Below are 56,702 nucleotides of genomic sequence, written 5' to 3' on the forward strand. Positions count from 1 at the left end.
GAAAGTATCGGCGCTATCGACGGCGGTGATGTCGCTGATTTGCGCGACATCCAAGTGTGCAGCGATACGCGGCGCGATGTTCTTACCGTACGCGGTCGCCGGAGCGAGGATGTGCGAATAATCCTTCGCGACGTTCAACACCGTAGCTTCGACGTTTTCCGCGAGGCCTTCAGCGAGTTGCGGCGCATCGGCGAGGAGCACTTTCGAAACGCCCGCGATCTTCGCCGCCGCATCCGCCGCGCCCTGCGCGTTCGAGCCCGCGATCAGCACATGCACATCGCCACCAATCTTCGATGCCGCTGCAACCGTGTTCAGCGTCGCTGCCTTGATCGACGCATTGTCGTGTTCTGCAATAACAAGAGTCGTCATCAGATCACCTTCGCTTCGTTCTTCAGTTTTTCGACCAGCGTCTTCACGTCGGGCACCGTGATGCCCGCGCTGCGCTTCGGCGGCTCGACGACTTTCAGCGTCTTCAGACGCGGCGTAACATCGACGTCAAGATCGGCAGGCGTCATCGTGCTTAAAGGCTTCTTCTTCGCCTTCATGATGTTGGGCAGCGTCACATAGCGCGGCTCGTTCAGGCGCAGGTCTGTCGTGATTACTGCGGGCAGCTTCAACAAAAGCGTCTCGGCGCCGCCATCGACCTCACGCGATACAGTCGCTTTACCATCGGCGATAACGACCTTCGATGCGAACGTCGCTTGCGGCAAACCCGCCAATGCAGCAAGCATCTGACCGGTCTGATTCGAATCGTCATCGATAGCCTGCTTGCCGAGGATCACGAGTTCAGGCTTCTCCTGATCGACCAATGCCTTCAACAGCTTCGCCACCGCCAACGGCTGCAATTCCTCTGCGCTTTCGATCAGCACAGCGCGATCCGCACCGATAGCCAACGCCGTCCGCAACGTCTCCTGACATTGCGTAACACCACACGACACAGCGATCACTTCCGTAGCGACGCCCGCTTCCTTCAATCGCACCGCTTCCTCAACAGCGATTTCATCGAACGGGTTCATCGACATCTTCACGTTCGCGATATCGACACCCGTGTTGTCCGATTTCACGCGGACCTTCACGTTGTAATCGACGACGCGCTTCACTGGAACCAATACCTTCATTCGCTTGCTCTCCGTTGAACCGCGTTCACGCGGCTTGAATTCTTCGCGCGCGATCGACGATCGGCTTGTCGACCAGTTTCCCGTCCACCGAGATCGCGCCGCGCGGATTCGCTTCCAGCGCAGCGAGCACGCGTGCCGCCCATTCGCGTTCGGCGGCGCTCGGTGCGAAGCCGTCATTCACGGCGTCCACCTGCTTCGGATGAATGCATAGCTTGCCGCCGAAACCGAAGCGGCGCGCATCGAGCACGTCGGCGTTGATCGCGTCGAGGTCGCTCGTCGCGAGCGTTACGCCATCGATCGGCGGCGGCAGGCCCGCAAACCGCGACTCGATGACAAACTGCGAACGCACATAGTCCAGTTCGCGCCCGGTGCCGTCGATGCCCGCGTCCACGCCGAAATCGAACGAGCCGAACGCGAGCCGCGCAACGCGCCCGCATTGCGCGATCTCGCGCATACGCACCACGCCCGCAACGCTCTCAACCAGCGCGATCAACTCGACGTCATCGGCGCAACGTGCCGCGATATCCGCGAGTTGCGCCGCATCTTCGGCCTTCGGCACCATCACGGCGCGCACGTTCGCCGCGCGAATCATCGCGACGTCTTCTTCGTGCCATGGCGTACCGAAAGCGTTGACGCGAATCACGACGCGCTCATGCGTCTCACGTAACCAATGCGCGATCTGCGCGCGAGCTTGCGCCTTGGCATCGACGGCCACGGCATCTTCCAGATCGATGACCACGCGATGCGCGTGCGTCGCCAATGCCTTGTCGAACCGTTCCGGACGATCGCCCGGAACGAACAGAAAACTGCGTGCAATCATGCGGATTTCCTCGAATGCGTCAGGTGCCGCTCCAGCCGCGCTGGAACGTCTCCGAATAACTGAAGCGGTCGGCGGGATGAATGCTGACCGCCGCTTCGACGATCTCGCCGCGCTTGTTGAAGTAGCGGCGCGACAGCCATAGCGCGGGCGAACGCGCCTTCGCGTTGACGAGACGCGCGATGTTCGCGGGCAGCGCCACCGCGCGAATCTCCTGCTCCACGCGCGCGATCTGCTCGCCGAACTGACGCTCGATCATCGTGAAGATCGGCGTGTGTGGATCATCCTCGATGCCTGTCAGCGAACGAAACGCCGGCTGGATATAGACCTCGGTATGACAGATCGGATCGACGCTCTCCGGCGAACGACGAATGCCTTCGAGACGCAACCACGTTTCGCCGGGCTTCGCCTGCAACATCTTGCAGAGCGACGCATCGCTCACTTCGACGGTCTCTTTTTTCAGGACCTCGAGCGCGGTATCGGCGGAATAGCGATGCAGGTCGCTCAACTGCTGCATGACCTGCCGATAGCTGCCTTCCGAATTCACGGCCTTGACGGTCGTGCCGATGCCGGCCTGCCGCACGACCATGCCGAGCTGCACGAGCTGCTTGACTGCCTCGCGCACGGTCGAGCGGCTCGCGCCGAACTGCTCGCAGAGTTCGAATTCGGTGGGAATGGTGGAGCCCACCGGAAAGCGCCCGCTCTGTATTTCGTTGATGAGCGTCTGCGCCAATTGCAGATAGCGCGGCTGCTGACCGAGCACGTTGACCATCTTTTGCACGCACGATGAAGGATTGACGGAGGGATCCGCCTGTCGCGCGACATCATCCGGTGCGAGCATCGTCATTGCACCGCACCGCTCTCGCGCAACCGGGCGATCCGACCAGCATCGTAACCGAGTTCGGCGAAAAGCCTCGCGTTGTCCTGTCCCAGTTCGGGCGCCGAACGCGCGGGCAAGGTCTCGTTCACGCGAACCGGCGCCGCCACGTTGCGCACCTTGCCGAAGCGCGGATGCTCCGCTTCGGTCACGCCTTGCCGCTCCGCGACGAACGGATTGTCGAGCGCCTGCTTGATGTCGTACACCGGCGCGGCGGGCACGCGTCCGCCCAGACGTGCGAGCCATTCGGCGGTCGTCGCGCGCGAAAGCGCCGCATCGAGTTCCTGTTCGACGAGATCGCGATTCGCGAGCCGCGCCTTGAAATTGCAGAAGCGTTCATCGGTGATCCACGAAGGCTTGTCGAGTATCTCCGCCAGCACGCCCCAGAACTTTTCCTTGTTGCACATCAGGAAGATCCAGCCGTCCTTCGTCTTGTACAGCTGGCTCGGCGTCAGCGACGGATGCGCGGAGCGCCGGTCCCGTCCTGTCACCGTGCCGCCGTTCAGATACCAAGTGCCGACATACGCGAGGTTATGCAGCGCGACATCGAAGAGACTCGTGTCCATGTCGCGGCCGATGCCCGTCGTGCGCGCCTGCACGAGACCCGCGAGCAGCGCCATCGCGGCGGTGGTGCCCGTCATCAGATCGATGATCGACAGACCGAAGCGCGCCGGCGGACTGTCCGGCTCGCCAGTGACCGAGAGATAACCCGCTTCCGCCTGCATCAGATAGTCGTAGCCGGGCCACGATGCGCGGCTGCCGGTGCGTCCATATGCCGACAAATGCGCGCATACGATAGCCGGATTCGCGTCCTTCAACTGATCGTAAGTGAGACCCAGCTTCACGGGCAGATCGCCGCGCAGATTGTTGAAGACGGCATCGCTCGACTTGACGAGATCGAGCAGCACGTCGCGCCCTTCGGGCTTCTTCAGATCGAGCGTCAGACTGCACTTGTTGCGATTGAACGCTTCGAAGAAGTGGCTATCGCCTTCGCCGAAAAAATGCGGTCCCACGTTGCGGCCCACATCGCCGCCTTCGCGGAAGTTTTCGATCTTGATGACTTCCGCGCCGAGATCGGCGAGATGTTGGGTCGCGAACGGACCTGCGCCGTATTGTTCTATGGCGACGATGCGTACGCCGGAAAGAGGCAGGCTCATGCAGGGTTCCTCGCAATCAGCATCTTGGCGATGATCAGGCGTTGCATCTCGTTGGTGCCTTCGCCGATGGTCAGAAGCGGCGCATCGCGATACAGCCGCTCGACGTTGTATTCCTTCGAATAGCCATACGCGCCATGAATGCGCATTGCTTCCATGCTGTTCTCGACAGCCGCTTCGGTTGCGAAGTACTTCGCCATGCCCGCTTCCATGTCGCAGCGCAGACCTTTGTCGTATGCGCGCGCGGCCGAGTCCGTCAGAAGGCGCGCCGCTTCCACGCGCGTCGCCATTTCGCCGAGCTTGAGCGCAATCGCCTGATGCTCGCAGATCGGCTTGCCGAAGGTCTTGCGCTGCTGCGAATACGCGACCGCTTCATCGAGCGCGGCTTGCGCAACACCGACCCCGCGCGCGGCGACATTGATGCGGCCCAGCTCCAGCCCGCTCAGAATCTGCTTGAGGCCGAGCCCTTCCTGCCCGCCGATCACGCTCGACACCGGCACGCGAAAATCGGTGAACGTAAGCTCGCACGTATCGATGCCCTTATAGCCGAGCTTTTGCAACTGACGGCTCACTTCGAAGCCCGGTCCCTTCTCGACGATCAGAAGGCTCATGCCCTTGTGACGCGGCTGCGCTTCCGGATCGGTCTTCACGAGCAGCGCGAGGATGTTGCCGTACTTGCTGTTCGTGATCCACGTCTTGCTGCCGTTGACGACATAGTGATCGCCGTCGCGCCTCGCGACCGTGCGGATCGCCTGAAGGTCCGTGCCGCAATCCGGTTCGGTCAGGCCGATGCCGCCGCGCAGCTCGCCCGTCGCCATGCGCGGCAGGAACTCGCGCTTCTGCGCTTCGGTGCCGTTGCGCTGGATCGTCATCGCCATGATGAGATGCGAATTGATGATGCCGCTCACCGACATCCATACCGCGGAAATGCGATCGACGATCTTCGCGTACGTCGAAGTCGTGAGACCGAGGCCGCCGTACTCGGGCGAGATCAGACAGCCGAAGAGTCCCATGTCCTTCATCTTCTCGACGATCTCGTGCGGATACTCGTCCTTCGCATCGAGTTCGTGCACGTAGGGTTTCACTTCCGTCTTGAGGAAGCGGTCGAGCATGTCGAGAATGAGCGTCTCGTTCTCTTCGTAATTGCTCATGTCCTGCTGTTGATCGGCGTCGATGGTGGCCATTGCTTCTCCTGTATTCGTGTGTACGTCTTATGCGAGCGCTTGCGCAAGCGTGCGCGCCGGTCGCGTGTCGAGCGAGAGCACCGCTTCGCAGATGCGCTCGGCGGCATCGCGCGATACGTTGCGCTGCGCGTTGTCGAAGAACTTCGCGACGATGTCCTCATTCGTGAGCGGCCTGTCCGACGAGCCGCGATTGATCGACTCGCGATGCGTCAGCATGCGGCCGTCCCGCGTATGGACGATCACTTCGCCGGTGTAGTGACGCGGAAACGTCGAGTCCTGATCCGCTTCGTGCGTGACGCGGGCCGCGACGGCGCGCACGGTTTCATCGGCGAGCGCTTCGGCTTCGAGATCGTCGAGCGTGAAGCGGCCGCGCAACAACCCCGTCGCGACGATGTACGGAATGCTGAACTGCGCGTCATAGCTGTTCGACGGCCTTTGCTTCGGCGCGACCGGCTCGCACACGATGGGAATCGTCGGGCCGGGCACGCGCACGATCACACGCTCGATGTCGTCGGCTTGCAAACCATGTGCGCGATGAAGCGCGATGGCCGCATCCGACGAAGCATGCGTGAAGTGACACGCGGGAATCGGCTTCAACGCAACGCCGTCGATCTCCCATGTCTCGCCGAGGCCCGCCGTTGCGATATCGATATCGCCCGCTTCGAGCGGCGTCTTCATGTAAAGCGCATAGAGACCGAAGCGTCCTTCATAAGCCGCGCCCGGACCGATATAACCATGCTTCGCGAGCGTCGCCGAAGTCGCGCCCGCTACCGCCGCCCATCCCGGATGCAGACGCTTGGTCCACGCGCCGTCCTGCAGGAACTCGAGATTGCCCGATGCCATCGACAGCACGATGCCTTGCGCATGCCGCGCCGCTTCGACCGGCAGACCCAGAAGACGCGCCGCGCCGAGCGCGCATCCGAATGCGCCGACGAGTCCCGTCGGATGAAAGCCCGCGCGATGAAAGCCGCTCTTCGCCGCCGAGCCGACGCGCGTCGATACTTCCATCGCGCAGAGATACGCGGTGAGCAGATCCGCGCCGCTCGCGTTCTCGCGCTCCGCGAGATTGAACGCGACCGGAAACGCGCTCGCCGTCGAGTGGATCACGCCGCGTGCATGCGTGTCGTCGAAGTCGAGGCTGTGAATCAGAAGGCCGTTGAGCAGCATCGCATCGCGCAATGCGAGCTTCTGCGTGTGGCCGAACACCGTCGCTTCGCCGCTGCCGAGCTCCTGCATCGCGGCGAGCGTCGAGGTCGCGTACGGCAGTTTCAAGGTCGCATAAGCCAGGCCGATGCTGTCGAGAATCAGATGCTTCGCGCGCTCGCGCACGCTTTGCGGCACGTCGCTCAATTGCAGATGCGTCGAAAACGATGCAAGGCGTTGCGATACGGTTTGCGCCTGCTGCATGTCGTTGCGTGCGTTCATCGCGTGGCTCCCTGATGGTTGAGCGGCAGATCGTCTGCGTTGGCTTCTTCATCGGGCGAGACTTCTTCCAGCGAGAACTGGTTCGCGTCCACGCCGAGGCTCAGCACGGCGATCACGAGCAGGATCAGAACGCCCGCGACCATGCCGAGCACGCCGAACAGCCCGAGTTGCGCATACAGGATCACGGCGGCATACGACGTGAGCATCGACGCGATACGTCCGCACACGCCCGCCACGCCGGTGCCGCGCAGGCGCAGCGCGGTCGGGAAGAGCTCGGGCACGTAGCCGAAGAGACCCAGCGTGACGATGCCGAAGATGCAACTGACGAGCGTGAAGCCGACGATGGCGATCGCCGCGTTGGCCGTCATCTGCGGATAGACGAAGCCCAGCACGATCGCGATGACGCTATAGAACACGAGACCTTTCGCGCGTCCGAGGCGGTCGGCGGTGAGGTAGCCGAGCACTGCGCCGAACGGTGCGCCGAACGACATCAGCGTCGTGAAGCCGAGCGACGTGACAATATCGCGTCCTTCGTGGACGAAGAACGTCGGCAGCCACGCGACGAAGCCGTACACCGCGACGTTCACCGCGATCGCCGTCAATGCGGCCGTCAGCGTGCGTCCGATCATGCCGCGGCGAAACAGCGCCGACAGCGGCGCGCGCGGCACTTCGAGATTCTGCGTGCGCGCACAGTCGGGCAGCGGTCCCTTCTGATGCGCGACTTCGGCTTCGATCGCGCTCACGGTGTCCTCGGCTTCCTGCGTGCGTCCGACCGATTCGAGCCAGCGCGGCGATTCCGGCATGCGATGACGCAGCGCCCATACGATCACCGCGCCGATGCCCGCGATGCCGAACATCCAGCGCCAGCCGAGATGCGGAATCACCACGTAACCGACACTCGTCGCGAGCACGAGACCCGAATTGACGATGAGACCGAGCAGCGAAATCCAGCGTCCGCGATACGCGGGCGGAATGAACTCGCACAACGTGCCCGCCGCGACGACCAGCTCCGCGCCCAGCCCGATGCCCATGACGAAGCGCGCGCCGATCAGCCACTGGATATTCGGTGCGAACGCGGCGACGAAGGACATCAAACCGAAGAGCGCGAGATTGAACTGATACGACGAGCGGCGTCCGAAGCGATCGCCGAGATAGCCGGACAAGCCCGCGCCGATCACCATGCCAAAAAAGCCCGACGACACGAACAATGCGTTGAGCTGCATCGTCGAGAAACCCGCCTTGAGCATCGCGGCGGATACGCCGCCCGCGAGATAGACGTCGAACGCGTCGAGGCACGCGCCCGCGCTGATGAGGCCCAGAATCTTCCAGTGAAAACGCGACATCGGCAGCCGGTCCAGCCGGGCGCCCGAGCTAACGTAATGACTCACAGTTGTCTCCAGTACTGTGACGATGAACCGTCTCGCCGCCGTGCGCCGATGCATCGATGCAATCGAACGGTCTTGTATGCGAAACGGAAACGGGACGCCGGCGCGCGACAACGCCGGCGATATGTGCGGTCAGTCTTCGGCGGTGCCGTGGCCGCGCTTGGCGATCAGCGCGGTACGGATGAAATCCATGACGGGCTTGCCGTCCTGATTGAACGCGCGCGTGTGCACCGTGACGATGCCCTGCGTCGGGCGCGATTTCGATTCGCGCACTTCGAGCACTTCCGACTCCGCATAAAGCGTATCGCCCGCAAAAACAGGGCCCGTCAGGCGAATTTCCTTCCAGCCGAGATTGGCGATGGCCTTGCCGCTCACGTCGTTCACCGACATGCCGAGCACGATCGCGACCGTGAGGCCGCTGCTCACGAGAAGCTTGCCGAACTCGCTCTTCGAGGCGTGATGCGCGTCGCAGTGCATCGGATGAAAGTTCATCGTCAGCAGCGAGAACTGAATGTTGTCCGCGTCTGTGATCGTGCGGCCCGGGCGATGCTCGTATATATCGCCGACTGTGAAATCCTCCAGATAACGGCCGTAACTCGCCCGATATCGCTGCTTGCCTACTCTGTCCGAATGCATTGCGTCATGCCTCCTGTCTTAAACATCACTTTGTACGGACAAAGTATCAGGCGCAGCGCAGCCGACGTCAAGCAGGAATGGATTGCGGTAAACCCTCGCTTACTTAGCGGGGCTGGCGGGCGGCGGCGGCGGCGGCGGCGGGCACTGCATGTCCGCGCCTTTCGCGCCATCGAGATTCTTCAGCGATACGAGCAGCCTGCTTCCCGTATTCGCCGTGATGATGTGCCCGTAACTGACGGTCGGGATGAACTTGATATCGGGCGCGACGGCGACGGGCGGAGTCTGCGCGCCATCGACGGTCAGATCGAGTTCGACGGTGATCGAATCGATCGCCACGCCGTAGTTCTGCTTGCGCTCGGCCTGCGTCTTCCGGAAGTTGCACACGCCATCGAGGACGTTCTGGAGCGCCGTGGGTATGTCCACCGATTTGCCCGGCGGAATCGGCGGCGTGTTGCACGCGGCGAGAAGGATCGGCAACGCAAGAACCGGCAGCGAGACGAAGGCGCGCATCGAATTCTCCCAGCCCCTGGCGGGGCAACAGTATCCGGTAAATGACCGCTTGAACTGAATCCGTTTTCGTCTACAACCTTATTGTCACGTGTCTCTTCGAACGGGTAGAAACAAGCAATATCACACGCTCGCCTTTCGAGCATGAACTGCGTGGCAATACGCCGTGAACGGAAGTCTTCAACAAGAGAAGACGATGGCAAACGCATCGGGGAGATTCATCGCGATCGTCGGCGCCGTGCTGCTCGCGCTGCTGACATCGGGCGCGCCCGTCCTCGCGGCGGGATCGGACACGCTCGCGCAAGTCAAGGCGCGCGGCGTTCTGCGATGCGGCGTCAGCGACGGCATCGCGGGCTTTTCACAGCAGGATGCGTCCGGGCACTGGTCGGGCATCGACGCGGACTTCTGCCGCGCGGTGGCCGCCGCGACGCTCGGCGACGCGAACAAGGTCGCCTTCGTTCCACTCAGGACGTCCGCGCGTTTTCCGGCGCTCAGGACGGGCCGCGTCGATCTGCTCGCGCGCAACACGACCTGGACGCTGCTGCGCGAAGGCACGCTCGCCGTGCAGTTCGCGGGCGTGCTGTTCTATGACGCTCAGGCGTTCATGGTGCCGGCGAAGAGCGGCATTCGCACGCTCGCGTCGCTCAGGGGCGCCACGGTCTGCGTGCAACGCGAGACCACGAGCGAAAGCAATCTCGCCGGCTATTCGAATGCGAACGCGCTCGACCTGAAGCCGCTCGTGCTCGGCTCGGTGACGGAACTGGAGCACGCGTTCGTCTCCGGCCGATGCGGCGCCGTGACCGCCGATACCTCCCTGCTCGCCACGCTGCGCAGCCGCGCGCCGGGCGGCCCGTCGTCCATGACGATCCTGACCGAGCGAATCTCGAAGCAGCCGCACGCGCCCGCCGTGCGCGGCGACGATGACCGCTGGCTCGTCATCGTCCGCTGGGTGCTCTTCACGCTCATCACCGCCGAAGAAGTCGGCGTGACGCGGAGCAACGAAGCGGAGCGCGTCCGCGATCCGATCGTGGCCCGCGCGCTCGTGCCGGATGCGAGCGTCACCGCGACGCTCGGCATCGACCCCGGCTGGACGATTCGTGCGCTGAAAAGCGCCGGCAATTACGGAGAAATGTTCGACCGCAATCTCGGCACCGGAAGTCCGCTCAAACTCGAACGCGGACTGAACGAACTCTACCGACGCGGCGGCCTGATGTACGCGCCGCCGATGCAATAGCGCCCGCACGAGCCCATCATGAGCGATTGGCAAATCTATCTCGTAGTCGGCGTGTTCTCGGCGGTGATCCTCGTGATCGCCTTCGATCTGATCGACATGGCCGTCGCCGCGCTCGTCGGTGCAAGCGTGCTGATCGCGCTCGGCATCATCGACGAGCAGGATCTGATCGCGACCGCGCGCACCGCGGCAGGACCGATCAGCCTGCTGTTCGGCGGCATGATCGTCGCGCGGATTCTTTCGACGACGGGTCTCTTCGATCTCGTCGGCGAATACTATCTGCGCGCGACGGCGGGCAGCGGCAAGCGCTTCCTGCTTCTCTTGATCGTGATCGTCGCGCCGCTATGCGCCTTGCTTCCCAACGCGACGACGGTGATCCTGCTCGCGCCGATCATCGTTCGCGTCGCGCGCGCGCTCGAACTCGATATCGTGCCGCCGCTGATCCTCACCGCCCTGCTCAGCAACGCCGCCGGCCTGCTGACGCTCGTCGGCGATCCGGCGACGTTTCTCGTCGGCAGTTCGATCGGCATGAGCTTCGGCGAGTATCTGCGGCGCGCGAGCCTCGGTGGTCTGCTCGCGATCATCGTCGTGATTCCGCTCTTGCCGATCCTCATGCGCGGCATCTGGCGCAGCGTCACGCCGCTACCGCCGCGCAGCCCGGGAACGAAGCTCAAGCGGCCCGTGTACGCGGCGCTCGCCGTCGTCGTGCTCGCGCTGATGATGGTCCTCTTCGTGCTCGGCGAAGAGTTGCCGACGCGCATCGTGCCACCCGTCGTCGCCGTGATCGCGAGTGCGCTCGCGCTGCTCGTCGCGTATGCGTTCAGGGTCGAGCCGACCGATCGCGTGCTGCGCGACGTCGACTGGAAGACGCTGCTGTTCCTCACCTGCATTTTCTGTCTCGTGCAGGGCATGGCCAAGACGGGACTGCTGCAAGTCATGTCGCTCAAGCTGTATGAAGTGTTCGGCACGCGACTCGCGCTCGTCGCGCTCGCGATGATCGGCGGCATCGGCCTGCTCTCTTCCGTGCTCGCGAACGTGCCGGTCGCGGCTGCGTCGATCGTGATGGTCAAGGGCTATCTCGTCACGGCGGAATTCGTGCCGGAGGCCGCGCTCTCCGACCAGTTCACGCAGTGGCCCGACGCGGTGATTCCGGTCTTCATCGGCATGATGTACGGCGCGACGCTCGGCGGCAACGCGACGCTCGTCGGCTCGGCGGCGAACATCGTGGCAGCGGGAATCTGCGCGCAGGAAGGCGCGCCGGTCAGCTTCGGGCGCTTTCTGCGCTATGGATTGCCGTTCACCTTATGTCAGCTTGCGATCACGGCGGTGTATGTGATCGTGCTCGGGCATGTTCTTCGCTGATCTTCGTAAGCGTCTGCATAAAGAATCGTTCGCCGGCCCATTCAGGAAATGGATACCCTGCATTCGAACATTTAATTTGTCGATAGCGCGCATCTCCGATATTTTGTATGTGTTCTGCCGGGTAAATTCGTCGCGCCTGTCATTCGCGTCCGGGAAAGCCGGACGACCAAGGCGTCGAAATCACGACGACGGCGTGAACCTAACGGAGACTTTCGTATGTCAAGCAACACGTACTACGCGCCGCACGGCGGTCATCCATCGCAGACCGAGCTGCTCACCGATCGCGCGATGTTCACTGAAGCGTATGCCGTCATTCCCAAAGGCGTGATGCGCGATATCGTCACGAGTCATCTGCCGTTCTGGGACAAGACGCGTCTCTGGGTGCTCGCGCGTCCGCTTACCGGATTCGCCGAGACGTTCTCGCAATACATCATGGAAGTGGCGCCGGGCGGCGGCAGCGAAAAGCCCGAACAGGACCCGAATGCCGAAGGCGTGCTGTTCGTCGTCGAAGGCGAGATCGAACTGACTTTGCAAGGCACCTTGCATGTTCTGAAGACAGGCGGGTATGCGTTCATTCCGCCCGGCACGAACTGGCAGTTGCGCAATCGTCATAAGGATGCGGCGCGTTTTCACTGGGTTCGCAAGCACTATGAAGCCGTCGATGGCGTGCCGCTTCCCGAAGCGTTCGTCACGAACGAGCAGGACATCGAGCCGATTCCGATGCCGGGCACCGAAGGCCGCTGGGTGACGACGCGTTTCGTCGATACCAGCGACATGCGTCACGACATGCACGTCAACATCGTTACGTTCCAGCCGGGCGGCGTGATTCCGTTCGCAGAAACGCACGTGATGGAGCACGGCCTGTATGTGCTCGAAGGCAAGGCGGTGTATCGGCTGAATCAGGACTGGGTCGAAGTCGAAGCCGGCGACTTCATGTGGCTGCGCGCATTCTGTCCGCAAGCCTGTTATGCGGGCGGACCGAGCCGCTTCCGCTATCTGCTGTACAAGGACGTGAACCGCCATATGAAGCTGACGCTCAACGCACCGCGTTGAGCGTCATGCGCGAGGCGGCGTCAGCACGCCGTCGCGCGCGACGATACGTCCGTTCGCAACGACGAGCTTGCGCACGGGCCGCGTCACGACCGCATGGGCGACGGTCTCGGCATCGACGAGCACGAGATCCGCGCGCGCGCCCACGCGCAGGCCGTAGTCCGCGAAACCGCAGCCGCGCGCTGCCGCATCGCTCACGCAATCGAACGCGATCGTGAGATCGTCGTCGCGCCGCAAGTCGTAGCGCATGCCGATCAGCATCGCGCGTTCGAGCATGTCGGGCACGCCGTACGGCGTCCATGTATCGCGGATGCCGTCGTTGCCGCCGAACATCGTGATGCCCTTCTCGCGGCATAGCTTGAGCGGCGGCACCGTGCACGAAGGCGGCGCGCTCGTCAGCAGCGCCACGCGCAAATCAGCGATGCGATCGAGCAGCACATCGCGCTCGCGCTCCGGCAGCGCGCCAAGACAAAAGCCGTGACTGACGACGACCTGTCCCTGCATGCCCGACGCTTGCACGCGATCCAGCAGCAGTTTCAGCGTGAACGCGCCGATCTCGCCCGGTTCGTGCAGATGGATGTCGATCGGCTTGCGATAGCGTTGCGCGAGCGCCAAGGTCGCGTTCAACGATGCGACCGGATCGCCGTCGATCAACGCGGGATCGAGCGCGCCGAGCACATCGGCGCCTTCTGCGAGCGCTTCGCCGAGCAGCTCGACGGTGCCCGGACGAATCAGCATGCCCGACTGCGGAAACGCGACGATCTGCATGTCGAGCGTATCGCGCATCGTCTGCCGTGTTGCGAGTACGCCTTCGAGATGGCGCAGGCGTGCGTCGGTGTCGATATCGACGTGCGTGCGCAGACGCGTCGTGCCCGCAGCCACGAATGCACGCGACAGCGCGAGCGATTGCGCGGCCGCATCGTGTCCCGATGTCCTGCGCCATTCGCGTTCGTTGCCGATGCGATCGGTGAGCAGCGGGCCGACTTCGTTGCGATACCACGGACGCCCCCAGTTGCTCTTATCGACATGCGTATGACCTTCGACGAAGCCCGGCAGCAGCAACGCGCCGCCGCCGTCTTCGATCTGCGCATCGCGTGGGGCGGCGGCATCTGCGCCGAGCGCGTCGATACGACCATCGACGATGGATACGGAAACCTGTTGGCCATCGGCCAGGCGGACATTGCAGAGATAGAGAGAACGAGTCATGTCGGCGATATCGGTAAGCGGACGCACTGCCCTACCGGAACACTATCACGCGATTGCCAGCGCCCTTCGCGCGTGATAGAAGTCGATGTCCCATTCGAAGATCCATCGGGTCGATGAAACACCTTCCCAACGCACGCACGCCGCTGTTCGACCTCGACTTGCTGAAGGCCATCGTCATGGTGGCCGATTGCGGCACCTTCACCGCCGCATCCGCGCGGCTTCATTCGACGCAATCGACGATCAGCCAGAAGGTGCGCCGCCTCGAGGACATGGCGGGGCACAAGCTGCTGGAACGCGGCAGCGGCGATGTTCGCCCGACCGACGCCGGTGAAACCCTGCTCGCCTACGCGCGCCGCATGCTCGCGCTCAACGACGAAATGATCGAGGCGCTATCGGGCGCGAACGTCGGCGTGACGGTCCGGCTCGGCGTGCCGGAAGACTTCGTCGGCGGACCGACGACGCACATGCTCGCGGCCTTCAATCGCAAGCATCCGCAAGTGAAGCTCGAAGTGACGAGCGGACTGGTCCGCGATCTGAGCAACAGCTACGATCGCGGCGATCTCGATCTCGTCCTCGTGAAGCAGCGGCGCAATAGCCGCGAAGCCGTCGCGACATGGCCCGAGCAATTGCGATGGATCGACAGCGCGACGAATCCGGCGATTCAACTCGATCCGATTCCGCTCGTCGCGTTTCCGCCGCGCGGGCTGTATCGCGACGACATGACCCATGCGATCGAAAGCATCGGCCGACGCTGGCGGCTCGCGTTCATCTGTTCGAGTCTGAGCGGCATCCAGGCGGCCGTCGCCGATGGTCTGGGCATCAGCCTGCTTCCGGCGCGCGCCGTATCGCCGGATCACGTCGTGCTGACAGCGAAAAGCGGCTTGCCCGCCATCGAGACAATGGATATCGCGCTGCTGCATCACCCGACTGCCGATGCCGTTGTGAAGGAACTCGCGCGGGCCTTGTCGCGCATGTTCGGGCCGCAGCGTCGTTGAGCGCGTTGTTCAAGGGACGGGCGCGAAAGGACAGTTAGTTGCATGGCTAACTAACCCATCCTCGTTCGATGAGCGGCACGTCCCACGCCGGCTCCGGACCCAGCCGCTCGGCGAGAAATTCGACCAGCGCTTTCACCTTGAGCCCTTGCCGCTGCGTCGCGGGATAGACGGCTGCGAAGTTCATTGGAGAGAGCGCGTAGTCCGGCAGAATCGGCACGAGCGAGCCATTGAGCAGCGACGCGCTCGCGACGAGCGTCGGCAGGCACACCACGCCGCCGCCCGTCAGCGCGTAGTCGTGCAGCAAGTGCACTGAATTCGAACGCACGATGCCCGGCAGTTCTATTTCGACGACCTCGCTGCCGCGCGTCATCGTCCAGCGATTGCGCGACGGATAGCCCGAGTAAAGCGCCGTCCTGTGATCGAGCAGTTCGCGCGGATGCCGCGGCGCGCCATGTTCGTTCACGTAGGAAGGCGCGGCGCAAAAGAGCCGCCGGACGGTGAAGAGACGCCGCTCGATCAGCGATTCGGAGATCGCCGGAAAGATCTGGAACGCGACGTCGAAGCCCTCTTCGATCGGATCGACGACACGGTCGTTGACGATCACGTCGAGCTGGATGCCGGGATACCGTCGATTGAATTCGGCCAGCGATGCGCCGAAGTGACCGAGCGCGAAGCCCGGCAACATCTGAATGCGCAGCCGCCCGGTCGGTGTCGCGCGCAACTCGCGCATCTGGTCGGTCAGTTCGTTGACGCGCCCCACCACTTCCGCGCAGTCTCGATAGAACGCCTCGCCGACATCGGATAGCCTGACGTGCCGCGTGCTGCGATGAAACAGCGGCACATTGAGGAATTTCTCCAACTGCTGAATGCGCGTGGTGACGACCGAACTGGCGACGCCGAGCTGCCGCGCCGCTTCCGCGAAGCTGCTGGTCTCCGCCACGCGCACGAAGGCCTCTATGCTGAGAAAACGATCCATGCTGGTCCCTTTCGAGCGTGTCCAGCATGTCAGTGTATCCGCAGCGCGCGTATGCGCTTACTCGGGCTGCTCGCCTCCGACGAGCCCCACGCCGCGCGCTTTTCCGCGCACGCGGGCGGGCGCGGTCTCTTCGAGCAGCAGGCTCACGCCGATGCCCAGAATCACCGCGCAGATCGGGAGCCAGAGAATATTCTGGATTCCGAATCGTGTAGCGACGAAACCCGCGATCGCGGGCGCCACGCCGCCGCCGAAGATCTCGCCCGCGCCGACGACGATGCCGATCGCCGTCGACACCATGCCGATCGGCGCCGCTTCCGTCGCGACCGGCCCGGACAGCAGCGAAACGAGGCCGAGCGTGAAGAACGACGCCACGAACAGCACGATGAACAGAACGAGCGGCTGCGCCCCGACGCCGCGAAACACGTACAGCATGACGGCCGTGCCCGCGAAACCGGCGATGCTCGCAAGCCGCCGTCCGACGAGATCGGAGAGTCCCGGCAACGCGAACTGGCCGACGAATCCGCCAAAGCCAATCGCCGATACGACGATGCCCATGCGCTGCGTGTCGAGCGCGAGATAGTCGGTGAGGTAAAGCGGCAGCATCGCGCCGAGCACGAAGACGCCCGTCATCGCGCAGAAGAGCGCGACCATCGCGACGGGAATGTTGCGGCTCTTCAGCACGTCGCGCCAGTTGCCCTTCGCGGCCTGCTGTTGCGCAGGCGCCGACGCCGGTTCCCGAATCACGAAGAACATCAGCACGCCGAGTATCAAGCCGGGAATGGACACGAGCGCGAACACCCAGCGCCACGACACGACGTTGAGCAGTTGCGTCGCGATGATCGGCGAAAGCGCAAGCCCGAAGAGTGCGAATCCGCTTTGCTGCAGCCCGAGATTGAAGCCGCGCCGCTTCGGATGCGAGGCGTCGGCGGTCGCGGCGAAACTCGTCGGACAGAACGAGCCTTCGGCGACGCCCATCAGCGAGCGCACGGCGAGCAGGCTGGCGAGGCCGCCCGCGACACCCGAAAATCCGGATAGCAGCGAAAACGCGATGATCGCGGGAATCAGCACTTTGCGACGTCCGATCTTGTCGGAGATGCCGCCCATCAGCGCGGCGAACACGCCCCACGACAGCCCCAGTATGCCGATGCAGTTGCCGACATCCTGCGCGGTGAGATGCAGGTCCTTCATCATTGCCGGAAAGAGCGGCGCGATCAGCCATCGATCGAGGCCGACAAGGCCGAATCCGAGCGCAAGCAGCGTCACGGCCTTCCATTCGTAGGACGTATCCCACCGGTTCGAGGTCATCTTTGTCTCCTGAGTCAGAATCGCGCGCCGCGTGGTTGAAATGCGGCATCGTCGACGCAACAGAGGGTGACTCAGACGCGCTTCGAAAAGAACGGGCGAACCGCCGAATGCGTCGTTCGCGATTCGCAAACAATGGCGCGGCTGCAGCGCTCGCCGGGCTGCGCGAAGCAGTTCGAGCGGATTTCCGCTCAACTAGGGATACTTCCGATAGACGCCCCGAACCGGAGGAAAACGCAACATGAAAACACTATCGATGATCCCGGCGCTCGCCATTGCGCTCGCCGGTTGTGCCGCAGGCGGCTCGCAGCCAGGCGCGCCGAATCTGAGCGCTGCGCAATGCCGCGATCTCACCGCGCTCAGAAACCACGCGCCGCTGACGCGCGAGCGCAATCTGAGCGAACTGGCCGCGCTCGAACGAGCGGGCTACGATCCGTCGAAATTTTTCGACCCGTACTATCCCGACGATCTGCATGCGGCGCAGCGTCAGGTCGATATCTGGTACCGGACGGAATGCCCGGAGGCGCGGACGAATTGAGGCCAAAGGGCTGTCGATATAATGGCCCTTCCGTTCAACGAGGTTATCGCATGAAATCAGTCATCGCTCTGCTCGCCGCATCCGCCATCGCAACCACCGCGTTCGCCGCCAACACCACCGAGAAGCTGCCGTCGGGTGTCGTCGTCGAGCACCTCAAGCAAGGCACCGGCGCGCAACCCACCGCCGACGACACCGTGAGCGTCAACTATCGCGGCACGCTCGCCGACGGCACCGAATTCGACAGCTCGAGCAAGCACGGCGGCCCCGCGACCTTCCCGCTCAACCGCGTGATTCCGTGCTGGACGCAAGGCGTGCAGAAGATCAAGGTCGGCGGCAAGGCGAAGCTGACCTGCCCGGCCGCAACCGCCTACGGCAGCCGCGGCGTCGGCACGATTCCGCCGAACAGCGACCTGACGTTCGAAGTCGAACTGCTCGAGATCAAGAAGTAATCGACGCACGCGCAATCGCGGACGATGCGCTTTCTAAGCGGCCTCGTCCCGCAATTGCGCGAGCGATGCACGCTGCCTGCCGTTCACGTCGAAGTTATCGTCGGCGAGCCAGCGTTCGAAGCCGCGCCGGATGCGCGGCCAGTCCTTATCGATGATCGCGTACCACGCCGTATCGCGATTGCGTCCCTTGTAGACGATCGCCTGCCTGAAGATGCCTTCGAACTCGAAGCCGAGCCGAAGCGCCGTCTTGCGCGAAGGCGCGTTCAGGCTGTCGCACTTCCATTCGTAGCGCCTGTAGCCCAAATCGTCGAAAACATAGCGCATCAGCAGATATTGCGCTTCCGTCGATATGCGCGTCTGCTTGAGCAGGGGCGAGAACGTGACGCTGCCCATTTCGATGACGCCATGCACAGGCTCGATCCGCATCAGCGCGAGCGTGCCGACCGCCTTGCCGGTCGCCGAATCGATGACCGTGTAATGCAGCGGATCGGCGGACGCGGCGGCTTTCGCCAGATAGTCGCGAAAGGTTTCGAAATCCGCGAACGGCCCGACGAAAAGATAAGTCCAGTCGCTGCCGTCCGGCGCGCGGCCGTAGGCATCGAAGAGATCGGCCGCGTGGCGATCCAAGTCGAGCGGCTCGATGCGGCAATGCCTGCCGTCGATGCCGATGCGCGCCGGGCGCTCACGCGTTTTCCAGTCCGTTACCGCTTCGCCGATCGGCTGCTGATATTCATTGGTTCTCGTCATGCGTGAAGGCGCTCCGGTTGCGTGAAAGGGCAACTCGCAGTCTAAAAGCTCGCCCATCGAAAATCGAGCGATTCTGAAATTTCGGAATGCGGCGCGTGCCGCGAACCTCGCCTTCGGAAAACTTCGCGCATCTGTTCGATCCGCTCGTCACGACCAAGCCGCGCGGACACGGACCGGCCTCGGGCTCGCGATCACGTCGCCCATCGTCGACGGATTCGGCGCGCGGATCGCGGCTGTCAATCGCGAAGAAGGTGGCGCACAATTCACCATCGCATTCGTGGCGGCGAACGGCCGGAGCATCGACAGTGCATGAAAGCATGAACGTTTCGACGCGCTGGGCACGGTCATCGAGGAACTCAAACGCAAGGAGAAACGTGATGGTCGCAAGCAGAGAAAATGAGCCCGCCCGCACGAGCAACCGCACCGCATCGGAGCGCAAGTCCGAGCTCGAGATGGTCATCACGCGAATCTTCGACGCGCCGCCGCGGCTCGTGTTCGAAGCGTGGACCACGCCCGAGCTTTTCAGGCAATGGTGGGTGCCGAAGTCGAGCGGTGCGACCCTGCTCTCGTGCGAACAGGACGTGGGTGTCGGCGGGCGCTATCGGCTGGCGTTCGCTCATCCCGAGGCATCGGCGCCCATGGCGTTCTTCGGCAGATACCTCGACGTGGTTCCGGATGCGCGCCTCGTCTGGACCAACGAGGAAAGCGACGATGGCGCCGTCACGACCGTGACCCTCGAAGAGAAAGATGGCAAGACGCTGCTCGTGATGCACGAGCTGTATCCGTCGAAGGAAGCGCTCGACGTCGCCATCGAGGGAATGGACGAAGCAATGCCCGAAACGTTCGAGCAACTGGACGAATTCCTGATTCAGCGCGGCGCGTTCCCCGGTAGGTCTTGATGAACGCAAATATGGCCCGATCAGCGCAAGCCGATCGGGCCATTTGTCATTTCGCGTGAAGTACGAGCGCGATCAGAACTGGTTCATCGTGTTGTCTTTCCCCGCCGCCTTCAAAGCCGCTTCGCCGCTGAAATACTCCTTGTGATCGTCGCCGATGTCCGAGCCGGACATGTTCTGGTGCTTCACGCACGCGATGCCCTGACGGATTTCCTTGCGCTGCACGCCCGCCACATAACCCAGCATGCCCTGGTCGCCGAAGTATTCCTTGGCGAGATTGTCGGTCGACAGCGCGGCCGTGTGATACGTCGGCAGCGTGATCAGATGATGGAAGATGCCCGCTTCGCGCGACGCGTCGGCCTGGAAGGTGCGGATCTTTTCATCGGCGAGCTGCGCGAGTTCGGTCTGATCGTATTCCACGCTCATCAACTGGGCGCGGTCGTAGGCCGAAACATCCTTGCCCGCGGCCTTCATCGCGTCGTACGCCTGCTGGCGGAAGTTCAGCGTCCAGTTGAACGACGGGCTGTTGTTGTACACCAGCTTGGCGTTCGGAATGACCTTGCGGATCTCGCTGACCATGCCGCCGATCTGCGCGATATGCGGTTTCTCGGTTTCGATCCACAGCAGGTCGGCGCCGTTCTGCAGCGCGGTGACGCAATCCAGCACGCAGCGCGCCTCGCCCGAGCCGGCGCGGAACTGGAACAGGTTGCTCGGCAGGCGCTTGGGACGCAGCAGCTTGCCGTCACGCTTGATGATGACGTCGCCATTGCCCAGTTCGTCCGCCGTCAGTTCTTCGCAATCGAGGAACGAATTGTATTGATCGCCCAGGTCGCCCGGTGTGCGCGTCACGGCAATCTGCTTGGTGAGGCCCGCGCCGAGCGAATCGGTACGCGCCACGATGATGCCGTCGTCGACACCGAGTTCCAGGAACGCGTAACGGATCGCGCGAATCTTGGCGAGGAAATCCTCGTGCGGCACGGTGACTTTCCCGTCCTGGTGACCGCACTGCTTCTCGTCGGACACCTGATTTTCGATCTGGATGCAGCACGCGCCCGCTTCGATGAACTGCTTGGCAAGCAGGTACGTCGCTTCCGCGTTGCCGAAACCCGCGTCGATGTCGGCGATGATCGGCACGACGTGCGTCACGTGGTTGTCGATCTTTTCCTGAATGGCGGCCTTGGCAGCGCCTTCAGCCGCATCGAGCTGACGGAACAGGCCGCCGAGCTCACGCGCGTCGGCCTGGCGCAGGAACGTGTACAACTCGCGGATCAGCGCGCTGACCGAGGTTTTTTCGTGCATCGACTGATCCGGCAGCGGACCGAACTCGGAGCGCAGCGCGGCGACCATCCAGCCGGACAGATAAAGGTAACGGCGCTCGGTGCTGTTGAAGTGCTTCTTGATGGAGATCATCTTCTGCTGGCCGATGAATCCGTGCCAGCAACCGAGCGACTGCGTGTACTTCGACGGGTCAGCGTCGTAGGCGGCCATGTCGGCACGCATGATTTTCGCCGTGTACTTCGCGATGTCGAGGCCCGTCTTGAACTTGTTCTGCGCACGCATGCGCGCGGCATATTCGGGATTGATGGCACTCCACGCGCTGCCGTGATTCTCTTTCAAACCGGCAACTGCCTTGATGTCGTCTTGATACTGGGCCATGTGACTCTCCTAAGAACAAAGCGCGTTAGATGAATAGTCGAAGCGAAACCGCATGACTACATGGTAATGCCCTTTCTTCGCTGGCGAGCCAAGTCTTATATAAGACACAAGACAGTATTTATCGTTTCAAATCAACGAGATGGCCGATCGTTTTTGCGATGCAAAACACGCTTTCAAGCCGCGAAAAGTCAAAGCGCCGCACGCGCGACGCGTGTCCCGCGATGTGAAACGCGCTTTCGAAAAATGGATGCGTGCGGCGAGCCGCCGGGATCACTCGACCGCGGCCAGCGCCAGATCGATTCCCGATTGACGGATGCCCGTTGCGGCAGCCGGGGCGAGGCCATCGTCGGTGATGACCTGATCGAAGCTTTCGAGACTCGCTACCTTGTATAGCCCGACCGTGCCGTATTTCGAACTCGCGACCGTGAGCACGTTGCGCGAGGCGGCTTCCATCGCAGCGAGCTTGACTTCGACTTTCGGCGCGGAAGGCGTGGTCACGCCACGGCGCAAGTCCCACGAACTCGCCGAGATGAACGCGACGTCGAGCACGACCTGACGCAGCGTCGCCGCCGCGAGCGTGCCGACGCTCGAAAGGTTCCGGTGATCGAGCTGTCCGCCGATGTGTATGACGTTCACATGCGTCGCGCTGGCGAGTTCGCGCACGATCTGGAAGTCGTTGGTCACGACCGTCATGTCCGACAGCTCGACGATATGCGGCACGAACGACAGCATGGTCGTGCCGGCATCGAGATAGATCGACATGCCGGAGCGCAGACCTTCTGCGGCGCGGCGCGCGATGGCCTGCTTCTGCGGCTGTTCGACGACCGCCTTCGACTGATGGCTCGGCTCGCTGTTCAGATGACTCGCGATCCGCACGCCGCCCGGCACCGTATAGACGAATCCGGCTTCCTCGAGTGCGGCGATATCGCGCCGGACCGTCATGTGCGAACAGTTGAACGATTCCATCAGCTGATGCACCGACAGCACCTTGTCCCGGCGCAACTGGCGCAGCATGGCCTCGCGCCGCTGATCGGGAATCAGCGGGACATCGGATGCATCGGGTTTGGCCTGGCTCGACATGAGAAAACCTTCATTAAGCGCCCCGGCGCGCGGGCTCGCCGGGGGTCGCCTATCTTAGCCGATGAACATGTTGATGAGCAGCACCCCCGCGAGCCCGACCAGCGACTGCACGCACAGCATCAGCGTCCACGTCCGCAGGGTCTGCGAGACCGTCAGCTGGAAATACTCCTTGAAAAGCCAGAAGCCGGAGTCGTTCACATGCGACAGCATCACCGCGCCGGATGCGGTCGCGAGCACCATCAGTTCCGGCGAGACGCCCGGATGCGACATAAGCAGCGGCGCGACGATGCCCGAAGCCGCCACCGTCGCGACCGTCGCCGAGCCGACGCACACGCGCAGCAGCGCGGCGATCACCCATGCCAGCACGAGCGGGCTCACGGCCCAGCTCGCCGTGTGCGTGACGATGATGGTGTCCAGATGGATCGATGTAAGCATCTGCTTGAAGCCGCCGCCCGCGCCGAGAATCAGCAGGATCGCCGAGAGCGGCGCGATGCCCTTGCCGATCATCTTCTGCATGTCCGCGAGCGGGAATCGCGCCTTGATGCCGAGCGCGAAGAACGCGAAGATCACCGCGGCAAGCAGCGACAGGATCGGATCGTTGAGCGACTGGAAGAACACGTATTGCCCGGTGCCCTTCGTGCTGTAGTCCATCCCGACGGTGCCCGCGAGCATCAGTCCGGGCGGAATCAGCAGGCACAGCACGGACAGCGCGAGCGACACGTCGGTGGCGTTCTCCGCATCGGTGCGCGTGCCGCCCGGGCCCTTCGAAAGATCGGGCGCCGGGCCGAAGCTGCGTCGCGCGAACGCGGTGAAGAGCGGACCGGTAATCACCGCCGCCGGAATCGCGATGATGAGACCGTAAAGCAGCGTGAGGCCGGTGTTGGCGTGATACGCGGTCACGGCGAGCGTCGGCGCCGGATGCGGCGGCAGCAGACCGTGCGACACGTAAAGGCCGGCTGCGAGCGGCAAGCCGATATACAGCAGATGGCTGCCGGTGCGCCGCGCGATCGTATAGACGAGCGGCGCGAGCATGATGAAGCTCACGTCGAACAGATGCGGCATGCCGATCAAGAGCGCCGCCGCGCAGACCGTCCACGGCGCGAGCCACAACGGCCGCTTGCCGACGAACGCATTCGCGATGCGGTCCGCGCCGCCCGTGCCGATCATGATGCCGCCCAGCACCGCGCCCAGACCCACGACCGGCCCGGTGCGCGCCAGCGCGCCGCCGAAGCCCTTCGTGAAGCTGTCGATCGCGTGCTCCGGCGTCACGCCCGCCGCGAGCCCGAGTCCGAGCGCGACCAGCGTCAGCGCGATGAACGGACTCAGCCTGTATCGCGCGATCAAAACGATCAGCACGACAATCGCGATCACGGCCATCGTGATCGTCCCGAATTCTCCCCGCATGGTGTCCCCTTCCTGATTCAGTGTCGAATGATTTCGTCGTTATCGGAACGTGCGGCGCTCAGGCGCAGCCCGTCGTCCATGCGCTCAACAGCGCTTCGTCGGGGTTGTACAGATCGGCGATCGTGATGAGTTCGCCCGCCTTCACATCGCGTGCGAGCGTCGTGTGAGCCGCGAGATACAGCGGCGCGACATCGGCGGGGGCGTTCCTGCGATCGAGCAGCACGGCCTGCACGCCGGTCACGTCGTGATGATGGCCGCCCATGTGGAGCACCGTGCCCGCGGCGATATCCACGTTCGCGCGGCCCGCCAGCACGACGCATTGCGCCGGCTTCGCCGCGCCCGACGGACGCCCGTGCAGCACCGCGTCGAGCAGCGTGATCGGCGTCTCGACGCCCATGAAGTGATACGGCAGATACAGGCACGCGTAGCGGCCGTTGCGGCTCACGACGTGGCCCTTTTGCGCGAGCAGTTCCCACGTCGGCGCATCGAAGGTACGCACGACGACGAACACGCCGCCCGCGAAGCTCGCCTCGTCGGGACGGCGCAGCATGTTGAACACGTCGATGACGCCCGAGCGCGACAGCACGCCGCCGTCTTCGCGCAGCGCGTAGATGTCGGCAAGTTCGGTCGTGCGCGCGACCGGGTAATGCAGCAGTTCGACGTCGGATACGAGGTTCGTGTTCGTCGCGACGACGCTCATCTCGCAGTAATCCGCCGTCGCCGATGTCTTGCGGCCGCGCAGCGCTTCGCGGCGCGCGGCGAGCGTCGCGGGAATGTCGTCGCCGAGCGACATGAGGCCGGCGAGTTCCGGCGCTTCGAACGTCTGATCGAGCTGTGTGACCTTGCCGGTCGCATCGTCGAACACGAGGTCGTATTCGCTCGACTTGCCCGCCGCGACGACATCGAGCCCCAGCACGCGCGCCCACGTCACCCAGCCGATCAGGTTCGACGGCTGATCGCCGTCCGCCGTCGTGTAGACGACGCCCTGGCGCTGGGCGAGCCGCGCGAGCGACACGCCCGCGACCGAATCGACTTCCTTGCTCACCATCGCGACGTGGCGCTTTGCGATGAGCGCCGCGACCGCCACGCGATAGCCCACCGACGGATTGCCGGTCGCTTCGACGAGGATGTCGTACTGCGCCGAGGCGATCAGCGCGACGTCGGCGACGAGCGCGATCTTGCCGGCGTCGAGCGCGGCGACGCTCGCGGCATCGGCGCATTCGACGAGCGCGGCTTCATCGAAACCCAGCTCGATGCACATCGCGCGCAACCCGGCGACGTCGAGATCGCACAGGACCGCCGGAAAGAGGCGCGCCATCAGCCGCGTCTGCGCGAGCAGCGTGCGGGCGAAACCGCCCTTCGCGCCGGTCAGCGCGTAACGCACCGGCTGGCCCGCGTGCGCCGACGAAGCCGGGGAAAACAGAAGTTCGAAGTTCATCTTGGGATCCGCGCAAAAAAGCGTTGCCGACGCACGTTAGCCGGCGAACGGGGTGACAGGTCGCGGACACAGCCCGCGCCCAATGGAGCAGACGTTAACGCTCTTTATCATTACAGTCAATTTTTTTAACATCGATTAACACGGAACGTTCACTGCCCCGTACAATCGGCCGCCGGAGGGAACACCATGCAAACAAGCCATCGCCGTCCCGTTCTGGGATGCATCGCCGACGATTTCACCGGCGCCACCGACCTCGCCAGCACGCTGGTGCGCGGCGGCATGCGTACGATCCAGACCATCGGCGTGCCAGCATCCGCCGTGCTCGACGATGTCGACGCGCTCGTCGTCGCGCTCAAATCGCGCACCATCGCTGCGGACGACGCCATCGCGCAGTCGCTCGCCGCGCTCGACTGGCTGCGCGGCCAGGGCTGCCGTCGGTTTTTCTTCAAGTACTGCTCGACCTTCGATTCGACCGATGCGGGCAACATCGGACCGGTTGCCGAGGCGCTGCTCGATGCGCTCGCCGACGGCGGCAAAGGCGACTTCGCGATCGCCTGCCCGGCGTTTCCGGAGAACGGGCGCACCGTGTATCGCGGACATCTGTTCGTCGGCGACGCGCTGCTCAACGAATCCGGCATGGAGAACCATCCGCTCACGCCGATGCGCGATCCCAACCTCGTGCGCGTGCTGCAGCGTCAGTCGAAGTCGACAGTCGGCCTGATCGCGAGCGCGACGGTCGCGGCGGGCGCCGATGCCGTGCGCGACGCGATCGCGAAGCTGCGCGCCGACGGCGTGCGCCTCGCCATCGCCGATGCGCTCACCGATGCCGACCTGCGCACGCTCGGCGAAGCGTGCGCTGAGTTGCCGCTCGTCACGGGCGGCTCGGGCGTCGCCATCGGATTGCCGGAAAATTTCCGCCGCGCGGGACTGATCGAGCCGAACGACAAGGCCGCCGATCTTCCGGCCGTCAGCGGCCCGGCGCTCGTTCTGGCAGGCAGCGCGTCGAAGGCAACCAACGCGCAGGTCGCGGAATGGCTCGAGACGCGCCCCGCGTACCGCATCGATCCGCGTGCGCTCGCGCGTGGCGAAGCCGTCGTCGAGGCAGCGCTCGCTTTCATCGATACGCACGCGATGCAGCCGGTGCTGGTCTATGCGACCGCCGCGCCCGACGAAGTGAGCGAAGTGCAACGCGAGCTGGGCGTCGCGGCGGCGGGCAAGCTCGTCGAGGATGCGCTCGCCGCCATCGCCCGCGAGGCGAAGGCGCGCGGCGTGCGCAAGTTCGTGGTGGCGGGCGGCGAGACCTCGGGCGCGGTGGTGCAGGCGCTCGGCGTCGACATGCTGCAGATCGGACCGCCGATCGATCCGGGCGTGCCCGTCACGGTCGCGCTCGGCGAGACGCCGCTCGTGCTCGCGCTCAAGTCGGGCAACTTCGGCGCACGCGATTTCTTCGCGAAGGCCCTGCGCTATGCCGAAGGAGAACGTTCGTGATGACCGACGCGAAATTGCGCGAGGAAATCTGCGCGGTCGGCGCGAGCCTCTATGCGCGCGGCTATACCGTGGGCAGCGCGGGCAATATCAGCGCGCGCTGCGACGATGGCTGGCTCATCACGCCGACCGACGCCTGTCTCGGGCGGCTCGATCCGGCGGACATCGCGAAGGTCGATGCGCAAGGCCGGCATGTGTCGGGCGCGCGGCCATCGAAGACGCTGGAACTGCATCGCCGAATCTACGAAAACAACGCCGACACGCGCGGCATCGTGCATACGCATTCCACTTCGCTCGTCGCGCTGACGCTCGCGGGCGTATGGAGCGATGAAGACGTGCTGCCGCCCATCACGCCGTACTACGTGATGAAGGTCGGGCATGTGCCGCTCGTGCGATACCGGCGTCCGGGCGACCCGCAGGTGGCCGCGGAAATCGCGCGGCGTGCGTCGTCCGTGCGGGCCGTATTGCTCGAACGGCTCGGGCCGGTAGTGTGGGAACGCAGCGTCTCGCACGCTTCGTATGCGCTCGAGGAACTCGAAGAAACCGCGCGTCTGTGGCTCATGACGACGCCGCGCCCCGCTCCGCTGGATCAGTCCGCCATCGCTGACTTGTGCGCGACTTTTGGCGTGCGCTGGTAGCGGCGCAGCAAGCGAATCGGTGAGATGTGCGTTCGATCGTCGACAGAACGCCGTCGCGATCAGAACTTGTGCACCAGGCCGATCCCGATGCCGCGCGAGTCGCTGCCGGGCGCGACCGAAAGGGCCGAACGCTCATCCCTTGCCGAGCGGCGGCCGGCTCGGAAATCCCGCGAGATTGCTCAACTGGGCCAGCTCATTGGAAGCTTCGAGCAGCAGGACCGAATACTCGTGAATCTTCTCGGCGGTCAGCCGCACGCGCGGACCGGCCAGGCTGATCACGCCAACGCAGCGCGAGCCGCTGACCACAGGCACGGCCACCGCCGACATGCGCGGCGCAAACACCTCGTCGATCATCGCGTAGCCACGCACGCGCGCCGCGTGCAGGAAACCGAGTAGCGCCTTGAGCGTCGTCGGCGCATTGGGTCCGAACTCGTTCGGCTGCCCGAAGCCCTGCTTCAGCACGAGCGCGGCCGCGCGTTCATCGGACATCGTCATGAGCCATGCGTGTCCGGTCGATGTGCACGAAAGCTGCGCTGCCTGGCCCATGTCGGGATCGTAGCGAAAGCCGGTGCGTTGCCCGTCTGCCTTCCCTACCCAGATGATCGCTTCACCGTCCACCAGCGACAGACGCGCCAGTTCGCCGGTCCGCGCGGCGACGCGTTCGATGATCGGCTGGGCGATATCCGCGATGCCCGTGAGGCTCAGGAATTCCAGCCCGTTCGATGTCATCCGCATGGTCAGGATGTAGCGGCCCTGATCGGCCATCTGCCTGACATAGCCGCCTTCGACGAGCTCGACGAGCACGCGGTGGCATGTGCTGCGCGGCAAGCCGAGCGCATCGGCGATGGCCAAAAGGCCCGCGCCTTCGCCTTGCGACGCGAGAAAGTCGAGGACACGCAGACCGTTTTTCAGCGACATCGTTTGGCTATTTTCGTGATATGAAACGCAGTTCCGGTGCGGAACGCCTCGCTTTGGCAGCGCAAACAATAGCATCTGTTCGTCACCAGAAACGAACGTTTGAAGATACCGAAAACTCAGGAGACGTCATGTCAGTCATCGCTGACCCAAACATTGCCGCGAGCGAACGATCCGCACAGGCTCACTTGATGGCGCGTCGCGCGGTGGCGGGCGCCACCGTCGGTACGGCGCTGGAATGGTTCGACTTCGCGTTGTACGGCGTGGCCGCGGCCACGATCTTTCCCAAGCTGTTCTTCCCGTCCCTCGACCCGACCGCCTCACTGCTCGCATCGCTCGCGAGCTTCTGGGCCGGGCTTGCCGCGCGGCCCCTCGGCGCGGTGATCTGCGGCATGCTCGGCGATCGCTGGGGACGCCGCAACCTCATGCTGATAACGGTCTCGGTGATGGGCGCGTCGTCGTTCCTGATGGGACTGCTGCCCACTTATCAGCAAGTCGGCATCCTCGCGCCCACGTTGCTGGTCTCGTTGCGCATCGTTCAGGGTTTCGCGCTCGGCGGGGAATCGACGGGCGCGCAATTGATGGCCGTCGAACACGCATCCGCTTCGAAGCGCGGGCTGTATTCGGGCCTGCTCGGCATTTGCTCGCCGCTCAGCCAGATACTCGCCAATCTCGCGCTCTTCACGTTGTCCGCCTTGCTGTCGGCCGATGACTTCGAATCGTTCGGATGGAGAATCCCGTTCCTCGCGAGTTTCGTGCTCGTGCTGCTCGGCATCTATATCCGCATGAAGGTCAGCGAGACGCCGGCATTCGAGGCGCTCAGGAAGAAAGGCGAAGGCGCGCGCGCCGCGAATCCGCTCGGCGTCGTATTCAAGTTCCACTGGCGCACCGCGCTGCGCCTCACGCTGTTCTTCTGCGGCCCGGCTGCGCTGTTCTATCTGATCGTGGTGTTCTCGCTCAGCTATCTGACGAAGAACCTCGGCGTGCCCAAACAGACCGGCTTCATGCTGCTGATGGTCGCCAATGTCTGCGCCATCGTGGGCGCTCTGGCGGGCGGCTATCTGAGCGACCGGATCGGGCGCAAGCGCGCGCTGATGATCGGCTCCTTCTGCACGCTGATCTGCTGCCTGATCTACTTTCCGATCCTCAATCAGCACTCCATCGCCATGACGATGGCCGTGATGGGCGCCTTCCTCGGCTTCACACAGTTCCAGAGCGGCATTCAGCCGGTGTGGTTCGCAGAATCGTTTCCGACCGAAGCGCGCTACACGGGCTCCGCGCTGTCCTACTCCGGCGCCAATCTGCTCACCGGCGGACCGATGCCGATCGTCGCGGTCGCGCTGCTCAATGCCTTTCACGGTTCACCGTGGGCCATCGTCGCTGTCTGCGGCTCGCTGAACCTGCTTTCCTTCCTCATGATCGCGACGTCGCGGGAAACCAAAGACACGTCCCTCGAACGCAGCGCTACCCACTGACACCATGGCTCGCAAACTCTACATTCTCAACGGCTCCAATCTGAATATGCTCGGCGCACGGGAGCCGCACATCTACGGGCATACGACGCTAAAGGACATCGAACAGAACTGTCTCGCGCTCGGCGAGACGCTCAAGTTCGACTGCGTATTCCGTCAGACCAACAGCGAAAGTCAACTGATCGACTGGATTCAGGAGGCGTTCTTGCAGGACGCCGCGCTGATCATCAACCCGGCAGGTTTTTCGTTCGGGCGGATTCCGGTGCTCGACGCGGTCAAGCTGATTCGCCGGCCGGTGGTGGAAGTGCACATCACGAACATTCATCGGCGCTCAGAGGAGTATCGCCATTCGACGATCTCGGTGGCCGCCACCGCGGTCATCTGCGGAGCCGGCGCGAACGGCTACTTGCTCGCGATCCGCGCGGTCGACGACCTCTGGGGCGATCAAAGCTGAGTCTCGCAATACGCGGCCGCTGCGTCCGTCAACGCAAGGCCGCGCAATTCTTCCGGCGACGCCCAATGCACGGCGATGATCTCGCGATTATCGAGCCGCAATTCGGGCATCGCATCGAGATGCAGCTCGAAGAAATGCACGGTGTCGCGCCGCCCGTCCCATATGCCGCACGCGCTGCCCGCAGGGCGTAGCGGATGCGACGTGAGGCCGATCTCTTCTTCGAGTTCGCGCAGCGCCGCGGCATGAGGCGTCTCGCCCGGGTCGATACTTCCGCCGGGCAAGTTCCATTCGAGCCGATACGACGGCTTCACCAGGAGGAGCATCGATCCGACGTAGATCGCCACGAGCGCGCCTTCGTGCTCAGGCTGTCGAAGGCTCCACCACGCGCGCGCGAGCCGGAACGCGACGCGAAGCATCACGCGCCAGACAGAGTCGATCAGCGTGGCCGGCCGCGCCTGGTCGTGATTGCGCGTGGGGGCTCGCTCCTTTCGTTGCATCGTCAGAGAGTCTTTCCGTTTCGTTGCGTTCATGCGGCACAGTTTATCGCGCGTGCTCATGCAGCCTGAACCGCGTCACCGCGCAATCTGAACACCGCCACCGCGTCACGCAGCGACGCGGACTGTTCCGCCAGCGCGTGCGCGGCCGCGGACGCCTGCTCGACCAGCGCGGCATTCTGCTGCGTGACTTCGTCCATTTGCGTCACGGCCAGATTGACTTGCTCGATGCCGCTGCGCTGCTCTTCCGACGCCGCCGAAATCTCGCCGACGACGCCCGTCACGCGTTGCACCGAACCGACGATATCGGCGATGATCGCGCCCGCATCGCGCACCAGCGCCGCACCGGTTTCGACGCGGCCCGTCGACTGTTCGATCAGCACCTTGATCTCCTTCGCCGCCGACGCGCTGCGTTGCGCGAGCGAGCGAACTTCGGCCGCGACGACCGCAAAGCCGCGCCCTTCCTCGCCGGCGCGCGCTGCTTCCACGGCCGCGTTCAACGCGAGGATGTTGGTCTGGAACGCGATGGCATCGATGACGGCGATGATCTCGCTCACCTTGCCCGAGCTTTCGGAGATGCCTTGCATGGTCTCGATGACCTGCTCCATCGTGTCGCCACCGGACGCAGCGGTTTGCCATGCGGTTTGCGCGAGCGACGACGCGGCGGCCGCGTGCTCCGCGTTCTGCCGCACGGTCGCCGTGATTTCTTCCATGCTGGCCGCGGTTTCCTGCAGCGATGCGGCCTGTTCCTCGGTACGCGAGGACAGATCGAGATTGCCCGATGCGATCTGCGCGCTCGCGGTCGCGACGCCTTCCGCGTTATGACGCACCTGCCCGACCACCTTCGCGAGACTCGTCTGCATGTGCTTGAGCGCGACGAGCAGTTCCGCGATTTCGTCCTTGCCGCGCGCATCGACCTCGAGCGACAGATCGCCCGTTGCAACAGCCTGCGCGCAGCCCAGCGCACGATTGAGCGGACGCGACACGCTGCGGCTGAACACATATCCGCCGATGAGCGCGAGCGCCAGCACGACGAGCATCAACGCGATGCTGGCGAACGATGCCTGCCGCGCATCGGCGTCGGCTTGCGCGGAGACGCGGGCGCTGTCGGCGGCGATTTTCCTCGCGGCCTGTTCGAGCAGCTCGGCCGGTTCACGGTCGACGCCTGCAACTGCGCTATCCCCGGCAGATGCCTCGAATCCCGCCGACTTGAACGCTTCGAAGCCGCGCCGGTATCCCGTGCCCATCGCGAGGTGCGCGGACGCGAATCGCTCGATCAGATCGCGGCCTTCTCCTGCGGGCAGCGTGCGCTTGAGTTCGTCCGCGAGCTTGTTGACGGTGCGCTCGCGGGTTTCGAAAGCGCTCCAGTACTTCTCCAGCTTCTGCGGATCCTTGCCGCGCAGGAGCGTGTCCTTCCACTCCTGCACCTGCAGCTTGAACGTGACGAGCATCTCCGAAACCATGCGCTCGCTGGCGACGTTGGCCGCGACTTCGGTGCGGTACGCGTCGATGGAGCCGTTGAGCGCGAAAATGCCATAGAGGGCGCCGGCGAACATCAAAACGAGCGCGGCGGCGAATGCGAGGGGAATCTTGAGACTGAGTTTCATCGGGAAAGTGTGGATAGACGCTGCGAGCGCTTTGGGAAGCGGATCGCTGGTTTATCGGCAACCCCGGCCGGAACTGGAGGGCGGCGAGCCCGAAAAACGCCATGAGCCGCCCGTTTGGGATCAGTTACGGACGGCCATTCCATCGACGAACCCGGCTATTCTGAAATGGCGCTTTGGCCCCCGCCTCGGCGCGCTCGCAACGCATGGCCCGCCCTCTCTCACGGCGGGCTTTTTCTCGTATCGGTGACAGATTGAGCAAAGAATTGACGGTAATCGACCGCCATATTCAAGACTGCAAGGGGATGATCGCCCGGCAGCAGACGCGCCTCGCAAAGCAAAGGCAACTCGGACGCGAAGATCAGTCTTCCGCGTATCTTCTACGCTGCCTGCAACATAACCTGCATGCACTGATCGGCGCGCGCGTCGCGTTTTGCTCTTCCGACGTGCGGGATTTGTCCCTTCCGTCCCTCTGATCACGATGCAAAGCGCCGTGAGCGCTTCATACGAGTCTCGCTCTCCACACGCCTGAGCATTTTTACGTCGTCTTCATGTGCGCGGGTTTATGCTGAAGTGCTTGCTTCGCCACGCGTCCATAAAGGAGTCGACATGGTCAGCGCGCTGTCAGCCTTCATCGCGCGATTGGGCTTCGCGAGAACCGCGCCGGGCCGCGTCGCGCCATTCGGCGAGAGCCGTCATGTGATGGTTCACGTAACCATCGACGCAAAACATGCCACGCCGCTGCGCCGCTCGCTCGTGCGCGACTGCGTGGGCGAACCGTGGACGATACGCGTCACGCCACTGCACGAACGCGATCGCGTCCGGCTCACGCTGATCCTGCCGCGAACGGCCCTCCACGGCGCGATCGATCGTCTGTCCGACGTCGCGCCATCGGCAAAAGTAAGCGGCTTGCTCGAAGTTCCGGACACGCCTTCCGATGCCTGGCGCAACCTCATGGAACGCAGCGTTTCGATCGGCGGTGATTCGGCGGCGCATATCGTCAAGCCGCGCGACGAACCGACTTCGCTATCCGGCCTGCTGACGCCGGAGCACATATTGCTCGGCGCGGATATCGCGAATCGGGACGCGCTTTTCAGCACGATCGGACGCTTCGTCGACGATCGATATGGATTCGCGGCGGATCAAGTCACGTCATGCCTCGCGGCCCGCGAGGCGCTCGGTTCGACCGCGCTTGGCGAAGGCGTTGCCGTCCCGCACGGACAACTCGAAGAAGTGAATCAGGCGATGGCGCTATATATCCGCCCCGCAGCGCCGATTCCCTACGCCGCGCCCGATGGAAAGCCCGTAACGGATGTGATCGCCCTCTTCGTTCCCGAGCGCGTGAGCATGACGCATCTGCATTTGCTCGGTGAAGTCGCGGAGCACTTTTGCGATCATCGGTTCCGCGAGCAACTTCATTTCTGCCGCAATGCGACTGCGGTATGCAGGCTTTTCGCGGATTTCCCCGTCAGCGGACCCGCGCGAAGCGCGACGTAATTTATTTCGCCATCCTACTTTTCTTCCGCCTGCGGAACTTCGATCGGCTTCACTTCGACGGGTGCGGTGCCATCCTTTTTGATCCCGAGCTTGTCCGCCGTCTTCGGGGATACATCGACGATCCGGTTCTTCGCATAAGGACCGCGGTCCTTGATCTCGACGACATCGCTGTTGCCGTTCTCGAGATTCGTGACGCGCGCCTTGGTGCCGAGCGGAAGGGTCTTGCTCGCGGCCGCGTTGGACTGCGGATCCATGTGTGTGCCATCGGCCATTTTTTTCTTGTAGAACTTGCGGCCGTAGTACGAAGCCTCGCCCTTGCGCGGCTTGCCTGAGCGATCGATCCCGCTTGCATGCGCGGCCTTCGCCTTGGTGTGATGACGATGATGATTCGGCGATGCCGTCTCGTGCGCCGCATAAGCGCTGCTCAAACACGTCGACATCAACACGCATACGAATGCCCGAAGCCGCTTCATGTTCTTATCCTCTCGAATCCGATGTCTCGACTTTGCATCGGCGTAGCAGACTTCGGACCGTTTCCCTCTGCGCAATACGCTTGTATAGTGCGAGAGCCCACGATACTGTCGATGAGAGGAACCGTATGAATCAGAAGAACAAGAGGCGTCTTTTGCTCACCGGCGGCATGGCGGCGGCGGCGCTGTGCATTGCCGGATGCACGACCACGGGTCCGTCGTCCGGCGAAACCGCAGCCGGCACGGCCGATCGCGATCGCGCCATCGACGCCGCCGTCGATGCGACGCTGCAACGGTTATATGTTTCCGTGAACGGCTCGCGCGAACTCGTGAGCAAAGCGCGCGGCGTGCTCGTTTTTCCTCGCGTGATCGCGGCGGGCTTCTGGTTCGGCGCGCAATATGGCGAAGGCGCATTGCGTATCGATGGCCGCACCGACGGCTACTACAGCACGGCGGGCGGCTCGTTCGGCTTGCAGATTGGCGCGCAATCGAAAGCGATCATCTATGTGTTCCTGACCGACGATGCGCTCGCGCAATTCCGTCGGCGCGACGGCTGGGCGGCCGGCACCGATGCGACCGTCGCGGTCGCCAGGCTCGGCGCGAACGGCCAGCTCGATACGACCACGGCCACCAATCCCGTCGAGGTCTTCGTGCTGACGAATGCCGGTCTCATGGCCGGCGTGTCGCTCGAAGGCACGAAGGTCAGCCGGCTGAGTCCGTAACCGCGCTCACAGATCCTTCACCAGACGAAGCGCGTCATAGATCGCGGCGTGCGTGTTGCGCGCCGATACGGCATCGCCGATTCTGAAAAGCTGGAACTGTCCTTCGGGATTCGTCTCTCCGCTCTGCGGCCTGCCGTCGATGAGTTCGTCGTAATTCACCGCGCCGCGGTTTTTCGATAGCGGCTTGAGCTCGAAGTAAAGCTCGTCCATCGGAATCGTGCCGTGATTGACGACGATCTGATCGTGACGCTGCTCCTTCGTCACGCCGCCGTAATCGCTGCCGATGGTCGCCACCAGTTCACCGCCTTCGCGACGCACCGATTCCAGCCGGAACGTCACCGTGAAGGTGGTCGCGAGCTTTTGCAGCGAGCGCATGTAGGGCACGAGATTCATGCTCATGACTTCGGGCGAGAACGAGCGGTCGGGCGTCATCACTTCCACCTTGCCGCCCGCCTGCGCGATCGTTTCGGCAGCCTGAAGCGCGGCGTGATCGCCGGCATCGTCGAAGATGAGCACGTTCGCGCCGGGCTTCACGTCGCCGGAAATGATGTCCCACGACGAGACCACATGCTCGTTGCCTTCGCTGCAAACCTCCGTGTGCGGCATGCCGCCGGTCGCGACGATCACTACATCGGGTTGCGCCGCGCGCACCGTTTCCTTATCCGCCCACGTATTGAACTTGAACCGCACGCCGAGCTTTTCGCACTGCGCCATGCGCCAGTCGATGATGCCCATCATCTCCTTGCGGCGGACGTTCTGCGCGGTGAGACGAATCTGGCCGCCGGGATCGTTCATCGCTTCGAGCACGACGACGTCATGCCCGCGCTCGCCCGCGACGCGCGCCGCTTCGAGTCCCGCCGGCCCCGCGCCGACGATGACGATCCTGCGCTTCGTCGCGGCCGGCGCGATGGTGTGCGGCATCTCGAGCTCGCGGCCCGTCGCGGCATTGTGGATGCACAGCGCCATGCCGCCCTGATAGATGCGATCGAGACAATAGTTCGCGCCCACGCACGGACGGATGTCGTCCTCCCTGCGCTCGATGATCTTGCGCACGATATGCGGATCGGTCATGTGCGCGCGCGTCATGCCGACCATGTCGAGCTTGCCGGCTTCGATCGCATAGCGCGCCGTGGCGACGTCCTGAATGCGCCCGGCATGAAACGTCGGAAAGTCCGTCGCCCGCCTGATCTCGCCCGCGAACTCCAGATGCGGCGCGCTCTTCATGCCCATGATCGGGATCACGTCGGTCAGGGCGGCATCCGTTTCCAGATGCCCGCGAATGACGTTGAGAAAATCGACGAGACCGCTGTTCTTGAGGCGCATCGAAATCTCGATGCCCTCTTCCTTCGTGATGCCGCCCGCGAGCATTTCATCGGCCGTATAGCGAAGGCCGACGAGAAAGCGCTCCCCGACGCGCTCGCGAATCGCGCGCAACACATCGAACGTGAAGCGCATGCGGTTATCGAGCGAACCGCCATATGGACCTTCGAGCGTATTCGTCAGAGGCGACCAGAACTGGTCCATCAAATGACCATACGATTCGATCTCCATCCCGTCGAGCCCGGCTGCTTTCATGCGCTCGGCCGCATCCGCGAAATCGCGCACGATGCGTTCGATGTCCCAGTCTTCCAGCTTCTTCGGGAAGGTCCTGTGCGCAGGCTCGCGGCAATGCGAAGGCGACACCGCGGGCAGCCAGTCGCCCGTGTCCCAGCGCGTGCGCCGGCCCAGATGCGTCAGCTGGATCATCACCTTCGCGCCGTGCTCGTGACATTCGTCGACGAGATCCTTCATCCACGGCACCACTTCGTCCTTGTACGCGAGGATGTTGTTGAAAACCGGCGGACTGTCCTTCGAAACCGCTGCGGAGCCGGCTGTCATCGTCAACGCGATTCCCGCTTTCGCCCTTTCGACGTGATACGCCCGATAACGCTCCTTCGGCATCCCGTCGTCGGCGTAAGCCGGTTCATGCGAGGTCGTCATGATCCGGTTTCGAAACGTGAGATGTTTCAGCGTATAGGGCTGCAGCAGCGGATCCGTGGACATGAGCGCCTCTTCGAAGCAAGTGGGAACGAACGCCGGTTGTGAATCAAGCGTAGAAGCTCTGTACACATGTGTCAAGTAGAGAGACAATGGTGTACAGCCGAACGCATACAGGAAAAAACGAAATGGATCAGACCCTCGACGCGGTGCGCGGCTCCGCCGACATGTGGCTGGACGCGGCGTACGAAGGGCTTCTCGAAGGAGGCGTGGATGCGGTCCGCATACTTCCGCTCGCGAAGAAGCTGAATCTTTCGCGCACGAGTTTTTACTGGTTCTTCAAGGACCGCGAGGAACTGCTTGCCGCGTTGCTCGGCCGATGGAAGCAGAAGAACACCGGCCACTGGATCGAACGAACCGAGGCATACGCGGACAGCGTGTGCGAAGCGATGCTCAACGTCTTCGACTGCTGGTTCGACGATTCGCTCTTCGACTCGCGCTTCGAAGCCGCGATGCGCAGTTGGTCGCAGCAATCGCAGGAGATCGCGGAGCAGATGGCGCAGGACGATGCGCAACGCATCGCGGCATTGACGGCGCTGTTCGTGCGCTTCGACTATGAACCGCGCGCCGCCGACGTCCGCGCGCGCGTCGCGTATTACACGCAGGCCGGCTATGTGTCGATGAAGCCCCACGAAGACATGGCGGTGCGCATGTCGCGCATTCCGGAATACGTCGAAGTTTTCACCGGCGTGCGGCCGCAGCAACACGAGCTTCAGCGCTTCTACTCGCGGCGCAACTTCGAGTTCGAGTGAGCGGCCGCTTATTGCCGCTTATTGCAGCTTATTGCCGCTTGAGGCCAATCCCTTGGCGGAATCGGTCAGGTGCGACGTGAGTCCGATCGCCCGGCATAGGCTTGTGCGAAACATTCAGTCCGCGTGCAGCCGGTCTATTCCGCCTTTGGGGCCATCATGTACAAAATCCTCAGTCCGATTGGAACCGAGATAGAAATTCCGGAAACGGTCGAAGAAAATTCGGCCACGTTCGACCTGACCGACCTCGCTGGCGCAAAGCAATACTACGAGGAAAACGGCTATGTGGTCGTGCGCCGCGTCGTGGACGGGGCCGCGTGCGATTCGATCCGCAATGCATTCGATAAAACGGTCAAGCAGTACCCGGGATACATCTACCGGCAGGCCACTGCGAATCCGGAAAAAAACCGGATCAACGAATACGGCTTCGTGATGAATCCGCTGCTCAACCTTCAGTCGCTCGGCGACGTAGCGTTCGCGCCGCTCAAGAATCTCGCGGTGAAGGCGTTCGCGAGCAGGCCTGTCAAAGCCATTACACGCGAGATTTTTTCGGAAGAAGGCAAGCTCGTGCAGAGCATGTATTTCGAAGGCAACGCGGAGACGTGGCCGCATCAGGACACGTATTACCTCGATAGCGAATTGATCGGCACGATGGTCGGATGCTGGTACGCGCTCGAAGATATCGACGCGGGAGCCGGGCGTTTCTTCGTCGTGCCGCAAAGTCATCGCATCGACATGGTGAAGAACGGAAAAAACTTCGACGTCGCGTTCAATCACGGCCAGTACAAGGAGCTGGTCAAGAAGATCCTCTCCGAACAACGGCTCGAATTTCGCGCGCCATTCCTGCAGAAGGGCGACGTGCTTCTATGGAATTCGAAAACGATTCACGGCAGTCTGCGCACGACGCGTCCGCAATTTTCGCGCAGCTCTCTGACGTCGCATTTCATTCCGGTTTCTCACCGCTTCCTGCAGTTCCAGTCGAAGATCAAGCCGCTGAATCTGCGCGAGTTCAACGGCATGGCGTTCAATTGCCCGAAGGACATGGAGCGGTTATCGAGCCGCGTCGTGCTGGGCATCGAAACGACCTTTCCCAGGACATTCCAGATGGCAAAGAAACTGGCCATCAAGGCGCTCGTGAAATGAGCTTCGCTCGAGTCATTCGATAGCGAGCGGATGCCGGACGACATCGTCACGCCGCCTTTGCGTCATCGGGACGTTCCGCCAGAAGCTCGCGCATCGCGTTGAGCGCGGCCGAAAAATGCCCTTTGCGCCAGACGAGCAAGGTGTCGATGCGACCGAATTCGCCCATCGGATGCAGATCCACTTCGTCATCCAGACGCGCGAGTTCGAGCACCGAGCGCGGCGCCACCGCGACGCCCGCACCGGCCGCCACGCACGCGACGATCGCGTGATACGAACCCAGTTCCAGCACCCGCGCGGGACGGATGCCCTGCTGCTCGTACCAGCGCGTCGCGTATGAGCGATACGCGCAGCCACGCTCGAACGCGATGAGCGTGAGGCCGGCGCTCGCCTGCGCCATCGTCGACGGATGCTGCCCGCGCGGCGTGACGAGCGTCAGTTCCTCCTCGAACACTGGCACGGACTCGAATTGCTCGGCGGGCAGCGTGTCGGGCTCGATCGGCCGCGCCATCACCGCCGCGTCGACTTCGAACGCACGCACGCTGTCGATGAGCGCGCGCGTCACGCCCGTCGTCAGTTCGAGCGTGACCTGCGGCCAGCGCTGGTGATACGCGGCCAGCACGCGCGGCAGACGGCTCGCGGCGGTGCTCTCCATCGTCCCGAGCCGCAGCCGCCCCTGCGGACGATTCTCGCTGACCGCATGACGCGCCTCCTCCGCGAGCGCGAGCAGACGTTCGGCATACGGCAGCAGGGTTTCGCCGGCGGGCGTCAGCACGAGACGGCGGCCATCGCGGATGAAGAGATCGGTGCCGAGCGTCTCCTCAAGTTGACGGATGCGCGTCGTCACGTTCGACTGCACGCGATTGAGCTTCGCGGCCGCGCGCGTCACGCCGTTTTCGCGCACGACGGCCCTGAAAATGTTCAATGCAGACAAATCCATGATCTTTTCCGAAGATTGATCGCATCTCGATTATTCATTTTTCAAGATGGATCGGTCAAGCTACGATGGGGTTTATTCCTTCTTCGCCGACCGACTCATGGCCTCGCACGCTCACGCTTCGCCGCTGCCCGCGCATCACGCCCGAAACGCCGCGCTCGCGTGCGCCGTCGTGCTGGCGGTGGCGCTCGGCGTCGGCCGGTTCGCCTTCACGCCGCTCCTCCCGCTGATGCTCAACAGCGGCGCGCTCGATATCCGGCACGGCGGCTGGCTCGCATCGGCCAATTACGCCGGCTATCTGATCGGCGCGTTGTCGTGCGCGGCGATCCGCATCGATCACGCGCGCATGGTGCGTCTCGCGCTCGCGGGGACCATCGCGCTGACGCTCGCGATGGGCATCATCCATCTCTTCTGGATGTGGGCCGCGATACGTTTCGCGGCGGGCGTCGTCAGCGCGTGGGCCTTCGTGTTCGCGTCGCAATGGGGATTGCGCCGGCTCGCGGAACTCGATGCGCACGGTCTCGCCGGCGTCATCTACGCGGGGCCGGGCGTGGGCATCGTCGCGACCGGTTTGCTCGGCGCGGCCGCCGCGGCGCTCGGCGTGCCCGCGCCATCGGTATGGATCGGATTCGCGCTCTGCTCGGCGGTGGCGGGCGTGTTCGTGTGGCAGGCGTTCGCGCATCGGGCGCCGGTCGCGCGCAGCCCGGCGCATGCCGCCAAAAGCGTGGCGAACGCATCGGCGCGCGTCGATTCGATCGGGCTCGTCGGCCTTTACGGTCTCGCGGGATTCGGCTACATCATCACCGCGACGTTTCTGCCCGTCATCGCGCGACAGGCCTTGCCGGCCTCGCCGTGGCCTGATCTCTTCTGGCCTGCCTTCGGACTGGCGCTGATCGCCGGCGCGCTGGTCGCCGCGCGGCTGCCGCTGTCGTGGGACAACCGGCTGCTTTGCGCTGCGTGCTATCTGATTCAGGCGCTCGGCATCTTGCTCGGCATCGTGTTTCCGAGCGCGCTCGGCTTCGGCATCGGCAGTCTGCTGCTGGGCTTGCCGTTCACGGCCATCACCCTGTTCGCGATGCGCGAAGCGCGCCGTCTGCGTGGCGAAGCCGCAGCCGGATTGATGGGATACGCGACCGCCTCATACGGGCTCGGTCAGATCGCGGGACCGCTCGTCGCCGCACCGATCGCCGCGCACACCGGATCGTTTTCCATCGCGTTGTGGATCGCGGTCGCGGCGCTCGGATTCGGCGCGGCCGGATTGACGTGGCTCGGAATGCGCAACAAGGCAAGCGCCGCGTAAGCAACAGGATCGTCCTATCCGCGCGCGAGGGCCGCGTGTCACAGTGGCGGGCATCCTCTGACGTGGAGCATGCCGTGTCCGCTGCCGAAACATCCACTCTGCTGTATCGCCCTTTCACCGCCGATGACATCGCCGCCGCTCACGCGCTTTCGGTCGAAGTCAAATGGCCGCATCGCGCCGACGACTGGCGCTTCGTGCTCGACGCCGGCGCGGGCTTCATCGCGCAGGAAGGCGAGCGTGTCGTCGGCACCGCGCTGTGCTGGAAGTACGGCGACGATGGCGGATCGCTCGGCATGGTGATCGTCGCGCCGGACTGCCAGGGCAAAGGCATCGGCCGCAAGCTGATGGAACTGCTGCTCGAAGCGCTCGGCAAGCGCATCACCGTGCTGCACGCGACGCCCGCGGGCGAGCCGCTTTACGCGAAGCTCGGGTTCGCGCGCATCGGTGCGATTCATCAGCATCAATCCGCCGATTTCGCCGTGCCGCGCATCGATCTCGCGCAAGGCGAGCGCCTGCGTGCAATCGATCCGCGCGATACGAATGCACTCGTCGCGCTTGCATCGCGCGCAAGCGGACTCGATCGAAGCGCGCTCCTGCCTGCGTTGCTGAAAGTTGCCGACGGCATCGTGCTCGAACGCGACGGCGAAGTGCTGGGCTTCGCACTGATCCGCGAATTCGGGCGCGGCCATGCAATCGGTCCGGTGGTTTCCGTCACCGCCGACGCGCAGCACGCGCGCCGCGCGCAAGCGCTCATCGCCCATTGGCTCGCGCGTGACGAAGGCAAGTTCACGCGCATCGACACGCCCGATGAAAGCGGCTTGTCGGCGTGGCTCGAAAGCATCGGCATGAAACGCGTCGATACCGTCATCAAGATGGCGCGCAATGGCACGCCGCCGCGTGACGCATCGGTAGCGCAGTTTGCGATCATCAACCAGGCGCTGGGTTGAACGCCGATGACGATCCTCTATAAAGCCGATCCCGAACGCGGCAAGCAATGGGCCACGCACTTCGCGCTGAAAGCGCCCGACGTGCCGTTTCGCGTATGGCCCGATATCGGCGATGCCAATGCCGTGCGCTATCTCGCCGCGTGGCAGCCGCCCGCGGATGTCATGCAGACATTCCCCAATCTCGACGTGATCTTCTCGGTCGGCGCGGGCATCGATCAGTTCGACCTGTCCGGCGTGCCGCCGCATGTCGCGGTCGTGCGGATGACGGAGCCGGGCATCGTCGAAGGCATGGTCGAGTATGTGACGCAAGCCGTGCTCACGATTCATCGCGATCTTTTCGATTACGCCGCGCAGCAACGCGAGCGCGTGTGGCGCGAGATGCCGGTGCGCGCGGCTTCGACGCGGCGCGTCGGCGTGCTCGGTCTCGGCATGCTCGGCACCGCCGTGCTGAACACGCTGCGTGCGTTCGGCTTCGATTGCGCGGGCTGGAGCCGTTCGCCGCATGAGATCGAAGGCGTCGAATGTCATGCGGGCGCGGCATCGCTCGATGCGTTTCTCGCGCGCACCGATATCCTCGTGTGCCTGCTGCCGCTCACGGATGCGACGCGCGGGCTTATCGGCAAACGCGTGTTCGAGACCTTGCCGAAGGGCGCATCGTTCATCAATGTCGGGCGCGGTCCGCATGTGATCCAGCAGGATCTGCTCGATGCGCTCGATAGCGGGCATCTGAACGCCGCGATTCTCGACGTCACCGATCCCGAGCCCTTGCCGCGCGAGCATCCTTTCTGGACGCATCCGCGTGTGCGTCTCACGCCGCATATCGCGAGCGCCACGCGGCCCGAAACCGCCGTCGAAATGGTGTTGGAGAACTTGCGCCGTCATCGCGCGGGCGAGCGCATGATCGGCGAAATCGACCGCACGCGCGGCTATTGAATCGTCGGGCAAAGACCGCGAAGGCCGCAGCAGAAAATGCTGCGCGCCCCCCGCAAAACGCTGCGGATTCGCTTTTTGGCGATTTTTTTGGCGATGCACGCGATGCGGCTCTGCCGATAGTATGAAACGGTCAAGAGCCATTCCGCCCCCTTCGCGAAGAGAGAGCCGCATCATGTCGATCAAGTCGCTTGTCGAGTCCGACCGTAAGCATCTGATTCATCCAGTCGTCAGTTATCGCGCGCATGAAGCGCGCGGCGTCACCGTGCTCGATTCCGCCGATGGCGTGTTCCTGCGCGACATCGAAGGCCGCGAACTGCTCGATGCGTTCTCCGGCCTGTGGTGCGTGAACACGGGTTATGGACACGCGAGCATCGTCGAGGCCGCCGCGAAGCAGATGGCGAAACTGCCCTACGCCACGGGCTATTTTCATTTCGGCTCGGAGCCTGCCATCGAACTCGCCGCGAAGCTCGTCGAGCTCGCGCCTGCTTCGCTGCAACATGTGTACTTCACGCTCGGCGGCTCCGATGCCGTCGATTCCGCGCTGCGCTTCATCACGCACTACTACAACGCGACGGGCCGTCCGTCGAAGAAGCATTTCATCGCGCTGCAACGCGGCTATCACGGATCGTCGTCGATCGGCGCGGGCATGACCGCGTTGCCTGCGTTCCATCGCAACTTCGATTTGCCGCTGCCGACGCAGCATCACATTCCTTCGCCGTACGCGTACCGCAACGATTACGCCGATGACGCCGCGCTCATCGCCGCTTCGGTGCAAGCGCTCGAAGCCAAGGTCGCGGAACTCGGCGCGGACAACGTCGCCGCATTCTTCTGCGAGCCGATTCAAGGCTCGGGCGGCGTGATCGTGCCGCCCAAAGGCTGGCTGAAGGCGATGCGCGAAGCGTGCCGCAAGCTCGATATCCTCTTCGTCGCGGATGAAGTCATCACGGGCTTCGGCCGCACTGGCCCGCTCTTCGCGTGCGAAGGCGAAGGCGTCGAGCCCGATCTGATGACGGTCGCGAAGGGACTCACCGCGGGTTATGCGCCGATGGGCGCGGTCCTCATGTCCGATGCGGTCTACCAGGGCATCGCGGATGGCGGAGATGTGTCGGCGGTCATCGGTCATGGACATACGTATTCGGCGCATCCGGTGAGCGCAGCGATCGGCCTCGAAGTGATGCGGCTGTATCACGAAGGCGGCCTGCTCGCGAATGCGCAATCGCTGGCGCCGCGTTTCGCGCAAGGGCTCGACGCGTTGCTCGATCATCCGCTCGTCGGCGATTCGCGGCATCGCGGCTTGCTCGGCGCGCTCGAACTCGTCGCCGATAAGAACAGCAAGCGCGGCTTCGATGCATCGCTCAAGCTGCCCGACCGCATTGCCGCCGCAGCTTATGCAAACGGCCTCGTGTTCCGCGCATTCGGCGATAACATTCTCGGCTTCGCGCCCGCGCTTTGTTATACCGAAGCGAACTTCGACATGCTGTTCGAGCGCCTCACGAAGACACTCGACGATGTACTCGCGCAAAGCGACGTGCGCGATGCATTGAAAGGCGCATCGGGCTTTAGTTCGCGCGCGGCTGCGTGATAACATCGACCGACCGCCGACATGCGAGACCGAACCCGCCGCGATGAGCACCGACAGCAAGCTGGACCGAATCGATCTGCGTATCCTCTCGCAATTGCAGAAGCGCGGGCGCATCACGAACGTGGAACTCGCCGATGCGGTCGGCCTCTCGCCCAGCCCTTGCCTGATTCGCGTGAAACGGCTGGAAAAGGCGGGTTATATCGTCGGTTATGGCGCGCAGATTCAGCTCGAAAAGCTCGGCGACGTGCAGGTGGTCTTCACCGAAGTCACGCTCGCCGATCATCGCCGCGAAGACTTCATCAACTTCGTGAATGCCGTGAAGGATGTCGACGAGATCGTCGAATGTCATCTCGCGAGCGGCGGTTACGACTATCTGCTCAAGTTCGTCACGCGCAGCGTGAGTCACTATCAAAGTATTATCGAAGGGCTGCTGGAGCGCGGCATCGGCATCGAGAAGTACTTCAGCTACGTCATCATCAAGACGTCGTTCGTGAAGACGCATTACCCGCTCGAAACGCTCTTCTCGCAGAACCATCACTGAGGCGCGCGCCTCTCATTCTCATGCATTCAACGGACGCACGCGCTTTATGCACGTGCGTGCTTTTTATCGTCGATCATTTTCACGCGGAGTAGCACATGTCCAGCAAATATCGTATTGCCGTGATTCCGGGCGACGGCATCGGCAAGGAAGTGATGCCCGAAGCAGTGCGCGCGCTCGACGCGGTGAGCAAGCGCTTCGGTATCGAACTGGAGTACCGGCATATCGAATGGGCAAGTTGCGATTACTACGCGCAGCACGGCCAGATGATGCCGGACGACTGGAAGGCGCAGTTGCAAGATGCCGATGCGATCCTGTTCGGCGCGGTCGGCTGGCCCGATACCGTTCCCGACCATATCTCGCTGTGGGGCTCGCTGCTCAAATTCCGGCGCGAGTTCGATCAATACATCAATCTGCGCCCCGCTCGTCTTTTCGATGGCGTGCCCTCGCCGCTCGCGAATCGCAAGGCGGGCGATATCGACTTCATGATCGTGCGCGAGAACACCGAAGGCGAGTATTCATCGGTCGGCGGCACGATGTTCGAAGGCACCGAACGCGAGTTCGTATCGCAGACGTCGATCTTCACGCGCAAGGGCGCGGAGCGCGTGTTGAAGTTCGCATTCGATCTTGCGCAAAAGCGCGAGAAGAAAGTTACCGTCGCAACTAAAAGCAACGGCATTTCGATCAGCATGCCGTGGTGGGATACGCGCGCCGCCGAAATCGCCGCGCAGTATCCCGAGATCAAGTGGGACAAGCAGCACATCGACATTCTGTGCGCGCGCTTCGTACTGAGCCCGGATCGCTTCGATGTGGTCGTCGCCACCAATCTCTTCGGCGACATTCTTTCCGATCTCGGTCCGGCCTGCACGGGCACGATCGGCATCGCGCCTTCGGCCAACATGAATCCGGAGCGCAACTTCCCGTCGTTGTTCGAGCCGGTGCATGGCTCCGCGCCGGATATCGCGGGCAAGGGCATCGCGAATCCCGTCGCGATGATCTGGTCGGCGGCGATGATGCTCGACTTCCTCGGCGAACGCGAAGCACACGATGCGATGCTTGCCGCGATCACGGCGGTATTGAAGGAAGGTCCGCATACGGGCGATCTCGGCGGCAAGGCGAAGACGACGGAAGTCGGCGCGGCCATTGCGCAAATGCTCGCCTGACTTTTCTGGAGACCATCATGACGCAACGATATGAACTGAGCGATCTGATTCGCGCCGATAACTTCATCGACGGCAAATGGGTTGCCGCTGCAAGCGGCCGACGCTTCGCCGTCACCGATCCCGCGACGGGCGACGTCATCGCGCAAGTGGCCGACAGCGGCCCCGCCGATGCCCGCGCCGCCACCGATGCCGCCGCGCGCGCCTTCCCCGCGTGGCGCGATACGCTGCCGAAAGATCGCGCCGCGGTCCTGCATCGCTGGCACGCGCTGATCGTCGAGCATGCCGATGCGCTCGGACGTCTCATCTCGCTCGAACAGGGCAAGCCCTTCGCGGAAGGCCGCGGCGAGGTGATGTACGGCGCGTCTTACGTCGCGTGGTTCGCGGACGAAGCCACGCGCATCTACGGCGACATCATTCCGCAGCAGCAACGCGGCAAGCGCATGAGCGCGGTGAAGGAACCGGTCGGCGTCGTCGCTGCGATCACGCCGTGGAATTTCCCGCTCGCGATGATTGCGCGCAAGATCGCGCCCGCGCTCGCGGCGGGTTGCACGGTCGTCGGCAAGCCGGCCGAAGATACGCCGCTCACGGCGCTCGCGCTCGTGATGCTCGCCCATGAAGCGGGCGTGCCGGCGGGCGCGTTGAATCTCATCAGTGCATCGCGCGAAAACGCGCAGGACGCGGTCGCCGACTGGCTCGAAGATGGCCGCGTGCGCAAGATCACCTTCACCGGCTCGACGCCGGTGGGCAAGTATCTCGCGCGGGAATCGGCGGGCACGTTGAAGAAGCTGTCGCTGGAACTCGGCGGCAATGCGCCTTTCATCGTATTCGACGATGCCGATCTCGATGCCGCCGTGACCGGATTGATGGCATCGAAATTCCGCAATGGCGGACAGACTTGCGTGTGCCCGAATCGCGTCTATGTGCAGTCGTCCGTGTATGACAAGTTCGCTGACCTGCTCGCGAAGCGCGTCGCCGCATTGAAAGTTGCGCCTGCAACTGATTCCGATGCGCAGATCGGCCCGATGATCAACGCGCGCGCGGTCGAAAAGATCGAGCGTCATGTAAACGACGCGTTGAAGCGCGGCGCACGCGCGCTGACGGGCGCCAAGCGTCTCGCGGAACTCGGCCCCAACTATTACGCGCCGACCGTGCTCGCCGATGCAACGTCCGACATGCAGTTGAGCTGCGAAGAAACCTTCGGCCCGGTCGTGCCGCTGTTTCGCTTCGACGACGAAGCCGAGGCGATCCGCGCCGCCAATGACACGCCTTTCGGCCTCGCAGCGTACTTCTATAGCCAGAACCTGAAGCGCATCGATCGCGTATCGCGTCTGCTCGAATCGGGACTCGTCGGCATCAACGAAGGCGCGATTGCGAGCGAGGCCGCGCCGTTCGGCGGCGTCAAGGAATCGGGCTATGGTCGCGAAGGCTCGAAGTACGGCCTCGACGATTACCTCTCGATCAAATATCTCTGCCAGGGCGGGCTCGAATGAACGCGCATTCAAACGCATACCCGATCGAGATCGCGTTCCCCGATATCGGCGCGCATGCCTCGGGCAACGCGGGCGTGCCGTATGTGCATACGTTCGATTCGGGCATCGACGGTCCGCATGTGATGATCAACGCGCTCACGCACGGCAACGAAGTGTGCGGCGCGATCGTCGTCGATGCCTTGCTGCGTGCCGGACTGCGCCCGCGGCGCGGCAAGCTCACGCTCGCGTTCGCGAACGTCGATGCTTACGCGCGTTTCGATGCGAGCAAGCCCGATGCATCGCGCTTCGTCGATCAGGACTTCAATCGCGTATGGACCGCGCAAGCGCTCGATGACATGTCGCGCGATTCGAGCGAGCTGCGCCGCGCCCGCGCGATGCGGCCCGTCATCGATACGGTGGACCTTCTGCTCGATCTTCATTCGATGCACGAGAAGAGCAAGCCGTTGATCGTCGCGGGACCGCTCGATAAAGGCATCGACTTGTCGGCGAGGCTCGGCACGCCTGCGACCGTGATCTGCGACGAAGGTCATCCGGAAGGACGGCGCATGCGCGATTACGAAGGCTTCGGCGATCCTTCGAGCGACAAGAACGCGTTGCTCATCGAATGCGGACAGCACTGGGAAGCGAATGCCGTGACCGTCGCGCGCGACGTGACCGCGCGCTTTCTTTTGCTATCCGGCGTGATCGACGAAGAAGACTTGCCCGCCGGATGGGTTCAGCCATCGCCGCAGGAAATGCTCGTTGTGCGTGTGACGGAACCGGTCGTCGCCAGGAGCATGGACTTCCGTTTCGCCGATGCCTACACGGGGCTCGAAGTGTTTCCGAAAGCGGGCAGCGTGATCGGCTGGGCGGAGGGCGTTGCGGTCGAAACGCCCTATGACGATTGCATGCTCGTGATGCCGTCGCTGCGGCAGTTGCGTCCGGGCGTGACGGTCGTGCGGCTCGGCAAGATCGAACGGCGCATTCGAGTTGCAGGTGGTTTGGCTCGTTGAAGCACTGTTCTACGGTTGTGATGTGAGGTCGCCGGATCCCGTGTACTTGTCGGTCTATCAGCGCTGCCCCTGTGCGGGGCGGCACTCACTTTCCTTCCAGTAGTCGCCGGATCCCGCTTTCGCGTCGGTCTATTAGCGTTGCCCCTGTGCGGGGCGGCACTCACTTTCTTTGCTGCTGCAAAGAAAGTAAGCAAAGAAAGCAGCTTTTCAGGCCCGCGGTCACACGCAATTTGGGTAGTTCTCTCGTCCTCGATGGCACTCGCCTAAAGAGTGCCCTCATCACAATAACCGGGCTTGGCTCGCGCACGGTCCGCCGCCCAATAACTTCGAGCGCGCTGGTTCAGCACGAAAGACCTTCGGCACAGCGCTACGCGCTGCCGCCGGGTCTGCAAGGGAAACCGGCGTGATGCACGCGCGGCGAGATGGAGACGTTTTTAGAGAAGCACGCGCATTCCCGATTGACCGGTCGGCCGCGAAGCGAGCCGGAGCTATTTGGTGCTGAACCAGTTTGTTGGGTGGTGCGATGTGGCAGACCGTGCGCGAGCCAAGCCCGATGGGGCCTATGAGGGCACTCTTGAGGCAGCCCACGAACGACGAGAGGACTACCCAAACTGCGTGTGACCGCGGGCGTATCGGAAGCTGCTTTCTTTGGTTACTTTCTTTGAAAGGACCAGAGTAAGCGCTAAAGCGCTAACTCTGGTCGACGGCAAAGAAAGTGACTGCCGCCCCGCACAGGGGCAACGCTAATAGACCGACGCGATAACGGGATCCGGCAATCACCCAAAACCATCAAGAGGCAAGAAAGCAAATGAAAGTACAGCAACTCAAACAGAGCATAGCAATCGAAGGACTGGAAGACTGGGGCACGGCGGGACTTCCCGGCACGCAGGAAATAAAGATATCCGGCGTGCAAAAAGTGATTCCCGGCAGCGAAGCAATCGATACGGGCGTATTCGAATGCACGCCGGGCACGTACCGGCGTTCGGTGAAGGAAGCGGAGGTCATGCATTTTCTGGCCGGCCGTGGCCGCTTCACGCCCGATGGCGAGGACACGATCCACTTCACCGGCGGTGATACGCTCTTCTTCGCGGCGAACACCGAAGGCACATGGGAAGTCGATGAAACCATGCGCAAGGTCTACGTGATCTTCTGAACGTGCATCGGACGTGGCCATTGCGCTGACATAACATCAGGTCATGGTCACTCCAACAATTCCGGCGTTGCCCCCGCGTATTTGACTCAATATATTTTTAGTCATCCGCGCGCCGTCCTCGTCTTCGCTCGAAGCCGGACGGGACCGCGATCTGCAGGACGTCCACTGCTTCAATCTTGTCGAGGAAAACGCCGTGATGAAGATTGCAAGATTCCGCTGTCCGCACTTTCCCGTTCGTCCGCTGGCCATGACATTGCTGCTCTCCATCGCGAGCGCGGCGCCGTCGTTCGCAGCGGGCAAGATCACGTTCGTATCGCAAGGCGGCGCGTATCAGGAAGCGCAAACCAAGGCGATTCTCGATCCCGCCGCGAAAGAGCTCGGCATCACGATCAACCAGGACAGCATTCCGGATGCGTGGCCGCAGATCAAGGCGCAAGGCTCAACCGGCAAGCCGATCTGGGACGTCGTCGATACGCCCACGTCGAACTGCTTGCGCGGCGGGCGCGAAGGGCTGCTCGAAAAGCTCGACTTCTCGAAGTTACCCAACGCCGCAGCCATTCCCGAAAAATACCGCACGCCCTATTCGGTGGCGTACGAGTTCTATTCGACGGTCATCGGCTATAACAAGAAGTCGCTGAAGAAAGTGCCGCAAAGCTGGAAGGACTTCTGGGACGTCAAGAACTTCCCCGGCACGCGCGCACTGCGCAACGATCCGATGACGGTGCTCGAAGCCGCACTGCTCGCGGACGGCGTGCAGCGCGACAAGCTCTATCCGCTCGACGTGGATCGCGCGTTCAAGAAGCTCGAAGAGATCAAGCCGAACGTCACGGTGTGGTGGACTTCGGGCGGACAGTCGGCGCAATTGCTGCACGACGGCGAAGTCGACATGACGATGATCTGGAACGGCCGCGCGAGCGCCGTGATGAAGGACAATCCGGATGTCGCCTTCACGTTCAACGACGGAATTCTGCAGAACACGCAGCTTTGCATCCTCAAGAACGCGCCGAACATGAACGAAGCCGTGCGCTTCCTTAACGCGGCCGTATCGCCGGAATTGCAGGCGAATCTGCCGCTTTATATCGATTACGGTCCGGGCAATCCGGCTGCATTCAAAACCGGCAAGATCACCGACAAGCGCGCATCCGAATTGCCGAGCGCGCCCGCGAATGCGGCGAAGCAGGCGTTGCTTTCCGAAGAATGGTGGGCTTCCGAGTCCGGCATTCAGGCGAAGGCCCGCTGGCTCAAGTTCATGCAATAACGCCGACGTGTTCGACTTTCTGATTCTTGGCGGCGGCTCGGCCGGCTGCGTGCTGGCCGCGCGCCTTTCCGAAGATGCGCGCGCGACCGTGTGTCTCGTCGAAGCGGGCCGCGACATCTCCGCGCGCACGATGCCCGATGCCATCCGCAGCCGCTATCCGGGCCGCGCATATCTCGACACGCGCAACATCTGGCAGGCATTGAAAGCGCGCATGAGCGAACGCGCCGCGGCGCTGCGACGCTACGAACAGGCGCGGCTTCTCGGCGGCGGCTCCGCGATCAATGCGTTAATGGCCAATCGCGGCTCTCCATCCGATTACGATGAATGGGAAGCGCTTGGCGCCGATGGCTGGAACTGGCAAGCGTGTCTGCCCTACTTTCGCAAGCTGGAAACCGATTGCGATGTCACCGGCCCGCTGCACGGCAGCGATGGCCCGTTACGCATTCAACGCACGGCATGGCCGCGCATTTCGCCGTTCGTGCGCACGGTGCTCGCCTCGCTTGCCGATAGGGGCCACGCCTTGCGCGACGATCAGAACGGACCTTGGGAAGACGGCACGTTCATCGGTGCGATCGCGGTCAGCGTGAACGGAGAACGCATACCGACCTCGGTGTGCTATCTCGACGATGCCGCGCGCGCTCGCGGCAATCTGACGATACGCACCGGCGATGTCGTCGAATGCATTCTGTTCGATGGCAAGCGCGCGATCGGTGCGCGCATCGTTCGCGCCGACGGCACGCGTCAAGACTTGCGCGCGCATCGCGTGATCGTATCGGCGGGTGCGATTCACAGTCCCGCATTGCTGATGCGAAGCGGCATCGGCCCCGGCGATGAACTCGCCGCGCTCGGCATCGACGTAGTGGCCGATCGTCCCGGCGTCGGGCGCAATCTGATGGAACATCCTTCGATAGCGGTCTCCGCGTTTTTGCCGCGCGCCGCACGCACGCCGTTTCCGGATGAACATCACGAGCAGGCGATCGTGCGCTTTTCATCCGGCCTGGCCGACACCGTTCAAGGCGACATGCACGGCGCGATCCTGTCGCGTTCGGGCTGGCATTCGGTGGGTTATCGGCTGGGCACGATCTTCTTCTGGGTCAACAAGTCCTATTCGCGCGGACGCGTCACGCTGGCATCGGCGAATGCATTCGATGAACCCAACGTCGACTTCGCGATGCTCTCCGATTCCCGCGATCTCGAACGGCTCAAGCTCGCGCTGCGTTTCGGCGCTGCAACGCTTGCATCGGCTTCGATGGATGCGATCTTTCCATCGAGCTATTCACCGCGCGTTGCAGCGGTGGCGGTGCCGGGAACATGGAATGCGCTCCAGCGCGGCGCGTTGAGCGCGCTGCTCGATATCGCCGGGCCGTTGCGTGGTGCGTTGATCAAAGGCGTCGTGACGCAAGGCATAACGATCGACGAACTGCTCGCCGACGATCGCAAGATGACCGAGTTCGTCACGCGCCATGTCGGCGGGACATGGCATCCGTCGGGAACGTGCCGCATGGGTTCATCGAGCGATCCGCTGGCCGTGACCGATGCGCGCGGCGCGGTGCATGGCATCGAAGGTCTGCACGTATGCGACGCGTCGTTGATGCCGTCGATTCCATGCGCGAATACGAACGTGCCGACGATCATGATCGCCGAGCGCGTGGCGGATGCATTGCGCGGCACGGTCCTCGACAAGCATGAACCGGCCGCGCACGCCGTGACTCAGGCGCCGTAACCCACGATGCCCTTCACTTCGAGAAACGCTTCCAGTCCCCACTCGCCATATTCGCGCCCATTGCCCGACTGCTTGTAGCCGCCGAACGGCGAGCCCGGATCCCACGCCGGATAGTTCACGTAGACACTGCCCGCGCGCATTCTCATCGCCACGCGGCGCGCGCGCTCCTGATCCTGCGATTGCACGTAAGCCGCCAGGCCATAAGGCGTGTCGTTCGCGATGGCGATCGCTTCTTCTTCATCGCGATACGGCATGATCGCGAGCACCGGGCCGAAGATTTCCTCGCGCGCGATGGTCATCGAAGGATTCACGTTAGCGAACACGGTCGGCTTCACGTAATAACCGCGTTCGAGTCCAGCGGGACGCCCCGCGCCGCCCGTCACCAGTGCAGCGCCCTCTTCTATGCCGACATCGATCAGCCGCTGCACGCGTTCGAACTGCACGTCGCTGACGACGGGGCCCATCGTCGTCGCCGGATCGCTCGGTGAGCCGACGCGCTGCTTCTGCGCCGCGCGCAACGCGATCTGCACCGCTTCGTCGTGCCGCGATGCGGGCACGAGCATTCGCGTCGGCGCATTGCAGGATTGACCGCTGTTGCTGAAGCACGAATTCACGCCGGCCGTGACGGCTACTTCGAAATCGGCATCGTCCAGCAGGATGTTCGCCGACTTGCCGCCGAGTTCCTGATGCACGCGCTTCACGGTCGGCGCGGCCAGCTTCGCGATTTCGATGCCCGCGCGCGTCGATCCGGTGAACGACACCATGTCCACATCCGGATGCGCGCTCAATGCCGCGCCGACGGTCGGACCATCGCCATTGACGAGATTGAAGACGCCTTTGGGCACGCCGGCCGCATCGATGATTTCGGCGAAAAGCACGGCGTTCATCGGCGACACTTCGCTCGGCTTCAACACCACCGTACATCCCGCCGCGAGCGCAGGCGCGACCTTGCAGACGATCTGATTGATCGGCCAGTTCCACGGCGTGATGAGCGCGGCCACGCCCACGGGCTCGTGATTGACGAGCGTCGTGCCCTTCTTGCGTTGCCATTGAAAGCGTTCGACCGTGCGTAGCGTCTCTTCGATATGACGCTTGCCGAGCGCGGCCTGCCACGCATGAGCGAGCTTCGCCGGTGCGCCGATCTCGCGCGAGATGACATCGGCCATCTCGTCGTAACGCGCGACATACGCTTCGAGCAAACGCTCGAGCAACGCAACGCGCTCTGCGACGCTCGCCCGTGAAAACGATGAGAACGCACGCCGCGCCGCCGCGACCGCGCGATCGACATCGCGCGCATCGCCGAGCGCGACCTCGCCGATCGCTTCTTCAGTCGATGGATCGATGACCGGCAAACGTGTATCGCCGTACGGTTCGACCCATTCGCCGTCGATATAGAACTGCTGTAGATGTCGCATGGTTTTTCGTTGTGAAAGATTCAGGCTCGCGCCGCAGCCGAAGATCGCCGGCTCACGACGACGATCATCACGAGACACAAGGTCAACGCCGTCAGCATCGTGCTGATGGCGGCGATGGTCGGATCGATTTCATCGCGCAGCGTGACGAACATGCGGCGCGTGAGCGTCTGATTGTTGCCGCCCGAAATGAAGAGCGCAACGACGGTTTCATCGAGCGCCTGAATGAACACGAACACGGCACCCGAGATCACGCTCGCCTTGATCTGCGGCAACGTCACCGCCATGAACGCGCGAAAGCGATTCATGCCGAGACTGCGCGCGACCATCTCCTGCGTGCGATCGAACGTGCGCAAGTCCGCGCCGACGGAGATGAGCACATACGGCAGGCCGAGCATCGTATCCGCGATGATGAGACCGCCAAGCGTGTTCACATAACCCACCTGCGTGAAGACGAAGAACACGCCCACTGCAACGATGATGATCGGCACCATCAGCGGCAGCATCAGCAAGGTGCGCAGATAGCGCAACGACCAGTGCGATCCATACTGGATGCCGTATGCCGCCGCGATGCCGACCGGCGTCGCGATCAAGGCCGCGCACGTCGAGGCCGCAAAGGTGGTCTTCGCCGCATCGATCCACGCGGGATTATCGAAGAACGCGTGATACCAGCGCAACGAATACGCAGGCGGCGGAAACGTGAGGAAACGCGCATCCGAGAAAGACAGCGGCACGACGATGACCACGGGAATCATCAGAAACGCGAGAATCAGCATCACCGATGCACCGAGCGTCACGCGGCCGAACGATAAGGTATTCATTTCGCCCCCAGTGTCTTTTCGAGCGGAATCACGCGGCTCACGCAATAGAAGATCGCGCACACGCAAATAAGCAGCACCACGCTCACCGAGCTTGCCGCGCCCCAACTGTTGTAGATCTCGACGTTGCGGCTCACGATCATCGACACCATCATCGACTTGCCGCCGCCCATCAGCTCGGGCGTGATATAGAAGCCGAGGCACAGCACGAAGACGAGCGTGACGCCCGCGAGCACCCCGCTCATCGACAGCGGCAGAAACACGCGCAAGAACACATGCAGCGGCGAACCGCCGAGACTCGCACCTGCTTGCGAGAGATTTGGCGGAATCTTCTGCATCGCGGAGTAGAGCGGCAGCACCATGAACGGCAACAGGATATGCACCATCGCGATGATCGTGCCGAACTGGTTATACGAAAGCTGTAACGGGCGCTCGATCAGACCCATGCCGAGCAGCGCCTTGTTGATGAGACCGGTGCGTTGCAAGAGCACGAGCCACGCATACGTTCGCACGAGCACGCTCGTCCAGAACGGAAGAATCACCATGCCGAGCACGAGCGCGCTCCATCGCGGCGATATCGATGCCGCGAAATACGCGACGGGATAGCCGAGCAGCAGCGTAATCGCCGTCACGATGAAACTGAGCTTGAACGTCAGCAGAAAGGTGTCGAGATAGGCACCGGTAAAGACACGCTTGTAATTGACGAGCGAGAACACGCCGTCGTGATAGAACGATTGCCACGACAGCCACGCGAGCGGCACGACGAGCAATACGACGACCACGAACAGCGCGGGCGCCATCAACAGCAGCATCGCGCGGTCTTCGCGTCGCTGATGCCGCACCGATGGATCGATCGTCGCGGGTTGCATCACGGCGGGGTCCTGGAGAATCCGTTTGGCTGTCGTCATCATGCACCTACTGCATCGAGGAACTGATACCACGCAGCGACGAGCCGCACACCCGGCGCGCGCAACGCATGAAACGGTACGGGCCGCAAGCCGTCTTGCGCGAGCAGCGCGAGTTCGGGCTTCTCACCGAGCGCAAGCGCAGCGGCATGCTGACCGATCAGGCTCGCCATCGCGACACCGGCGCCGTTATAGCCGAGACAGAACGTGGTCGCATCGTCGCTGCGGCCCACGTGCGGCAATGCGTTGAAGGTCATCCCGACATAACCCGACCAGCGAAATTCCACCGGCACGTCCTTCAATTGCGGAAAGAGCGCGACCATCGCGCGTTGCAGCGCATCGAAGCCGGTCGGCTCGCCTTCCTTGCCGAACGCGTCGCGGCCGCCGAACAACATGCGGCCATCGACCTTGCGGAACCACTTCATCATGCGGCGCGTTTCG

General features: G+C 63.2%; 53 protein-coding genes and 2 pseudogenes (1 of these 55 running past the window's edge). 26 read left to right on the forward strand and 29 right to left on the reverse strand.

Going from position 1 to position 56,702, the window contains the following annotated elements; translation table 11 throughout:
• From NCS03_RS27485 to NCS03_RS27530, 10 genes and pseudogenes are all read right to left on the reverse strand, one after another.
• Positions 1–369: pseudogene (locus NCS03_RS27485) on the reverse strand (electron transfer flavoprotein subunit alpha/FixB family protein); the annotation flags it as partial.
• Positions 369–1,118 (reverse strand): electron transfer flavoprotein subunit beta/FixA family protein, encoded by a 750-nt coding sequence (locus NCS03_RS27490; protein WP_250530220.1) that lies wholly within the window; start codon positions 1,116–1,118, stop codon positions 369–371. The gene NCS03_RS27490 and the pseudogene NCS03_RS27485, both read right to left, overlap by 1 nt.
• Positions 1,119–1,143: 25 nt before the next feature.
• Positions 1,144–1,938, reverse strand: a complete 795-nt coding sequence (locus NCS03_RS27495) for an HpcH/HpaI aldolase/citrate lyase family protein (RefSeq protein WP_250530221.1) — start codon at positions 1,936–1,938, stop codon at positions 1,144–1,146.
• A gap of 19 nt (positions 1,939–1,957) precedes the next feature.
• Positions 1,958–2,707, reverse strand: a complete 750-nt coding sequence (locus tag NCS03_RS27500) for a GntR family transcriptional regulator (protein WP_051078976.1) — start codon at positions 2,705–2,707, stop codon at positions 1,958–1,960.
• Positions 2,708–2,778: 71 nt separating this feature from the next.
• Positions 2,779–3,969 carry a CaiB/BaiF CoA transferase family protein gene (locus NCS03_RS27505; protein ID WP_008346888.1) on the reverse strand — a complete coding sequence of 397 codons (1,191 nt, stop codon included), beginning with the start codon at positions 3,967–3,969 and terminating at the stop codon, positions 2,779–2,781.
• Positions 3,966–5,150 (reverse strand): acyl-CoA dehydrogenase family protein, encoded by a 1,185-nt coding sequence (locus NCS03_RS27510; RefSeq protein WP_008346890.1) that lies wholly within the window; start codon positions 5,148–5,150, stop codon positions 3,966–3,968. The genes NCS03_RS27505 and NCS03_RS27510 overlap by 4 nt, the downstream gene beginning before the upstream one ends.
• A gap of 27 nt (positions 5,151–5,177) precedes the next feature.
• Positions 5,178–6,575, reverse strand: a complete 1,398-nt coding sequence (locus NCS03_RS27515) for an MmgE/PrpD family protein (RefSeq protein ID WP_250530222.1) — start codon at positions 6,573–6,575, stop codon at positions 5,178–5,180.
• Positions 6,572–7,918 (reverse strand): MFS transporter, encoded by a 1,347-nt coding sequence (locus NCS03_RS27520; RefSeq protein WP_008346894.1) that lies wholly within the window; start codon positions 7,916–7,918, stop codon positions 6,572–6,574. Before NCS03_RS27520 ends, NCS03_RS27515 begins: the two co-directional genes overlap by 4 nt.
• 174 nt (positions 7,919–8,092) lie before the next feature.
• Positions 8,093–8,596, reverse strand: coding sequence for a MaoC family dehydratase (locus tag NCS03_RS27525; protein ID WP_008346896.1), 504 nt, complete (start codon positions 8,594–8,596; stop codon positions 8,093–8,095).
• A 99-nt stretch (positions 8,597–8,695) separates the two neighbouring features.
• The gene (locus NCS03_RS27530; RefSeq protein ID WP_250530223.1) at positions 8,696–9,106 is read right to left on the reverse strand and encodes a hypothetical protein; all 411 of its coding nucleotides are present in this window, start codon (positions 9,104–9,106) and stop codon (positions 8,696–8,698) included.
• Between the two features lie 193 nt (positions 9,107–9,299).
• Here NCS03_RS27530 and NCS03_RS27535 point away from each other — a divergent pair, with 193 nt between their 5' ends.
• The 3 genes from NCS03_RS27535 to NCS03_RS27545 all read left to right on the forward strand — a co-directional run bounded on the left by NCS03_RS27535 (position 9,300) and on the right by NCS03_RS27545 (position 12,749).
• Positions 9,300–10,337, forward strand: coding sequence for an amino acid ABC transporter substrate-binding protein (locus NCS03_RS27535; protein ID WP_175981507.1), 1,038 nt, complete (start codon positions 9,300–9,302; stop codon positions 10,335–10,337).
• Positions 10,338–10,355: 18 nt separating this feature from the next.
• Complete coding sequence (locus NCS03_RS27540; protein ID WP_008346901.1) at positions 10,356–11,696, forward strand: ArsB/NhaD family transporter; 1,341 nt, start codon at positions 10,356–10,358, stop codon at positions 11,694–11,696.
• Between the two features lie 216 nt (positions 11,697–11,912).
• Positions 11,913–12,749 carry a bifunctional allantoicase/(S)-ureidoglycine aminohydrolase gene (locus NCS03_RS27545; RefSeq protein WP_008346903.1) on the forward strand — a complete coding sequence of 279 codons (837 nt, stop codon included), beginning with the start codon at positions 11,913–11,915 and terminating at the stop codon, positions 12,747–12,749.
• A 3-nt stretch (positions 12,750–12,752) separates the two neighbouring features.
• On the opposite strand, the gene NCS03_RS27550 is transcribed toward NCS03_RS27545, so the two are convergent.
• Entirely contained in the window at positions 12,753–13,952 is a 1,200-nt protein-coding gene (locus NCS03_RS27550) for an amidohydrolase family protein (RefSeq protein ID WP_008346905.1), read from the reverse strand.
• 113 nt (positions 13,953–14,065) lie between these two features.
• Between NCS03_RS27550 and NCS03_RS27555 the strand changes: the two genes are divergently transcribed.
• On the forward strand, positions 14,066–14,947 hold the full coding sequence (locus NCS03_RS27555) for a LysR family transcriptional regulator (RefSeq protein ID WP_250530224.1): 882 nt from the start codon (positions 14,066–14,068) through the stop codon (positions 14,945–14,947).
• 46 nt (positions 14,948–14,993) lie between these two features.
• On the opposite strand, the gene NCS03_RS27560 is transcribed toward NCS03_RS27555, so the two are convergent.
• Positions 14,994–15,923, reverse strand: a complete 930-nt coding sequence (locus NCS03_RS27560; RefSeq protein WP_008346907.1) for a LysR family transcriptional regulator — start codon at positions 15,921–15,923, stop codon at positions 14,994–14,996.
• 57 nt (positions 15,924–15,980) lie between these two features.
• On the reverse strand, positions 15,981–17,228 hold the full coding sequence (locus tag NCS03_RS27565; RefSeq protein WP_008346909.1) for an MFS transporter: 1,248 nt from the start codon (positions 17,226–17,228) through the stop codon (positions 15,981–15,983).
• 238 nt (positions 17,229–17,466) lie between these two features.
• Here NCS03_RS27565 and NCS03_RS27570 point away from each other — a divergent pair, with 238 nt between their 5' ends.
• The gene (locus NCS03_RS27570; protein ID WP_175981500.1) at positions 17,467–17,763 is read left to right on the forward strand and encodes a DUF4148 domain-containing protein; all 297 of its coding nucleotides are present in this window, start codon (positions 17,467–17,469) and stop codon (positions 17,761–17,763) included.
• 50 nt (positions 17,764–17,813) lie between these two features.
• Positions 17,814–18,212: an FKBP-type peptidyl-prolyl cis-trans isomerase gene (locus tag NCS03_RS27575; RefSeq protein WP_008346914.1), complete on the forward strand. Its 399-nt coding sequence runs from the start codon at positions 17,814–17,816 to the stop codon at positions 18,210–18,212.
• A gap of 36 nt (positions 18,213–18,248) precedes the next feature.
• Here NCS03_RS27575 and NCS03_RS27580 read toward each other — a convergent pair.
• Positions 18,249–18,959 (reverse strand): annotated as a pseudogene (locus tag NCS03_RS27580) (GNAT family N-acetyltransferase); the annotation flags it as partial.
• Positions 18,943–19,419: a hypothetical protein gene (locus NCS03_RS31370; protein ID WP_502801548.1), complete on the reverse strand. Its 477-nt coding sequence runs from the start codon at positions 19,417–19,419 to the stop codon at positions 18,943–18,945. The pseudogene NCS03_RS27580 and the gene NCS03_RS31370, both read right to left, overlap by 17 nt.
• Here NCS03_RS31370 and NCS03_RS27590 point away from each other — a divergent pair.
• On the forward strand, positions 19,412–19,858 hold the full coding sequence (locus tag NCS03_RS27590; protein ID WP_250530258.1) for an SRPBCC family protein: 447 nt from the start codon (positions 19,412–19,414) through the stop codon (positions 19,856–19,858). The two genes, NCS03_RS31370 and NCS03_RS27590, sit on opposite strands and share 8 nt — an antisense overlap.
• A gap of 72 nt (positions 19,859–19,930) precedes the next feature.
• Here NCS03_RS27590 and NCS03_RS27595 read toward each other — a convergent pair whose 3' ends face one another.
• From NCS03_RS27595 to NCS03_RS27610, 4 genes are all read right to left on the reverse strand, one after another.
• Positions 19,931–21,511 carry an isocitrate lyase gene (locus NCS03_RS27595; protein ID WP_008346921.1) on the reverse strand — a complete coding sequence of 527 codons (1,581 nt, stop codon included), beginning with the start codon at positions 21,509–21,511 and terminating at the stop codon, positions 19,931–19,933.
• Between the two features lie 270 nt (positions 21,512–21,781).
• Complete coding sequence (locus NCS03_RS27600) at positions 21,782–22,591, reverse strand: DeoR/GlpR family DNA-binding transcription regulator (RefSeq protein WP_008346923.1); 810 nt, start codon at positions 22,589–22,591, stop codon at positions 21,782–21,784.
• A gap of 54 nt (positions 22,592–22,645) precedes the next feature.
• Positions 22,646–23,995, reverse strand: coding sequence for a GntT/GntP/DsdX family permease (locus NCS03_RS27605; RefSeq protein WP_033537184.1), 1,350 nt, complete (start codon positions 23,993–23,995; stop codon positions 22,646–22,648).
• Positions 23,996–24,053: 58 nt separating this feature from the next.
• A complete protein-coding gene (locus tag NCS03_RS27610) occupies positions 24,054–25,433 on the reverse strand; it encodes a homoserine dehydrogenase NAD-binding protein (RefSeq protein WP_008346927.1) in 1,380 nt (459 codons plus the stop codon).
• Positions 25,434–25,619: 186 nt separating this feature from the next.
• On the opposite strand from NCS03_RS27610, the gene otnK reads away from it, so the two are divergent.
• Positions 25,620–26,921 (forward strand): 3-oxo-tetronate kinase, encoded by a 1,302-nt coding sequence (gene otnK, locus NCS03_RS27615; RefSeq protein WP_175981494.1) that lies wholly within the window; start codon positions 25,620–25,622, stop codon positions 26,919–26,921.
• Complete coding sequence (otnC, locus tag NCS03_RS27620; RefSeq protein ID WP_250530226.1) at positions 26,921–27,556, forward strand: 3-oxo-tetronate 4-phosphate decarboxylase; 636 nt, start codon at positions 26,921–26,923, stop codon at positions 27,554–27,556. Before otnK ends, otnC begins: the two co-directional genes overlap by 1 nt.
• 132 nt (positions 27,557–27,688) lie before the next feature.
• On the opposite strand, the gene NCS03_RS27625 is transcribed toward otnC, so the two are convergent.
• Positions 27,689–28,474: an IclR family transcriptional regulator gene (locus tag NCS03_RS27625; RefSeq protein WP_250437389.1), complete on the reverse strand. Its 786-nt coding sequence runs from the start codon at positions 28,472–28,474 to the stop codon at positions 27,689–27,691.
• Positions 28,475–28,662: 188 nt separating this feature from the next.
• Here NCS03_RS27625 and NCS03_RS27630 point away from each other — a divergent pair, with 188 nt between their 5' ends.
• Both NCS03_RS27630 and NCS03_RS27635 read left to right on the forward strand, forming a co-directional pair.
• Positions 28,663–29,946 (forward strand): MFS transporter, encoded by a 1,284-nt coding sequence (locus tag NCS03_RS27630; RefSeq protein WP_250530259.1) that lies wholly within the window; start codon positions 28,663–28,665, stop codon positions 29,944–29,946.
• A gap of 4 nt (positions 29,947–29,950) precedes the next feature.
• Positions 29,951–30,397 carry a type II 3-dehydroquinate dehydratase gene (locus tag NCS03_RS27635; RefSeq protein ID WP_008346936.1) on the forward strand — a complete coding sequence of 149 codons (447 nt, stop codon included), beginning with the start codon at positions 29,951–29,953 and terminating at the stop codon, positions 30,395–30,397.
• Here the strand turns inward: NCS03_RS27635 and NCS03_RS27640 are convergent.
• Both NCS03_RS27640 and NCS03_RS27645 read right to left on the reverse strand, forming a co-directional pair.
• Complete coding sequence (locus NCS03_RS27640) at positions 30,388–30,894, reverse strand: NUDIX domain-containing protein (RefSeq protein WP_175981487.1); 507 nt, start codon at positions 30,892–30,894, stop codon at positions 30,388–30,390. The two genes, NCS03_RS27635 and NCS03_RS27640, sit on opposite strands and share 10 nt — an antisense overlap.
• A gap of 56 nt (positions 30,895–30,950) precedes the next feature.
• Positions 30,951–32,498 (reverse strand): methyl-accepting chemotaxis protein, encoded by a 1,548-nt coding sequence (locus tag NCS03_RS27645; RefSeq protein ID WP_250530227.1) that lies wholly within the window; start codon positions 32,496–32,498, stop codon positions 30,951–30,953.
• Positions 32,499–33,104: 606 nt separating this feature from the next.
• Between NCS03_RS27645 and NCS03_RS27650 the strand changes: the two genes are divergently transcribed.
• Positions 33,105–33,992, forward strand: a complete 888-nt coding sequence (locus NCS03_RS27650) for a PTS sugar transporter subunit IIA (protein ID WP_250503698.1) — start codon at positions 33,105–33,107, stop codon at positions 33,990–33,992.
• A 14-nt stretch (positions 33,993–34,006) separates the two neighbouring features.
• On the opposite strand, the gene NCS03_RS27655 is transcribed toward NCS03_RS27650, so the two are convergent.
• A complete protein-coding gene (locus tag NCS03_RS27655) occupies positions 34,007–34,465 on the reverse strand; it encodes a septal ring lytic transglycosylase RlpA family protein (protein WP_250530228.1) in 459 nt (152 codons plus the stop codon).
• 125 nt (positions 34,466–34,590) lie between these two features.
• On the opposite strand from NCS03_RS27655, the gene NCS03_RS27660 reads away from it, so the two are divergent.
• On the forward strand, positions 34,591–35,184 hold the full coding sequence (locus NCS03_RS27660) for a BPSL1445 family SYLF domain-containing lipoprotein (RefSeq protein WP_008346946.1): 594 nt from the start codon (positions 34,591–34,593) through the stop codon (positions 35,182–35,184).
• 6 nt (positions 35,185–35,190) lie between these two features.
• On the opposite strand, the gene NCS03_RS27665 is transcribed toward NCS03_RS27660, so the two are convergent.
• Complete coding sequence (locus NCS03_RS27665) at positions 35,191–37,227, reverse strand: NADH:flavin oxidoreductase (RefSeq protein ID WP_250530229.1); 2,037 nt, start codon at positions 37,225–37,227, stop codon at positions 35,191–35,193.
• A gap of 122 nt (positions 37,228–37,349) precedes the next feature.
• On the opposite strand from NCS03_RS27665, the gene NCS03_RS27670 reads away from it, so the two are divergent.
• Entirely contained in the window at positions 37,350–37,973 is a 624-nt protein-coding gene (locus NCS03_RS27670) for a TetR/AcrR family transcriptional regulator (RefSeq protein ID WP_250530230.1), read from the forward strand.
• A 156-nt stretch (positions 37,974–38,129) separates the two neighbouring features.
• The gene (locus NCS03_RS27675) at positions 38,130–39,113 is read left to right on the forward strand and encodes a phytanoyl-CoA dioxygenase family protein (protein ID WP_250503709.1); all 984 of its coding nucleotides are present in this window, start codon (positions 38,130–38,132) and stop codon (positions 39,111–39,113) included.
• A gap of 46 nt (positions 39,114–39,159) precedes the next feature.
• On the opposite strand, the gene NCS03_RS27680 is transcribed toward NCS03_RS27675, so the two are convergent.
• Positions 39,160–40,050: a LysR family transcriptional regulator gene (locus tag NCS03_RS27680; RefSeq protein ID WP_008346954.1), complete on the reverse strand. Its 891-nt coding sequence runs from the start codon at positions 40,048–40,050 to the stop codon at positions 39,160–39,162.
• A gap of 97 nt (positions 40,051–40,147) precedes the next feature.
• On the opposite strand from NCS03_RS27680, the gene NCS03_RS27685 reads away from it, so the two are divergent.
• The 11 genes from NCS03_RS27685 to NCS03_RS27735 all read left to right on the forward strand — a co-directional run bounded on the left by NCS03_RS27685 (position 40,148) and on the right by NCS03_RS27735 (position 53,126).
• On the forward strand, positions 40,148–41,347 hold the full coding sequence (locus NCS03_RS27685) for a YbfB/YjiJ family MFS transporter (protein WP_250520110.1): 1,200 nt from the start codon (positions 40,148–40,150) through the stop codon (positions 41,345–41,347).
• A gap of 74 nt (positions 41,348–41,421) precedes the next feature.
• Positions 41,422–42,294 (forward strand): GNAT family N-acetyltransferase, encoded by an 873-nt coding sequence (locus NCS03_RS27690; RefSeq protein WP_250530231.1) that lies wholly within the window; start codon positions 41,422–41,424, stop codon positions 42,292–42,294.
• Positions 42,295–42,300: 6 nt separating this feature from the next.
• Positions 42,301–43,227, forward strand: coding sequence for a 2-hydroxyacid dehydrogenase (locus NCS03_RS27695; RefSeq protein WP_250437461.1), 927 nt, complete (start codon positions 42,301–42,303; stop codon positions 43,225–43,227).
• A 172-nt stretch (positions 43,228–43,399) separates the two neighbouring features.
• A complete protein-coding gene (locus NCS03_RS27700; RefSeq protein ID WP_175981466.1) occupies positions 43,400–44,809 on the forward strand; it encodes an aspartate aminotransferase family protein in 1,410 nt (469 codons plus the stop codon).
• Between the two features lie 43 nt (positions 44,810–44,852).
• A complete protein-coding gene (locus NCS03_RS27705) occupies positions 44,853–45,350 on the forward strand; it encodes an Lrp/AsnC family transcriptional regulator (protein WP_008346961.1) in 498 nt (165 codons plus the stop codon).
• Between the two features lie 95 nt (positions 45,351–45,445).
• Complete coding sequence (locus tag NCS03_RS27710) at positions 45,446–46,510, forward strand: tartrate dehydrogenase (protein ID WP_008346962.1); 1,065 nt, start codon at positions 45,446–45,448, stop codon at positions 46,508–46,510.
• A gap of 17 nt (positions 46,511–46,527) precedes the next feature.
• Positions 46,528–48,000: an NAD-dependent succinate-semialdehyde dehydrogenase gene (locus NCS03_RS27715; RefSeq protein WP_008346965.1), complete on the forward strand. Its 1,473-nt coding sequence runs from the start codon at positions 46,528–46,530 to the stop codon at positions 47,998–48,000.
• The gene (locus NCS03_RS27720; RefSeq protein ID WP_250441532.1) at positions 47,997–48,992 is read left to right on the forward strand and encodes a M14 family metallopeptidase; all 996 of its coding nucleotides are present in this window, start codon (positions 47,997–47,999) and stop codon (positions 48,990–48,992) included. Before NCS03_RS27715 ends, NCS03_RS27720 begins: the two co-directional genes overlap by 4 nt.
• An 808-nt stretch (positions 48,993–49,800) precedes the next feature.
• Positions 49,801–50,145: a cupin domain-containing protein gene (locus NCS03_RS27725; RefSeq protein ID WP_008346969.1), complete on the forward strand. Its 345-nt coding sequence runs from the start codon at positions 49,801–49,803 to the stop codon at positions 50,143–50,145.
• 196 nt (positions 50,146–50,341) lie between these two features.
• Positions 50,342–51,403, forward strand: a complete 1,062-nt coding sequence (locus tag NCS03_RS27730) for an ABC transporter substrate-binding protein (protein ID WP_008346971.1) — start codon at positions 50,342–50,344, stop codon at positions 51,401–51,403.
• A gap of 7 nt (positions 51,404–51,410) precedes the next feature.
• The gene (locus NCS03_RS27735; RefSeq protein WP_250530232.1) at positions 51,411–53,126 is read left to right on the forward strand and encodes a GMC family oxidoreductase; all 1,716 of its coding nucleotides are present in this window, start codon (positions 51,411–51,413) and stop codon (positions 53,124–53,126) included.
• Here NCS03_RS27735 and NCS03_RS27740 read toward each other — a convergent pair.
• The 4 genes in view from NCS03_RS27740 to NCS03_RS27755 are tightly spaced (at most 20 nt apart) and all read right to left on the reverse strand, a layout consistent with a single transcriptional unit that may run on beyond the window.
• Complete coding sequence (locus NCS03_RS27740; RefSeq protein WP_250530233.1) at positions 53,114–54,541, reverse strand: aldehyde dehydrogenase family protein; 1,428 nt, start codon at positions 54,539–54,541, stop codon at positions 53,114–53,116. The genes NCS03_RS27735 and NCS03_RS27740 overlap by 13 nt on opposite strands.
• Positions 54,542–54,561: 20 nt before the next feature.
• Positions 54,562–55,359, reverse strand: coding sequence for an ABC transporter permease (locus NCS03_RS27745; RefSeq protein WP_250530234.1), 798 nt, complete (start codon positions 55,357–55,359; stop codon positions 54,562–54,564).
• A complete protein-coding gene (locus tag NCS03_RS27750; RefSeq protein ID WP_008346976.1) occupies positions 55,356–56,267 on the reverse strand; it encodes an ABC transporter permease in 912 nt (303 codons plus the stop codon). The genes NCS03_RS27745 and NCS03_RS27750 overlap by 4 nt, the downstream gene beginning before the upstream one ends.
• Positions 56,264–56,702, reverse strand: partial view of an NAD(P)/FAD-dependent oxidoreductase gene (locus NCS03_RS27755; RefSeq protein WP_250530235.1) — the 3' portion only. The gene runs 875 nt beyond the window's last position; only the last 439 of its 1,314 coding nucleotides appear in the window; the start codon falls outside the window, past its right edge — the gene reads right to left on this strand; the stop codon is at positions 56,264–56,266. Before NCS03_RS27755 ends, NCS03_RS27750 begins: the two co-directional genes overlap by 4 nt.

The sequence above is a fragment of the Caballeronia sp. ATUFL_F1_KS4A genome, assembly GCF_023630905.1.
Classification (GTDB): Bacteria; Pseudomonadota; Gammaproteobacteria; order Burkholderiales; family Burkholderiaceae; genus Caballeronia; species Caballeronia zhejiangensis.

Bases quoted from the DNA above. Each gene is read 5' to 3' on its own strand.
- NCS03_RS27555 (WP_250530224.1), top strand. From the start codon at position 14,066: ATGAAACACCTTCCCAACGCACGCACGCCGCTGTTCGACCTCGACTTG.
- NCS03_RS27650 (WP_250503698.1), top strand. From the start codon at position 33,105: ATGGTCAGCGCGCTGTCAGCCTTCATCGCGCGATTGGGCTTCGCGAGA.
- NCS03_RS27625 (WP_250437389.1), bottom strand. From the start codon at position 28,474: ATGTCGCTGAAAAACGGTCTGCGTGTCCTCGACTTTCTCGCGTCGCAA.
- NCS03_RS27710 (WP_008346962.1), top strand. From the start codon at position 45,446: ATGTCCAGCAAATATCGTATTGCCGTGATTCCGGGCGACGGCATCGGC.
- NCS03_RS27660 (WP_008346946.1), top strand. From the start codon at position 34,591: ATGAATCAGAAGAACAAGAGGCGTCTTTTGCTCACCGGCGGCATGGCG.
- NCS03_RS27540 (WP_008346901.1), top strand. From the start codon at position 10,356: ATGAGCGATTGGCAAATCTATCTCGTAGTCGGCGTGTTCTCGGCGGTG.
- NCS03_RS27705 (WP_008346961.1), top strand. From the start codon at position 44,853: ATGAGCACCGACAGCAAGCTGGACCGAATCGATCTGCGTATCCTCTCG.
- NCS03_RS27635 (WP_008346936.1), top strand. From the start codon at position 29,951: ATGGCTCGCAAACTCTACATTCTCAACGGCTCCAATCTGAATATGCTC.
- NCS03_RS27575 (WP_008346914.1), top strand. From the start codon at position 17,814: ATGAAATCAGTCATCGCTCTGCTCGCCGCATCCGCCATCGCAACCACC.
- NCS03_RS27725 (WP_008346969.1), top strand. From the start codon at position 49,801: ATGAAAGTACAGCAACTCAAACAGAGCATAGCAATCGAAGGACTGGAA.
- NCS03_RS27500 (WP_051078976.1), bottom strand. From the start codon at position 2,707: ATGGTCAACGTGCTCGGTCAGCAGCCGCGCTATCTGCAATTGGCGCAG.
- NCS03_RS27520 (WP_008346894.1), bottom strand. From the start codon at position 7,918: ATGTCGCGTTTTCACTGGAAGATTCTGGGCCTCATCAGCGCGGGCGCG.
- NCS03_RS27600 (WP_008346923.1), bottom strand. From the start codon at position 22,591: ATGTCGAGCCAGGCCAAACCCGATGCATCCGATGTCCCGCTGATTCCC.
- NCS03_RS27505 (WP_008346888.1), bottom strand. From the start codon at position 3,969: ATGAGCCTGCCTCTTTCCGGCGTACGCATCGTCGCCATAGAACAATAC.
- NCS03_RS27720 (WP_250441532.1), top strand. From the start codon at position 47,997: ATGAACGCGCATTCAAACGCATACCCGATCGAGATCGCGTTCCCCGAT.
- NCS03_RS27550 (WP_008346905.1), bottom strand. From the start codon at position 13,952: ATGACTCGTTCTCTCTATCTCTGCAATGTCCGCCTGGCCGATGGCCAA.
- NCS03_RS27685 (WP_250520110.1), top strand. From the start codon at position 40,148: ATGGCCTCGCACGCTCACGCTTCGCCGCTGCCCGCGCATCACGCCCGA.
- NCS03_RS27675 (WP_250503709.1), top strand. From the start codon at position 38,130: ATGTACAAAATCCTCAGTCCGATTGGAACCGAGATAGAAATTCCGGAA.
- NCS03_RS27565 (WP_008346909.1), bottom strand. From the start codon at position 17,228: ATGACCTCGAACCGGTGGGATACGTCCTACGAATGGAAGGCCGTGACG.
- NCS03_RS27670 (WP_250530230.1), top strand. From the start codon at position 37,350: ATGGATCAGACCCTCGACGCGGTGCGCGGCTCCGCCGACATGTGGCTG.
- NCS03_RS27530 (WP_250530223.1), bottom strand. From the start codon at position 9,106: ATGCGCGCCTTCGTCTCGCTGCCGGTTCTTGCGTTGCCGATCCTTCTC.
- NCS03_RS27495 (WP_250530221.1), bottom strand. From the start codon at position 1,938: ATGATTGCACGCAGTTTTCTGTTCGTTCCGGGCGATCGTCCGGAACGG.
- NCS03_RS27525 (WP_008346896.1), bottom strand. From the start codon at position 8,596: ATGCATTCGGACAGAGTAGGCAAGCAGCGATATCGGGCGAGTTACGGC.
- NCS03_RS27510 (WP_008346890.1), bottom strand. From the start codon at position 5,150: ATGGCCACCATCGACGCCGATCAACAGCAGGACATGAGCAATTACGAA.
- NCS03_RS27745 (WP_250530234.1), bottom strand. From the start codon at position 55,359: ATGAATACCTTATCGTTCGGCCGCGTGACGCTCGGTGCATCGGTGATG.
- NCS03_RS27665 (WP_250530229.1), bottom strand. From the start codon at position 37,227: ATGTCCACGGATCCGCTGCTGCAGCCCTATACGCTGAAACATCTCACG.
- NCS03_RS27700 (WP_175981466.1), top strand. From the start codon at position 43,400: ATGTCGATCAAGTCGCTTGTCGAGTCCGACCGTAAGCATCTGATTCAT.
- NCS03_RS27730 (WP_008346971.1), top strand. From the start codon at position 50,342: ATGAAGATTGCAAGATTCCGCTGTCCGCACTTTCCCGTTCGTCCGCTG.
- NCS03_RS27750 (WP_008346976.1), bottom strand. From the start codon at position 56,267: ATGATGACGACAGCCAAACGGATTCTCCAGGACCCCGCCGTGATGCAA.
- NCS03_RS27590 (WP_250530258.1), top strand. From the start codon at position 19,412: ATGGTCATCACGCGAATCTTCGACGCGCCGCCGCGGCTCGTGTTCGAA.
- NCS03_RS27605 (WP_033537184.1), bottom strand. From the start codon at position 23,995: ATGCGGGGAGAATTCGGGACGATCACGATGGCCGTGATCGCGATTGTC.
- NCS03_RS27640 (WP_175981487.1), bottom strand. From the start codon at position 30,894: ATGCAACGAAAGGAGCGAGCCCCCACGCGCAATCACGACCAGGCGCGG.
- NCS03_RS27570 (WP_175981500.1), top strand. From the start codon at position 17,467: ATGAAAACACTATCGATGATCCCGGCGCTCGCCATTGCGCTCGCCGGT.
- NCS03_RS27655 (WP_250530228.1), bottom strand. From the start codon at position 34,465: ATGAAGCGGCTTCGGGCATTCGTATGCGTGTTGATGTCGACGTGTTTG.
- NCS03_RS27715 (WP_008346965.1), top strand. From the start codon at position 46,528: ATGACGCAACGATATGAACTGAGCGATCTGATTCGCGCCGATAACTTC.
- NCS03_RS27645 (WP_250530227.1), bottom strand. From the start codon at position 32,498: ATGAAACTCAGTCTCAAGATTCCCCTCGCATTCGCCGCCGCGCTCGTT.
- otnC (WP_250530226.1), top strand. From the start codon at position 26,921: ATGACCGACGCGAAATTGCGCGAGGAAATCTGCGCGGTCGGCGCGAGC.
- NCS03_RS27515 (WP_250530222.1), bottom strand. From the start codon at position 6,575: ATGAACGCACGCAACGACATGCAGCAGGCGCAAACCGTATCGCAACGC.
- otnK (WP_175981494.1), top strand. From the start codon at position 25,620: ATGCAAACAAGCCATCGCCGTCCCGTTCTGGGATGCATCGCCGACGAT.
- NCS03_RS27560 (WP_008346907.1), bottom strand. From the start codon at position 15,923: ATGGATCGTTTTCTCAGCATAGAGGCCTTCGTGCGCGTGGCGGAGACC.
- NCS03_RS27545 (WP_008346903.1), top strand. From the start codon at position 11,913: ATGTCAAGCAACACGTACTACGCGCCGCACGGCGGTCATCCATCGCAG.
- NCS03_RS31370 (WP_502801548.1), bottom strand. From the start codon at position 19,419: ATGACCATCTCGAGCTCGGACTTGCGCTCCGATGCGGTGCGGTTGCTC.
- NCS03_RS27490 (WP_250530220.1), bottom strand. From the start codon at position 1,118: ATGAAGGTATTGGTTCCAGTGAAGCGCGTCGTCGATTACAACGTGAAG.
- NCS03_RS27595 (WP_008346921.1), bottom strand. From the start codon at position 21,511: ATGGCCCAGTATCAAGACGACATCAAGGCAGTTGCCGGTTTGAAAGAG.
- NCS03_RS27740 (WP_250530233.1), bottom strand. From the start codon at position 54,541: ATGCGACATCTACAGCAGTTCTATATCGACGGCGAATGGGTCGAACCG.
- NCS03_RS27535 (WP_175981507.1), top strand. From the start codon at position 9,300: ATGGCAAACGCATCGGGGAGATTCATCGCGATCGTCGGCGCCGTGCTG.
- NCS03_RS27630 (WP_250530259.1), top strand. From the start codon at position 28,663: ATGGCGCGTCGCGCGGTGGCGGGCGCCACCGTCGGTACGGCGCTGGAA.
- NCS03_RS27695 (WP_250437461.1), top strand. From the start codon at position 42,301: ATGACGATCCTCTATAAAGCCGATCCCGAACGCGGCAAGCAATGGGCC.
- NCS03_RS27610 (WP_008346927.1), bottom strand. From the start codon at position 25,433: ATGAACTTCGAACTTCTGTTTTCCCCGGCTTCGTCGGCGCACGCGGGC.
- NCS03_RS27680 (WP_008346954.1), bottom strand. From the start codon at position 40,050: ATGGATTTGTCTGCATTGAACATTTTCAGGGCCGTCGTGCGCGAAAAC.